This is a genomic window from Streptomyces aurantiogriseus, assembly GCF_014649375.1.
Classification (GTDB): Bacteria; Actinomycetota; Actinomycetes; order Streptomycetales; family Streptomycetaceae; genus Streptomyces; species Streptomyces aurantiogriseus.
Genome location: NZ_BMSX01000013.1, coordinates 115,344 through 170,845 on the forward strand (window position 1 = coordinate 115,344; position 55,502 = coordinate 170,845).

52 protein-coding genes and 1 pseudogene (2 of these 53 cut by a window edge) are annotated in these 55,502 nt (G+C 71.2%); 25 read left to right on the forward strand and 28 right to left on the reverse strand.

Features of this window, described 5'->3' with window-relative positions; genetic code table 11:
* The 4 genes from IE263_RS26265 to IE263_RS26280 form a co-directional block, all read left to right on the forward strand.
* A protein-coding gene (locus IE263_RS26265; RefSeq protein WP_189940254.1) for a bifunctional glycosyltransferase 87/phosphatase PAP2 family protein crosses the window boundary here: on the forward strand, nucleotides 1–1,972 show its 3' portion. 77 nt of this gene lie to the left of the window's left edge; the window shows 1,972 of its 2,049 coding nt (coding positions 78–2,049); its start codon lies beyond the left edge, outside the window; its stop codon occupies nucleotides 1,970–1,972.
* A gap of 34 nt (nucleotides 1,973–2,006) precedes the next feature.
* Nucleotides 2,007–2,714, forward strand: a complete 708-nt coding sequence (locus IE263_RS26270) for a hypothetical protein (RefSeq protein WP_189940426.1) — start codon at nucleotides 2,007–2,009, stop codon at nucleotides 2,712–2,714.
* A gap of 127 nt (nucleotides 2,715–2,841) precedes the next feature.
* On the forward strand, nucleotides 2,842–3,894 hold the full coding sequence (locus tag IE263_RS26275; protein ID WP_229911167.1) for a PP2C family protein-serine/threonine phosphatase: 1,053 nt from the start codon (nucleotides 2,842–2,844) through the stop codon (nucleotides 3,892–3,894).
* Between the two features lie 58 nt (nucleotides 3,895–3,952).
* The gene (locus IE263_RS26280; RefSeq protein WP_189940256.1) at nucleotides 3,953–6,754 is read left to right on the forward strand and encodes a SpoIIE family protein phosphatase; all 2,802 of its coding nucleotides are present in this window, start codon (nucleotides 3,953–3,955) and stop codon (nucleotides 6,752–6,754) included.
* Nucleotides 6,755–6,795: 41 nt separating this feature from the next.
* Here IE263_RS26280 and IE263_RS26285 read toward each other — a convergent pair whose 3' ends face one another.
* Nucleotides 6,796–8,940, reverse strand: a complete 2,145-nt coding sequence (locus IE263_RS26285; RefSeq protein WP_189940257.1) for a hypothetical protein — start codon at nucleotides 8,938–8,940, stop codon at nucleotides 6,796–6,798.
* A complete protein-coding gene (locus IE263_RS26290) occupies nucleotides 8,937–9,371 on the reverse strand; it encodes a hypothetical protein (protein WP_189940258.1) in 435 nt (144 codons plus the stop codon). Before IE263_RS26290 ends, IE263_RS26285 begins: the two co-directional genes overlap by 4 nt.
* Nucleotides 9,372–9,659: 288 nt before the next feature.
* Between IE263_RS26290 and IE263_RS26295 the strand changes: the two genes are divergently transcribed.
* A complete protein-coding gene (locus tag IE263_RS26295) occupies nucleotides 9,660–9,875 on the forward strand; it encodes a DUF2283 domain-containing protein (RefSeq protein WP_189940259.1) in 216 nt (71 codons plus the stop codon).
* Nucleotides 9,876–10,018: 143 nt separating this feature from the next.
* Nucleotides 10,019–10,432 (forward strand): DUF4279 domain-containing protein, encoded by a 414-nt coding sequence (locus IE263_RS26300; protein ID WP_229911168.1) that lies wholly within the window; start codon nucleotides 10,019–10,021, stop codon nucleotides 10,430–10,432.
* Nucleotides 10,433–10,647: 215 nt separating this feature from the next.
* Here the strand turns inward: IE263_RS26300 and IE263_RS26305 are convergent.
* Nucleotides 10,648–11,437, reverse strand: a pseudogene (locus IE263_RS26305) (aminoglycoside phosphotransferase family protein); the annotation flags it as partial.
* Between the two features lie 315 nt (nucleotides 11,438–11,752).
* Between IE263_RS26305 and IE263_RS26310 the strand changes: the two are divergent.
* Both IE263_RS26310 and IE263_RS26315 read left to right on the forward strand, forming a co-directional pair.
* Nucleotides 11,753–12,124: a DUF6188 family protein gene (locus IE263_RS26310; RefSeq protein WP_189940261.1), complete on the forward strand. Its 372-nt coding sequence runs from the start codon at nucleotides 11,753–11,755 to the stop codon at nucleotides 12,122–12,124.
* Between the two features lie 92 nt (nucleotides 12,125–12,216).
* Entirely contained in the window at nucleotides 12,217–12,843 is a 627-nt protein-coding gene (locus IE263_RS26315) for a hypothetical protein (RefSeq protein ID WP_189940262.1), read from the forward strand.
* On the opposite strand, the gene IE263_RS26320 is transcribed toward IE263_RS26315, so the two are convergent.
* Entirely contained in the window at nucleotides 12,838–13,284 is a 447-nt protein-coding gene (locus tag IE263_RS26320; RefSeq protein WP_189940263.1) for an ATP-binding protein, read from the reverse strand. The genes IE263_RS26315 and IE263_RS26320 overlap by 6 nt on opposite strands.
* A 91-nt stretch (nucleotides 13,285–13,375) precedes the next feature.
* On the opposite strand from IE263_RS26320, the gene IE263_RS26325 reads away from it, so the two are divergent.
* Both IE263_RS26325 and IE263_RS26330 read left to right on the forward strand, forming a co-directional pair.
* The gene (locus IE263_RS26325) at nucleotides 13,376–14,203 is read left to right on the forward strand and encodes a helix-turn-helix domain-containing protein (RefSeq protein WP_189940264.1); all 828 of its coding nucleotides are present in this window, start codon (nucleotides 13,376–13,378) and stop codon (nucleotides 14,201–14,203) included.
* Nucleotides 14,184–14,372: a DUF397 domain-containing protein gene (locus IE263_RS26330; protein ID WP_189940265.1), complete on the forward strand. Its 189-nt coding sequence runs from the start codon at nucleotides 14,184–14,186 to the stop codon at nucleotides 14,370–14,372. Before IE263_RS26325 ends, IE263_RS26330 begins: the two co-directional genes overlap by 20 nt.
* Here the strand turns inward: IE263_RS26330 and IE263_RS26335 are convergent.
* The gene (locus IE263_RS26335) at nucleotides 14,356–15,525 is read right to left on the reverse strand and encodes a steroid 3-ketoacyl-CoA thiolase (RefSeq protein ID WP_189940266.1); all 1,170 of its coding nucleotides are present in this window, start codon (nucleotides 15,523–15,525) and stop codon (nucleotides 14,356–14,358) included. The genes IE263_RS26330 and IE263_RS26335 overlap by 17 nt on opposite strands.
* Nucleotides 15,526–15,795: 270 nt before the next feature.
* Here IE263_RS26335 and IE263_RS26340 point away from each other — a divergent pair, with 270 nt between their 5' ends.
* Complete coding sequence (locus IE263_RS26340) at nucleotides 15,796–17,031, forward strand: cytochrome P450 (RefSeq protein ID WP_189940267.1); 1,236 nt, start codon at nucleotides 15,796–15,798, stop codon at nucleotides 17,029–17,031.
* A 24-nt stretch (nucleotides 17,032–17,055) separates the two neighbouring features.
* Here IE263_RS26340 and IE263_RS26345 read toward each other — a convergent pair whose 3' ends face one another.
* From IE263_RS26345 to IE263_RS26380, 8 genes are all read right to left on the reverse strand, one after another.
* Nucleotides 17,056–17,259: a hypothetical protein gene (locus tag IE263_RS26345; RefSeq protein WP_189940268.1), complete on the reverse strand. Its 204-nt coding sequence runs from the start codon at nucleotides 17,257–17,259 to the stop codon at nucleotides 17,056–17,058.
* Nucleotides 17,260–17,361: 102 nt separating this feature from the next.
* Nucleotides 17,362–18,156: a YoaK family protein gene (locus tag IE263_RS26350; RefSeq protein ID WP_189940269.1), complete on the reverse strand. Its 795-nt coding sequence runs from the start codon at nucleotides 18,154–18,156 to the stop codon at nucleotides 17,362–17,364.
* Nucleotides 18,157–18,265: 109 nt separating this feature from the next.
* The gene (locus tag IE263_RS26355) at nucleotides 18,266–18,688 is read right to left on the reverse strand and encodes an aggregation-promoting factor C-terminal-like domain-containing protein (RefSeq protein WP_189940270.1); all 423 of its coding nucleotides are present in this window, start codon (nucleotides 18,686–18,688) and stop codon (nucleotides 18,266–18,268) included.
* 334 nt (nucleotides 18,689–19,022) lie between these two features.
* Nucleotides 19,023–19,790: an ECF transporter S component gene (locus IE263_RS26360; RefSeq protein ID WP_189940411.1), complete on the reverse strand. Its 768-nt coding sequence runs from the start codon at nucleotides 19,788–19,790 to the stop codon at nucleotides 19,023–19,025.
* Between the two features lie 41 nt (nucleotides 19,791–19,831).
* A complete protein-coding gene (locus IE263_RS26365) occupies nucleotides 19,832–21,811 on the reverse strand; it encodes an ABC transporter ATP-binding protein (RefSeq protein WP_189940271.1) in 1,980 nt (659 codons plus the stop codon).
* The gene (locus tag IE263_RS26370) at nucleotides 21,808–22,992 is read right to left on the reverse strand and encodes an energy-coupling factor transporter transmembrane component T (protein WP_189940272.1); all 1,185 of its coding nucleotides are present in this window, start codon (nucleotides 22,990–22,992) and stop codon (nucleotides 21,808–21,810) included. The genes IE263_RS26365 and IE263_RS26370 overlap by 4 nt, the downstream gene beginning before the upstream one ends.
* On the reverse strand, nucleotides 22,985–23,629 hold the full coding sequence (locus IE263_RS26375; RefSeq protein ID WP_189940273.1) for an SCO2322 family protein: 645 nt from the start codon (nucleotides 23,627–23,629) through the stop codon (nucleotides 22,985–22,987). Before IE263_RS26375 ends, IE263_RS26370 begins: the two co-directional genes overlap by 8 nt.
* Nucleotides 23,626–24,867, reverse strand: a complete 1,242-nt coding sequence (locus IE263_RS26380) for an SCO2321 family membrane protein (RefSeq protein WP_189940274.1) — start codon at nucleotides 24,865–24,867, stop codon at nucleotides 23,626–23,628. Before IE263_RS26380 ends, IE263_RS26375 begins: the two co-directional genes overlap by 4 nt.
* A gap of 296 nt (nucleotides 24,868–25,163) precedes the next feature.
* Between IE263_RS26380 and IE263_RS26385 the strand changes: the two genes are divergently transcribed.
* Nucleotides 25,164–25,838, forward strand: a complete 675-nt coding sequence (locus tag IE263_RS26385; protein WP_189940275.1) for a phosphotransferase — start codon at nucleotides 25,164–25,166, stop codon at nucleotides 25,836–25,838.
* Nucleotides 25,839–25,862: 24 nt separating this feature from the next.
* On the opposite strand, the gene IE263_RS26390 is transcribed toward IE263_RS26385, so the two are convergent.
* The 4 genes from IE263_RS26390 to IE263_RS26405 all read right to left on the reverse strand — a co-directional run bounded on the left by IE263_RS26390 (nucleotide 25,863) and on the right by IE263_RS26405 (nucleotide 29,494).
* Nucleotides 25,863–26,306 carry a nuclear transport factor 2 family protein gene (locus tag IE263_RS26390; protein WP_189940276.1) on the reverse strand — a complete coding sequence of 148 codons (444 nt, stop codon included), beginning with the start codon at nucleotides 26,304–26,306 and terminating at the stop codon, nucleotides 25,863–25,865.
* A 253-nt stretch (nucleotides 26,307–26,559) separates the two neighbouring features.
* Nucleotides 26,560–27,615 carry a Strvi_7410 family MBL fold metallo-hydrolase gene (locus tag IE263_RS26395; RefSeq protein WP_189940277.1) on the reverse strand — a complete coding sequence of 352 codons (1,056 nt, stop codon included), beginning with the start codon at nucleotides 27,613–27,615 and terminating at the stop codon, nucleotides 26,560–26,562.
* 151 nt (nucleotides 27,616–27,766) lie between these two features.
* Nucleotides 27,767–28,315 (reverse strand): DUF1062 domain-containing protein, encoded by a 549-nt coding sequence (locus IE263_RS26400; RefSeq protein ID WP_189940278.1) that lies wholly within the window; start codon nucleotides 28,313–28,315, stop codon nucleotides 27,767–27,769.
* Nucleotides 28,316–28,570: 255 nt separating this feature from the next.
* Nucleotides 28,571–29,494 (reverse strand): GNAT family N-acetyltransferase, encoded by a 924-nt coding sequence (locus tag IE263_RS26405; protein WP_229911183.1) that lies wholly within the window; start codon nucleotides 29,492–29,494, stop codon nucleotides 28,571–28,573.
* Nucleotides 29,495–29,993: 499 nt separating this feature from the next.
* On the opposite strand from IE263_RS26405, the gene IE263_RS26410 reads away from it, so the two are divergent.
* Nucleotides 29,994–31,451 carry an aldehyde dehydrogenase gene (locus IE263_RS26410; RefSeq protein WP_189940279.1) on the forward strand — a complete coding sequence of 486 codons (1,458 nt, stop codon included), beginning with the start codon at nucleotides 29,994–29,996 and terminating at the stop codon, nucleotides 31,449–31,451.
* Nucleotides 31,452–31,578: 127 nt separating this feature from the next.
* Entirely contained in the window at nucleotides 31,579–31,836 is a 258-nt protein-coding gene (locus IE263_RS26415; protein WP_229911169.1) for a ferredoxin, read from the forward strand.
* A 251-nt stretch (nucleotides 31,837–32,087) separates the two neighbouring features.
* On the opposite strand, the gene IE263_RS26420 is transcribed toward IE263_RS26415, so the two are convergent.
* A complete protein-coding gene (locus IE263_RS26420) occupies nucleotides 32,088–32,750 on the reverse strand; it encodes a TetR family transcriptional regulator (protein WP_189940281.1) in 663 nt (220 codons plus the stop codon).
* 209 nt (nucleotides 32,751–32,959) lie between these two features.
* Here IE263_RS26420 and IE263_RS26425 point away from each other — a divergent pair, with 209 nt between their 5' ends.
* Genes IE263_RS26425 through IE263_RS26435 form a run of 3 tightly spaced genes read left to right on the forward strand, consistent with a single transcriptional unit; the run spans nucleotide 32,960 to nucleotide 36,251 of the window.
* On the forward strand, nucleotides 32,960–34,384 hold the full coding sequence (locus IE263_RS26425; RefSeq protein WP_189940282.1) for a glycosyltransferase family 4 protein: 1,425 nt from the start codon (nucleotides 32,960–32,962) through the stop codon (nucleotides 34,382–34,384).
* Nucleotides 34,378–35,184 (forward strand): class I SAM-dependent methyltransferase, encoded by an 807-nt coding sequence (locus tag IE263_RS26430; protein ID WP_189940283.1) that lies wholly within the window; start codon nucleotides 34,378–34,380, stop codon nucleotides 35,182–35,184. Before IE263_RS26425 ends, IE263_RS26430 begins: the two co-directional genes overlap by 7 nt.
* A complete protein-coding gene (locus IE263_RS26435; RefSeq protein WP_189940284.1) occupies nucleotides 35,181–36,251 on the forward strand; it encodes a prenyltransferase in 1,071 nt (356 codons plus the stop codon). The genes IE263_RS26430 and IE263_RS26435 overlap by 4 nt, the downstream gene beginning before the upstream one ends.
* Before the next feature lie 4 nt (nucleotides 36,252–36,255).
* Here IE263_RS26435 and IE263_RS26440 read toward each other — a convergent pair whose 3' ends face one another.
* Nucleotides 36,256–36,549, reverse strand: a complete 294-nt coding sequence (locus IE263_RS26440) for a hypothetical protein (RefSeq protein WP_189940285.1) — start codon at nucleotides 36,547–36,549, stop codon at nucleotides 36,256–36,258.
* Nucleotides 36,550–36,699: 150 nt separating this feature from the next.
* On the opposite strand from IE263_RS26440, the gene IE263_RS26445 reads away from it, so the two are divergent.
* The 3 genes from IE263_RS26445 to IE263_RS26455 are packed head-to-tail and all read left to right on the forward strand — an operon-like array spanning nucleotide 36,700 to nucleotide 40,347.
* Nucleotides 36,700–37,995, forward strand: a complete 1,296-nt coding sequence (locus IE263_RS26445) for a hypothetical protein (RefSeq protein ID WP_189940286.1) — start codon at nucleotides 36,700–36,702, stop codon at nucleotides 37,993–37,995.
* Entirely contained in the window at nucleotides 37,992–39,575 is a 1,584-nt protein-coding gene (locus IE263_RS26450; RefSeq protein ID WP_189940287.1) for a VWA domain-containing protein, read from the forward strand. Before IE263_RS26445 ends, IE263_RS26450 begins: the two co-directional genes overlap by 4 nt.
* Nucleotides 39,562–40,347: a hypothetical protein gene (locus tag IE263_RS26455; RefSeq protein ID WP_189940288.1), complete on the forward strand. Its 786-nt coding sequence runs from the start codon at nucleotides 39,562–39,564 to the stop codon at nucleotides 40,345–40,347. The genes IE263_RS26450 and IE263_RS26455 overlap by 14 nt, the downstream gene beginning before the upstream one ends.
* A 68-nt stretch (nucleotides 40,348–40,415) precedes the next feature.
* Here IE263_RS26455 and IE263_RS26460 read toward each other — a convergent pair whose 3' ends face one another.
* From IE263_RS26460 to IE263_RS26485, 6 genes are all read right to left on the reverse strand, one after another.
* A complete protein-coding gene (locus IE263_RS26460; RefSeq protein WP_189940289.1) occupies nucleotides 40,416–41,426 on the reverse strand; it encodes an LLM class F420-dependent oxidoreductase in 1,011 nt (336 codons plus the stop codon).
* Nucleotides 41,427–41,539: 113 nt separating this feature from the next.
* Nucleotides 41,540–42,355, reverse strand: a complete 816-nt coding sequence (locus IE263_RS26465) for a DUF5336 domain-containing protein (RefSeq protein WP_189940290.1) — start codon at nucleotides 42,353–42,355, stop codon at nucleotides 41,540–41,542.
* Nucleotides 42,356–42,525: 170 nt separating this feature from the next.
* Nucleotides 42,526–43,482, reverse strand: coding sequence for an N-acetylmuramoyl-L-alanine amidase (locus IE263_RS26470; RefSeq protein WP_189940291.1), 957 nt, complete (start codon nucleotides 43,480–43,482; stop codon nucleotides 42,526–42,528).
* A gap of 85 nt (nucleotides 43,483–43,567) precedes the next feature.
* Complete coding sequence (locus tag IE263_RS26475) at nucleotides 43,568–44,335, reverse strand: hypothetical protein (RefSeq protein ID WP_229911170.1); 768 nt, start codon at nucleotides 44,333–44,335, stop codon at nucleotides 43,568–43,570.
* Between the two features lie 29 nt (nucleotides 44,336–44,364).
* Nucleotides 44,365–44,904, reverse strand: coding sequence for a SigE family RNA polymerase sigma factor (locus tag IE263_RS26480; protein ID WP_189940293.1), 540 nt, complete (start codon nucleotides 44,902–44,904; stop codon nucleotides 44,365–44,367).
* Nucleotides 44,905–44,941: 37 nt separating this feature from the next.
* A complete protein-coding gene (locus IE263_RS26485; RefSeq protein ID WP_189940294.1) occupies nucleotides 44,942–46,420 on the reverse strand; it encodes a DHA2 family efflux MFS transporter permease subunit in 1,479 nt (492 codons plus the stop codon).
* Nucleotides 46,421–46,632: 212 nt separating this feature from the next.
* Here IE263_RS26485 and IE263_RS26490 point away from each other — a divergent pair, with 212 nt between their 5' ends.
* The 4 genes from IE263_RS26490 to IE263_RS26505 all read left to right on the forward strand — a co-directional run bounded on the left by IE263_RS26490 (nucleotide 46,633) and on the right by IE263_RS26505 (nucleotide 51,020).
* Nucleotides 46,633–48,411, forward strand: a complete 1,779-nt coding sequence (locus IE263_RS26490) for an MFS transporter (protein WP_189940295.1) — start codon at nucleotides 46,633–46,635, stop codon at nucleotides 48,409–48,411.
* A 208-nt stretch (nucleotides 48,412–48,619) separates the two neighbouring features.
* Entirely contained in the window at nucleotides 48,620–49,141 is a 522-nt protein-coding gene (locus IE263_RS26495; RefSeq protein ID WP_189940296.1) for an RICIN domain-containing protein, read from the forward strand.
* A complete protein-coding gene (locus IE263_RS26500) occupies nucleotides 49,129–50,277 on the forward strand; it encodes a sialidase family protein (protein ID WP_189940297.1) in 1,149 nt (382 codons plus the stop codon). Before IE263_RS26495 ends, IE263_RS26500 begins: the two co-directional genes overlap by 13 nt.
* 92 nt (nucleotides 50,278–50,369) lie before the next feature.
* Nucleotides 50,370–51,020, forward strand: coding sequence for a class I SAM-dependent methyltransferase (locus tag IE263_RS26505; RefSeq protein WP_189940298.1), 651 nt, complete (start codon nucleotides 50,370–50,372; stop codon nucleotides 51,018–51,020).
* Here IE263_RS26505 and IE263_RS26510 read toward each other — a convergent pair.
* Genes IE263_RS26510 through IE263_RS26520 form a run of 3 tightly spaced genes read right to left on the reverse strand, consistent with a single transcriptional unit; the run spans nucleotide 51,017 to nucleotide 54,681 of the window.
* Nucleotides 51,017–52,477 carry a hypothetical protein gene (locus IE263_RS26510; RefSeq protein ID WP_229911171.1) on the reverse strand — a complete coding sequence of 487 codons (1,461 nt, stop codon included), beginning with the start codon at nucleotides 52,475–52,477 and terminating at the stop codon, nucleotides 51,017–51,019. The two genes, IE263_RS26505 and IE263_RS26510, sit on opposite strands and share 4 nt — an antisense overlap.
* A 33-nt stretch (nucleotides 52,478–52,510) precedes the next feature.
* On the reverse strand, nucleotides 52,511–53,143 hold the full coding sequence (locus tag IE263_RS26515; protein ID WP_189940414.1) for a response regulator transcription factor: 633 nt from the start codon (nucleotides 53,141–53,143) through the stop codon (nucleotides 52,511–52,513).
* Between the two features lie 5 nt (nucleotides 53,144–53,148).
* Entirely contained in the window at nucleotides 53,149–54,681 is a 1,533-nt protein-coding gene (locus tag IE263_RS26520; protein ID WP_189940299.1) for a sensor histidine kinase, read from the reverse strand.
* Between the two features lie 322 nt (nucleotides 54,682–55,003).
* Between IE263_RS26520 and chsH3 the strand changes: the two genes are divergently transcribed.
* A protein-coding gene (gene chsH3, locus IE263_RS26525) for an enoyl-CoA hydratase ChsH3 (protein ID WP_189940300.1) crosses the window boundary here: on the forward strand, nucleotides 55,004–55,502 show its 5' portion. The gene runs 359 nt beyond the window's last position; only the first 499 of its 858 coding nucleotides appear in the window; it begins with the start codon at nucleotides 55,004–55,006; its stop codon lies off the right edge, out of view.

The following is a 55,502-nucleotide window of genomic DNA, read 5'->3' on the forward strand; positions in this document are numbered from 1 at the left end:
GCGCGCGGCCCGCCTCGGCCTCTGGCTGGTCGCGGCGGTCCTCGCCGTACGGCAGGTGGCCGTCGTCCTCGGCACCCCGCGCGGAGAGCGGCTGACGGACCTGGAGACCTGGGTCGGACCCGACGGCGTCCTGCACGTCAACGGTTCGCTCTACGACTCCACACGCTTCACGGGCACCCCCTTCGGCGGCCTCGTCCTCAAGCCCCTCACCCGAGCGGCCGAACAGGCCCTCGGCTGGGGCTGGACCTTCGGCACGCTGCTGCTGGTCGCGGCTCTGGGCCTGGTGGTGGCGCGAGCCCTGCCGCAACCGGTGAGCAGACGCACCTCGCTCCTGGCCGCCCCGGTCGCGATCAGCCTGCTCATGCTGTCCCTCCCGGTCCGCAACACCCTCTGGCTCGGCCAGACCAGCATCATCCCGGTCCTGCTCGTCCTGCTCGGCTGCTTCGTCGTGCGGGGGGAGCGAGCGGGCGGCGCGCTGATCGGCGTGGCGGCGGCGCTGCAGCCGACGGTGCTGCTGTTCGCCCCGCTGCTGTGGTTCACGGGCCGCAGGCACGCGGCGCTCTCCACCGGCGCGACGTTCGCCGGCACGACCCTGCTCGCCTGGGCGGCGATGCCGCACGACTCGTACACCTACTGGGTCCACCACATGGCGGGCGTGGGCCTCGGCGGCAAGGCGGACGCCCTCGCCAACCAGTCCCTCCACGGCGCCCTGCTGCGGCTGGACCTCTCGGGCCCGCTGGAGATCGCGCTGTTCCTGGCGCTGGGCGCGACGGTCGCCGTCCTCGGGGTGCGCAGGGCGGTGCGGTACGCGCGCGACGGTCAGCTGCTGCTGGCGGTGGCCGTCACGGGCTGCGCGGCGATCGCCGTGTCGCCGACGACCTGGCAGCACCAGCTGCTGTGGGTGCTGCTGGCGGTCGTCGGCCGCGTGGGCAAGCGGGCCTCCGACCGCTACGTCTGGCCGGTGGCGGTCATCCTGGTGATGACGCTCCCCGCGAAGATGATGCTGCCGAACATGGCGGCGCTGTATCCGCTGCGGGACAACGTTGTGCTGCTGGCGGCGGTGGCGGCGGCGACGGTGATTCCTTTCCTCTCGCGCACGTCGGAGTACTACCGCACGCCGATCCCGACGGAGTACGCGACGCCGGTGCCGGCGCGGTGGAAGCACGTACCGCTGCTGCCGTTCCTGCGCCGGGTGCTGACCCGCCCGAACCTGCTGCTGGAGCTGTTGCTGATCCGCGTGACGTACGCGGCGTACCAGCAGGTGCGGCTGGCGGCGACGGGCGGCACGATCTCCGGGGGCCGGGAGCGGGCGGAGGCCCACGGCCAGGAGATCCTCGACATCGAACGCTTCCTGCACATCGACATCGAGCACGCGGTCAACCACTGGGTGGTCGGGGTCGACTGGCTGCGGAACTTCTTCGACTTCTACTACGAGTCGTTCCACTTCGTGGTGCCGCTGTCGGTGCTGGCGGTCCTGTACTGGCGGCGGCCGGTGGACTACCGCTGGGCCCGGTCCTCGCTCGGCTTCGCGACCTTGCTCGCCCTGGTCGGCTTCTGGCTGTACCCGCTGGCCCCGCCGCGCCTGATGCCGGCGCTGGGCATCATCGACACGGTGCACGGCGTGCAGGACTTCTCCAAGCCGGACTACGGGACGCTGACGGCGTTGACGAACCAGTACGCGGCCATGCCCTCCCTGCACTTCGGGTGGTCGCTGTGGTGTGGAATGGTGATCGCGATCGTGGCGCCGAAGGGATGGATGAAGGCGTTGGGCCTGCTTCATCCGTTCTTCACGGCGTCCGCGATCGTGGCCACCGGCAATCACTGGGTGCTGGACGCGGTCGGAGGCGCGCTGGTGGTGTTCGCGGGCTTCGGGCTGGCTTATGCCTTCCAGGGGCCGCGGGCTCGGGCGGCGGTGGTGACGCAGGCCGCCGTCGAGCCGGCTGTGTTGGAGAAGGACCCGACGCCCAGCTGATCGGGCTCCTGTGAGGGACGCAGGAACAGGACGCATGCTCATAGAAAAGGCGCGGCGGCTGCTGGTCGGCACCGCCGCTGGTGTGGTGGTGCTGTCCGGGGCGGGCTGCTCCGGACAGGACGCCGGGCAGGACGCCGGGAAGGGATTTGGCGCGAGGGCGGGCGGTGCCCTGACGTACGAGGCACTGAGGAGCCTGGCCTTCAAGGACGGAGAGGTTCCGAACACGCACGACACGCCTGTCGAGGAACCCGCCCCCAAGAAGAGCGAGCGGACCTTCCCGCCGGTCTCCGACGCGTCCTGCCAGAGCGTTCTCGACGTCCTGGAGGCCAAGGGCGCATCCGCCGTCGTACGGCAGGTCTTCAACTGGAAGGACGACCTCTGGGGCGGCGGATCGACGCTGGCGTCCTACCGGGGCGAGGGCGCGGAGCAGGCCTTCGACCGGCTCGAGGAAGGCCTGCAGACCTGCCGGTCCTACTCCGGGGAGTCGTACGAGGGCGCGTACACGACCGAGGTCACCGGGGTGGGCGCCCCGCAGGTGGGGCAGGTCGGGGACGAGGCGCTGACCTTCCGCACCGTCACGCCCACGAAGGACGGCCTGGTGATGCACCAGGACCACGTCTTCGTGCGCACCGGCAAGGTCACCGCCACGTTCCGCAAGGCGGAGGCGGGCCATGAGGGGACGTTTCCCCGGGATCTGGTGCAGCGGCAGGTGGATCGGCTGGCGGAGGCGCAGGGCTCTTGACGCCCATGAGTGCCTGCCGCATCACAGCCGGTGCCCGTTTCATCCCGATAAGATGCATTTTGTGATCAGGTCGGGACGGCTCCGGCGTCGCCACCCTCCCCACGGTGGCCAGGGGAAAGCAGTACTGATGTCGCCGGTGATTGTCACCGTCGTCATCAGCAGCCTGGCATTCTCCACTCCGCGGGAGATCGCCTTCAGCCGTCTGCTGCCCGCGGCACCCGCCCTCGCAGCCGCGGTGTGGCCCGTACTCCCGACGGTCCTGCTGGGGGCGTTCTGCCTCCTGGTCATGACCGGGCTCAGCTTCGTCTACGCCGATCTGGGAACGCCGTACACGGCCGCTGCGATCGCTGCCGTCACCCTGGCGGCCGCGTACGCGAGCCATCTCCGACTCCAACGAGAGGAGACGCTCTTCCAGCTCAGGCTCGTCGCGGACGCGGCCCAGAAAGTGCTGCTGCGCCCGCTGCCGCGCCGGATCCATGACGTCGAGATCGAGTCCCTGTATCTGGCGGCCCAGGAGCAGGCCCGGATCGGAGGCGACTTCTACGAGGCGGCCGACACGCCGTACGGGGTTCGGCTGCTCATCGGCGACGTGCGCGGCAAGGGCCTGTCGGCGGTGGGGGCGGCCTCGGTGGTGATCAACTGCTTCAGGGAGAACGCGTACGACCAGCCCGACCTGAAGGGCATCATCCGTCGCCTGGAGACCAGCATCGCCCGCTACAGCATGGCGACCCCCGCCGCCGATCAGCCGGAGCACTTCGCCACCGCTCTGATCGCCGAGATCCCGTACGGCGGCGGGCGCATCAGAGTTCTCAACTGCGGGCACCCACCACCGCTGCTGGTGCAGCGCGGGGAGGTCCACGTCCTCGAGCCGACCACCCCCTCGGCGCCCCTCAATCTCGCGGCGCTGGTCGGAGACGACTACTGGGTCGACACCGTCACCTTCTTCCCGGGTGACCAGATGCTGCTCTACACCGACGGGGTTTCGGAGACCCGGGACCGCGCCGGCGAGTTCTTCCCGCTGTCGGACTGGATGCGGGAGCACAGCCCGGCGCCGCCCCGAGAGCTGCTGGACCGGCTTCACCTGGACCTGCTCCACTACAGCGGCGGAAGACTCGACGACGACATCGCCGCGCTCGCCGTGCGCTGCCGGCCCGCACGGGCCGCAAACGGTGCCGGGTGAGTCGGGCCGATGCCGGGTGAGTCGGGCCGGGCCCGCACAGCGGTGATATGAAAGGTATATGCGGGCATCGATCAGGCGATATCCGACTTCGCCGCGTCATCCGCCCACCGGACGTTCGCACGAAGGCCGCCCTTCCCTGCTGGACCCGCGCAGCGCAGCCGGGCAGGTGTTCCTTCTCCAGGTCGTGATCGTGGTGCTGCTGGTCGTGACTGCGGTGGCGGCCATGCTGCTCCAGGCGGCGAGCGACGCTCTGCAGCAGGCGCGCAGGGAGTCGGTCGTCGCGGCCCAGGCGTTCGCGAGTGCCCCCGGTGTTGTCCAGGCGTTCCGCAGCCCGGACCCGACCGCGGTGCTGCAGCCGCGAGCCGAAGCGGTACGGAAGCGAACGGGCGTGGATTTCATCGTCGCCATGAGCACAGAGGGAATTCGTTACACGTACCCCTACCCGGAGGAGATCGGGAAGAAGTTCGTCGGCACCATCGAACCGGCGCGGGAAGGACGTACCGTCATCGAACAGGCCGGCGGACCGCCTCTGCCCGCCGGCAAGGGCACGGCCGTGCAGGCCGTGGTGCCCGTGACCGACTCCCGGGGCACGGTCGTCGGCCTGGTCTCCGCAGGGATCACGGCCAAGAACGTGTCGAGACTGTGGATGCCACAGCTGCCGATCATCGTCGGTGCCGGCGTGGTGGCGCTCGCGCTCGCCACGACCGGTACGTCACTCGTGTCCCGGCGGCTGCGGCGGCAGACCCGCGGTCTGGCGCCGGCGGAGCTGGCGCGGATGTACGAACACCACGACGCCGTCCTGCACGCTGTGCGCGAAGGGGTGCTGATCACTGACGCCGACGGTCGACTCGTGCTGGCCAACGACGAGGCGCAGCGACTGCTGGGCCTTCCGGCGGCGGCGCAGGGACGCCCTGTGCGGGAGCTGGGGCTGCCGGAGCCGATCGGGCGCTTGATCATGTCGCCCGAGGCGGTGACCGATGAGGTGCATCTCGCGGAGGACCGCTTGCTGGCGGTGAACAAGCGGCCCACATTCCCGCACGCGGTCGAGGAAGGCAGCGTGGTGACGCTGCGGGACACGACCGAGCTGGCTGCGGTCTCGGGGCGGGCCGAGGTGGCGCGGGAGCGACTGAAGCTGCTGTACGGGGCCGGGGTGCGCATCGGGACGACGTTGGATGTACGGCGTACGGCCCAGGAACTGGCCGACGTGGCCGTGCCGCAGTTCGCGGACGTCGTCACGGTGGATCTGCTGGACTCGGTGCTGCAGGGATCGGAGCCGACGGCCGAGGGATGGCGGCGTCTTCGGCGTGTGGCGACCAGCGGGGCGCACTGGAGGATGCCTGTGTACCGTGTCGGCGAAGTGATCACGTACCTGCCGGGGACCCCGCAGATGCGGACGCTGCCGGAGGGACGGAGCGTGCTGGAGGCGGACCTGCGGCAGGCTCACGGTTGGCAGGAGCAGGATCCGGACCGCGCTCGAGAGGCTCTGGAGCGCGGGTTGCACGCGCTGGTCACCGTGCCGCTGCGGGCGCGGGGAGTGCCGCTGGGCGTGGCGAACTTCTACCGGGCGGGTGACTCCCCGCCGTTCGAGCCGGAGGACGTGTCCTTCGCGGAGGAGTTGGCCGCACGGGCCGCCGTGGCCCTCGACAACGCCCGGAGATTCACCCGGGAACACGCGATGGCGGTGACGCTGCAGCGCAGTCTGCTGCCGCGGGGGCAGCCGGACCAGGACGCGCTGGAGGTGGCCTGGCGATATCTGCCGGCGGAGGCGGGGGTGGGTGGGGACTGGTTCGACGTCATCCCGCTGCCGGGCGCCCGAGTGGCGCTGGCGATGGGCGACGTCGTCGGCCACGGGCTGCACGCCGCGGCGACGATGGGGCGGCTGCGCACCGCGGTGCACAACTTCTCGACGCTCGACCTCCCCGTGGAGGAGGTGCTCGGGCAGCTGGACGACCTGGTCGTCCGCATGGACAACGAGGAGAGCACCGGTAGTGCCACGGAAGGTCACGAGGGTGAGGGCGTGACGGGTGCGACGTGTCTCTACGCGATCTACGACCCGACAGCGGGGAAATGCACGATGGCCCGCGCAGGACACCCCGACCCGGTGGTGGTGGGTCCGGACGGGACCGTCACCTGTTCCGACGCGCCGGCATCGGTCCCGCTCGGACTGGGAGGCCACCCCTTCGAAACCGCCGAGCTGTACCTGCCCGAAGGTTCGCAACTGGTGCTGTACACCAACGGCCTGGTGGAGGACCGCACCCGCGACCTGGACGTCGGGCTGGATGCGCTGCGCCGGGCGTTGGACGGGGCCGGGGGGCGTACCGCGGAGGAGACGTGTCAGGCGGTGATCGATGCGTTGAAGCCGGCGCATGCCTCCGACGACATCGCGCTGCTCGTGGCACGTACCCGGCTGTTCCCGCCCTCGTGCCTGGCCGAGTGGGACGTGCCGTCGGACCCCGCGGTGGTGCCCTCGGTGCGGGCGCACTGCAGGGAGAGGTTGCGGGAGTGGGGTCTGGAGGACATCGGATTCACCACGGAGCTGATCGTCAGCGAGTTGGTCACCAACGCGATCCGGTACGGATCGCCGCCCGTCACGGTGCGGCTTCTGCACGGGCGCTGTCTGATCTGCGAAGTGTCGGACGGCAGCAGCACATCGCCACGCCTGCGGCAGGCGACGACCATGGACGAAGGTGGGCGTGGGCTGTTCCTCGTGGCGCAGTTCGCACAGCGCTGGGGAACGCGGTACACACCCCGGGGCAAGGTCATCTGGGCGGAACAGAGCGCTGACGACGGCGCAACCGCCGCCACGGGCCACACACCTGTCGACGTTCTGCTCGAGCAGTTCGGTGATCCCGCCCTGTGACTTGTCGGACAGCCTTCACACCGGACCGTCCCGCCGGCTGATCACTCCCGCGCGGCCAGCCGCTCCTGCAGCCGCGCGTGCCGGAACTGGTAGACGGGGCCCGTCGCCCGCAGCAGATTGCGGCGGCGCGCATCCTCGAGGAAGTGCATCAGGCGTACGGGGGTGCCCTCCTCGACATGGAGCTGTACGGCGGTGAGGGCGGTGCCGACGGCGAGGTTGCCGGCGAGGCCGGACAGGGCGCCGGTCCACAGCACGGCCGTCACGGCGAACAGCACGCCCTGCAGCGGGTTCTGCACCCAGGCCAGGATGGGGCCGACGTACAGCGCGAGGGCCCAGCCGGTCAGCAGCCCGAGCGAGAGCCGCAGCCCTATGTGATGCCGCCACACGTCACGCGGGCCCACTGACCGCGTGTCCACCACCGGGGGCCGGGCGTAGCCCTCCCGCACCTTGTCGTAGCGGCGCCCGGAGCCGAGCGAGAGGAAGGGCGCGCGGGAGAGGATCTCGTAGCCGCGGCCCGCCGCCAGTACCTCGCTGTAGCCGACGGGCAGGGTGACCAGGTACCAGAACCAGAACGGTGGTGCGATGTCACTCACCAGCGGTACCACCACGCAGAGCCCGGAGCCCACGAACAGCCACTGCGCGATGCCCGACAGGACCGTCCCCCGCGTGAAGATGTCGTGCCACCCCGCGCTCGACAGCGGCTGCGGTTCGCTGAGCTCCGCGACGCGCCGCGCGACCCCGTAGCCGCTCAGGACCGCGGCGAGGGGACCGACGACGGCTGTCAGAAGGGACGGACTGATGCGCCAGGCCAGCAGAAGGCCCGGAACTCCGCACACCACCGTGGAGACGATCCACACGGCGACCATCCGGGGCCGGTGGCGCGTCCAGCCGGGAATGTGCCACCAGCGCAGGTCGCGGGTGCCGTCGCGGGTGAGCCGGGCGGCGATGTGGCGGAGGGCGCGTTCGGCGGTCTCGGGGGAGTAACGAGGGCGGGGGTGGCCCGGGCGGGGGGTGTAGGCGGCGGTGACGGCGTGGTCGAGGAGATGGTTCTCGATGGCGGCGGGGGTGGGGAAGCGGACGGGGTCGAGGAGCTCGTCGACGGGTTTGTCGTCGGCGTAGACATCGCGGATCAGGGCGATGGCGAGGGGACTGGCCAGGGCGGCGGCGACGGCGGTGTGCGGCGCGTCCTCGTCGAGGAGGCGGTCGGTCACGGCCCGCCAGGCCGGCGGGGGCGTGGCGGGCAGCCGGTTGAGGAGGTACGCGGCCGCGTCGGCCGGCCGCACCGGCTGGATCTCCAGCGCGAGGGCACCACCCAGCCGCGCCTTTCTCGCGGTGAGGACGGCTTCCTTGGCGCGGGAGACGAGCACGAGCCGGAACGGAGCCCTCTCCAGCGCGCTCACCATCGCACCCCGCAGCCGGCCGGACACCTCGTCGAGACCGTCCAGGAAGAGGGCGATCCGGCCCGACTCGAGCAAGGCTCGGGCACGGTCCCGCCCGCCCCGTCCGTGGAACAGGGTGTACTCGCGGGTGAGCCGGCCGGCGGCCCAGTCGGTGGCACTGTCCTCGGCGGGCTCCCAGCCGTCGAGCGAGAGCAGGACGGGGACGGGAATACGGGCCCGGTCCGCGGGGGCCGCCTGGGCCCGATGGGCGAGTGCGTCGAGGAGCAGCAGTACGGCGGCGGCCGTCTTCCCCGCCGCCGGCGGACCGACGAGCAGCAGCCGGCCGGAGGCCAGCCCGCCGTAGACGGCGTGCAGCTCGGGCAGCCCACCGCCGCCGCGGAGCTGAGCCCGGGTCGTGAGACCGACCCCCGGCAACGGCGCGAACCGCGCCCGCCCCCCTTCGGCGGTCGCCCCGACGACCCGCCCGGCCACGTTCCGCTCGCTCACCCGCCACCGCACGGGCAGCGGCGCGGGCTCCAGCAGCCGCCGCAGCCCGGCTTCCTCGTGCCACTGCGCCCCGACGACACGGGCGAGTTCGTCGGCGGTGGTGTCGAGGGGAGAGGTGGGGGCGGGGGTGGTGTGGTGGTGGACGTTGAGGGTGTTGTGGTCACCGGCCTGGAAGGCGGTGGGGCCGTGGAAGGTGTTCCCGGAGACTTCGGCGGAAGCGGGGTCTCTGGGCTCGGGGTCTCTGGGCTCGGCGTCTCTGGGATCTCTGGGAGCGGGGTCTCTGGGAGCGGGGGCGGTCATCCGCCGGACCCGAAGTTGTTCTCCTGCCGGTTGTGATCGCCGGTCTGCACGGCGACGGGCCCGTGAAAGGTGTTGCCGGTCACCGCGCCACCGGCGGACCCGCTGCCGAAGTCCTTGGCGAGCGCGCCGAGTTGCCCGACGAGCAGCTCCCGCTCCTCTTCGCCGAGAGACTCCAGCAAGGAGGCGAACTCCCCCTGCCACAACACCGCGTGCACCGCCCGCACCCGTTCCCGCTCACCCTCCTCGGCGGCGGCCAGCACGGCGGCGGTCCGGTCGAGCCGGTCCAGGGCCTCGGCCTCCCGGGCGCCGTCACCCCGCCCCACGAGCCGCGCACAGCGCGTTCTGAACCAGGCCCAGGTGTCCGACCCGGCGGCCTGAACGACGGCCATCCCGCCCCCGGCCGCGACCGCGGTCAACGCTTCTGTCAGCATGCAGGTCCGATCCCCCCTGGTCGGACGCCCCTTGGAGCGGGGCGAGTAGGCGCATGCTAGCGATGGATGTCGTGGTGCAGGGGGAAAGTTGGGGGAAACGACCTCTGCACCCTCCGTGCCGAGCAGCCACCGGGGCAACTGTGCCGAAGAACGTGACACCGAGGCTGAGACGCCTCGTACGGCCATCGGCCGCCACAGTTGGACTCTGTCCAAACGATCGTCGACGTCAGTAGCCTGGCCGCAAGTTCAGGAGCCGGCACTGGAAGCCGGCGAACGATATGGGGGGCAATGCGAGTCACCTACGACGCCTCGGCGAACATGGCGTACATCTATCTCGTCGACAGGATCGCCCCGGGCGAAGCCGTCGAACAGGTGGTTGCCGGGGAGGACACCACCGCGGTGCTCGACCTCGACTCGCAGGGCCGGGTTCTGGGCATCGAACTGTTCGACGCCAGGCGCCGGTTGCATCCCGATCTGCTGGATGTCGCTGAGCGGATCGGTTGAGGGGCTGGTTGCCGAGACGCCGCTTTTCTGAGGTGAGGTGAGGCGTGAGGGCCTTGGCCGCTCAGGTGTCCCAAAGCGTGATCCCACCTACGGGGGTGTCAGCAGGCCATGGCGAACGGCTTGGGGAAATGAAGGCGTTCTGGATGTATCTCAGGGTGGTCAGTGAGTCCTTGCAGCCGGAGGAGATCTCCCGGCGGCTGGGAGTGGACCCTGATGAGTCGACAGCGATCGGGAGTCGCAGGCACGCCGGGTCGCCTCCCCGATCGCACGCGAGCTGGGTACGACGGGCGGACCGGCCCGGGCAGGCCGGCGCGCGACCGGAAGACCTGGAACCGGTGATCCTCGGGTGGGGGCTGGACTTCGCCCATGCCCTTGGACAGTTGGTCGCCTCCGGCGAGGCGGTCGTCTCCCTGGAGATCGTTCAGGAGATCCGGGACCTCGACGACTCGCAGCAGAAGGGCATCTTCCTGGGAGCCGAGCTGATGTCCTGGCTGGGCGCGGCCAAGGCGTCGCTCGACATCGACCAGTACGTATTCCATGAGTGCGATGAGGGATGAGCCGCGTTGCCGATTTGAACTGAGTGAAATTCGGCGGCAACGGGGAAAGTTGCCAACTCGGAATGAATGACGGCAGAGACGGTCTGCCGCCAGGCCTCCTTGACAGACCGGAGCAGTGGCGGACGGTGTGCCGGAGGTGCCCGGCGACCTGGGGTCGGATCGGACGTGAGCGCACATTCAACCGCCACGACCGTCGACCCGGCGAACTCAAGCGGTCACAGCACCAGCCGGGCCGTCAGCGCCTGCGCCAGCCGGTCCGCGTACTGGGTGAGGAGGTCGAGGGCGGGGCCGCCGCGAGCGACCCGGAAGCCGTGCCGGCGCCCGTGGAAGGCGGTTTGGACGAGGTGGAACTGAGCCCAGCGGTGGACGCGTTCGCGGTCGAGCCCGGCGGCTTCGGCGAAGGTGTCCAGGATGCGGCGCGCGACTGCGCCGGGATCGGCGTCGCGATTCTGCGCCAGGTGCCGCAGGGCGAGCGGCTTGAGCAACGTGCCGGCGTCGTACGCGGGGTCCCCGGCCCACCCCTTGGGGTCGACGGCCAGCCAGGGTTCGCGGTCGGCGCGGAGGACGTTACGGGCGTGGAGGTCGCCGTGGAACGAGGAGATCGGGCTGGTCGCGGCCGAACTCCTGGAGGGTCGCGAGGGCGGCGTCGAGGGTGCGGGCGGGGAGCGAATGCGGCAACTGCGCTGCGTCGGTACGGAGTTGCTGCGCCCAGTCGTCGGCCATGTCCCGTATGCGGGGCAGCCCCGGAGGGGCGGGGAGGGCGAGGCGTCGGCTGATTCGCCCGGCGATCGAGGCGACCTCGTCACTGTCCTCGACGTCGGCCAGGGACGAAGTCCGCACCCGCTCCAGCAACATCGCGAACCGCTCGTCGTCCCTCTCGTACAGCTTCACGGCCCCACGCCCGCGCCAGGCTGTGAAGGCATCGGGCTCGTGGACGTTGCCCGGGTGCGGAAAGGAGACCTTGAGGACGGCGGGAGTCACATCGCCCCGAAGGACGGGTGAGACTCCCGTACTTGTTCACAATTCGACACCGTGTCCCACCGTCATTGGTCCTCAGCGTCCCTCTGGCGTGGGTGCCGATTGGGTGGCGCGGACAGCTGATAATGGGAAGGGTATGGTGTGGCAGAAGCCCGGGTCGACGGGAAATGCAGACATGCTTCGCGTGATGAACCCTACCGGTCAGTACCAGTATGGATATGTCCGTTTCTACAACAAGCATGGTCAGCCGATCGCTCTCGACGGAAAGCCCGGTTCGAAAGCCACTACGCATATCCCGATGAAACCTGATGGCACCTATCCTCTTCCGGCGGGGTGGTAGGGATGGACCTGAACCTGCAAGGTCAGACAGTCACCCGTGTCTGCTTCGATGGGGCTTTCACAGTTCTGGCCAGCGGAGGCTCTGAACTGCGCATTGAGACTGAGGCGGTTCTGCAGGTCCCGGGCAGGCGTCAGGTGTCTTTCGATCCAGAATTCCCGGACGTTGTGACCGTTCATCTCGTCGCACTGCTTCGTGATGTGATCAACGTTGCCGAGGTGGGAGCAGTCGGGGATCTCGTGATCGAATTTGGGAGTGGTGTGAAACTGGCCGTCCGGCCTCACGAAGATTATGAGGCTTGGGGACTTGTCCGGGGTGACGGAGGGCGAGTGATCTGCATGCCTGGAGGGGAAATTGCGTTGTGGGGTCGGGAGTGATTTTTGGTCGTAGCTGGAAAGCCTTCCTGGCGGGATTCTTGATTATCCCCCTCGGAGGCTGCACCGGAAGCGAGAGAACGGAAGAGAGAGTCGTGGCCTCGGCGGAGAGTTCGTCTGCTCGGGCGGCTGGCAAGGTTCTTACCATCGAGGAATTGAAATCGCTCGCGCTTACTGGTGGCGACGTTCCGGGGCTTCGGGATGAGCCGAGCGTGGAGCCGATGTTCCAAGGCGGCACTACTGCTCCGCCAGTTTCCAACGCGGAATGCCAGCCGCTAGTTGACTCGATTCGGCCCGAAGGGTCGTCTGCTGCTGTGGAGCAGGTATTCAACTGGAAGGATGCGATTTGGAGCGGGGGCTCCATTCTCGCCTCCTATGAAGGTGATGGTGCCGAGCAGCTTTTCCGGAGGCTTCGAGGGGCATTGAGCAACTGCACGTCCTACTCAGGGGTGAGCTACGGCAAGAAATACCTCGCCGAAGTGAAGCAAGTGAAAGCTGCTTCCGGTCTCGGCGGTGAAACGCTCGCGTTTCGCATGTTCGTAGAGGTGCAGATGGAGGACGGAATCGAGAACCCGAAGTCGTACTCGGAATACGTGCTTGTGCGGACCGGGCGCGCCGTTGTCATATTCCATAATATGGCGGGGTGCGAGCGGGATGCCACGTTTCCGGTGCAGCCCATCAGAACGCTGGTGGAGCGTTTGACGCAGGCTCAGCTCTCATGAGGTGAGAGGAGCGTCCCAGTCCGAGGTGGCATTGCACTCAAACCACACCGTCTTCCCGCCCCCGGACGCCGGCGACACGCCCCACTTGTCCACTACCGCGTCCAGCAGGAAGAGCCCCCGCCCACTTTCCGACTCCAGCTGAGACTCGGCTGGAGCCGGAAGCAGTTGGCCATGGCCGTACTTCACCTCCACCCGGACCCCCGCCCTCTGCTTCAGCATCAGCACCGTGCACCGGCGGTCCGGGACGTGTCGTACGACGTTGGCGATCAGTTCCGTCACCGCCAGTTCCACGGCGTCCGTCAGGGTCTCCAAGTCCCAGTCCTCCAGGAGGGACCGGGCGATGCTGCGGATGTGGTGGGCCGAGTGGGTGCCGGCTGTGAGGGTCAGGCGGTACTGGGTGGGGGCGGGGGAGGCGAGGGTGGAGGGAAAGTATTCGTTCACGGGACGAGGATGACCTGGCGCAACTACTCTGGGCTACTGGCTGGATACAACCCGTCCAGGTGTGGGCAGTGCTGCACGAGAGGGGCTCTGCGTGACCCATATCAACGTCCTTGATCCCGGAGCTTCGCCGCTCGACTACTACGGGTTCGAGCTGCGGCGGCTGCGGGAAGCCGCCGGGCTCACGCAGCGGCAACTCGGGGACATCCTCAACTACACCGGGTCGTTGGTCGGTCAGATCGAGACTGCCAGGAAGGTTCCGACCGTTGAGTTCAGTGAGCGGGCGGATGCGGCCCTTGTGACGGGCGGCTTACTCTCGCGGCTCGTTGAGCTGGTGCTTCGTAGTCAACTGCCGTCATGGTTTCAGCAGGTGGCTGAGCTTCAGGCGCGGGCCACCGAGATCTACTCCTTCGAGATGGGCATGGTGCCCGGTCTGCTTCAGACCAAGGCGTACGCGCGGGCCGTGCTGGGGGTGATTGATCAGGCCGACCTCGACGACCGCACCGCCGTCCGGCTGGCCCGTCAGCGGATCTTCGAGAAGGACGAGCCGCCGCTGTTCTGGGTCGTCCTGAGCGAGGCTGCGCTGTATCAGGAGATCGGTGGCCCTGAGGTCATGCGCGAGCAACTCACCCACCTGTTGTCCTTCCAGGAGAATCCCCGGATCAACATCCAGGTGCTGCCGTTCTCGGCCGGAGGGCATGCGGGAATGACCGGCTCGTTCGACATCTACCGCTTCGAGAGCGACCCCGCCATCGTCTATACGGAGGGCTACGGCAGCGCGCATCCCACCGCCAACCCGGTCACCGTCAAGGACTGCTCGCTCCGTTACGATCATCTGCAAGCCGCCGCGCTCTCCCTCAGGGAATCGGCGGAGCTGATCCGGCGCGTGACGGAGGAACGCTATGGAGACCAACTGGCGTAAGTCCAGCTACAGCAGCGACCAGGGCGGCAACTGCGTCGAGGTCGCCGAACTCCCGGGCGCCACCGTAGCCGTACGCGACTCCAAGACCCCGGCGGGCCCGGTGCTCACGCTCCAGCCCGCCGAGTTCTTCCGCTTCGTTTCGTGGGTCGGTACTACAACCGCTGAATGATCGTCCCGGTGGCCAAGCCGCCCCCCGCGCACATCGTGATCAACGCGAACTCCTTGTCGGCGCGCTCCAGTTCATGAAGCGCCGTCGTGATGAGGCGGGCGCCCGTCGCTCCGACCGGGTGACCGAGGGCGATCGCGCCGCCGTTGATGTTGACCTTGGTCAGGTCCGCCTCGAAGACCTGCGCCCAGCTCAACACCACTGACGCGAAGGCCTCGTTGATCTCGACGAGGTCGATGTCCTTCAACGTCATCCCCGCCTTGCCCAGGACCGCCTTCGTCGCGTCGATCGGTCCGTCCAGGTGGAAGTGCGGGTCCGCCCCGACCAGCGCCTGCGCCACGATTCTCGCCCTCGGCTTCAGCTTCAGGGCGCGGGCCATCCGTTTCGACGCCCACATGATCGCCGCGGCGCCGTCGCTGATCTGGGACGAGTTGCCCGCCGTGTGTACGGCCGACGGCATGATCGGCTTCAGGCGGGCCAGGGCCTCCATCGAGGTGTCGCGCAGGCCCTCGTCGTGGTCGACCAGGCGCCACATGCCCTGGCCGGCCGCCTGCTCCTCCTCCGTCGTCGGGACCTGGACGGCGAAGGTCTCGCGCTTGAAGCGTTCCTCGGACCAGGCCACGGCCGCACGCTCCTGGGACAGCAGGCCCAGCTTGTCCACGTCCTCCCGGCTCAGGCCCCTGTGTCTGGCGATGCGTTCCGCCGCCTCGAACTGGTTCGGCAGGTCCACGTTCCATTCGTCCGGGAACGGCTTTCCCGGCCCGTGCTTCGAGCCCGAGCCCAGGGGGACGCGGGACATCGCCTCCACCCCGCAGCTGATCCCGACGTCTATCACGCCCGCCGCGATCATGTTCGCTGTCATGTGCGACGCCTGCTGCGACGAGCCGCACTGGCAGTCGACCGTCGTCGCCGCCGTCTCGTACGGCAGGCCCATCGTCAGCCAGGCCGTGCGGGCGGGGTTCATGGACTGTTCGCCGGCATGGGTCACCGTGCCGCCGACGATCTGCTCGACCGCGTCGGCGGGGATGCCGGTGCGGCCGAGGAGTTCGCGGTAGGTCTCACCGAGGAGGTAGGCGGGGTGAAGGTTGGCGAGCGCGCCGCCGCGCTTGCCGATGGGGGTGCGGACGGCTTCCACGATCACGGGTTCGGCGGCCATGGGTGCGGATCCTCTCGGGGGGCGGCTCTCCTCCGGAACGGAACGTGCGGAACCAGACCGCGTACCAGTACGACGTGGACCGCGCCGAGTCCACGGAACTAGAACACGTACTAGTTCTCTGTGCAGTCTGCTGACGTGATGTGCGTCACCGCAAGGGTCTTGCAGCCTTCAGGTGCCTGAACTACCTTCGCTCCACCTCTTTTCTGATGAGCCGTCAGAAAACGACGCCGTAAAGCTGCCCGCAAAGCTGCCCTCTGGCTGGAGCTGCCCATGCCCTGTCCAGCGCTTCCCGACGGGTTCGACTTCACCGACCCCGACCTGCTGCAACACCGTGTGCCCCTCCCGGAGTTCGCCGAGCTGCGCCGGGCCGAACCGGTCCGCTGGATCCCGCAGTCGGGGAACGTGGCCGGCTTCCAGGACGAGGGCTACTGGGCGGTGACCCGCCACGCCGACGTCAAGTACGTCTCCACCCACCCCGAGATCTTCTCCTCCACCCTCAACACCGCGATCATCCGCTTCAACGAGCACATCGAGCGCGACTCGATCGACGCCCAGCGGCTGATCATGCTGAACATGGATCCGCCGGAGCACACGCGCGTGCGGCAGATCGTGCAGCGGGGGTTCACGCCTCGGTCCATACGGGCGCTGGAGGAGCGGCTTCGGGCCCGCGCCGCCGCCATCGTGGCGGCAGCGCGCGAGTTCGACGGGCCCTTCGACTTCGTCACCTCCGTCGCCTGCGAGCTGCCCCTCCAGGCCATCGCCGAGCTCATCGGCATACCCCAGGACGACCGGGCCAAGATCTTCGACTGGTCCAACAAGATGATCGCGTACGACGACCCGGAGTACGCCATCACCGCGGAGGTCGGCGCCGAGTCGGCCGCCGAGCTCATCTCGTACGCCATGAACATGGCCGCCGAGCGGAAGCAGTGCCCGGCCAAGGACATCGTCAGCACGCTGGTGGCCGCCGGGGACGAGGGGAACCTCAGCTCCGACGAGTTCGGGTTCTTCGTGCTCATGCTCTCCGTGGCGGGCAACGAGACCACTCGTAACGCCATTACTCACGGCATGCACGCCTTCCTCACTCATCCTGAACAGTGGGAGCTCTACAAGGCTCACCGGCCTTCCACCGCCGCCGAGGAGATCGTGCGGTGGGCCACCCCCGTCGTCGCCTTCCAGCGGACCGCCACTCAGGACACCGAACTCGGCGGCAAGCTCATCAAGAAGGGGGATCGCGTCGGGATCTTCTACGCCTCCGCCAATCACGATCCCGAGGTGTTCGACCGGCCCGACGTCTTCGACATCACCCGGGATCCGAATCCCCACCTCGGGTTCGGTGGGGGCGGGCCTCACTTCTGCCTCGGGAAGTCTCTCGCCGTGCTGGAGATCGACCTCATCTTCAACGCCATCGCCGATGCCATGCCGGGGCTGCGGCTCGTCGAGGATCCTCGGCGGCTTCGGTCCGCCTGGATCAACGGGGTGAAGGAGTTGCAGGTCAGCGCGGACTGACGCGTCCGGGGCGGGAGCGGCGCCTCATTCCTGGGTGAGGAAGTCGCTCCTGCCCAGCGTGGTGGTGGAGCCGTCCTCGCGTTGCACCGTGTACTTCGGCGGGTGGTCGTCTGCGTCGACCTTCGTGATCGTGCCGACCGCGGGGGTGACGGGCGCCGTCAGGTTGAGCAGCTCGCTCCTCTCCGCGTCGTGGAACATGATCTGGTCACCGACCTTGTAGTCCGGCATGGCGGGTGGCTCCGTTCTTCTCGCGGTTCTGCCCGGTTCTTCTCGCGGCCGGTGAGGGTCCTCCGGCGCACCGCGTGTACCAGTACCGCGTCGCCTCGCACGTCACGCATGCCGTCGCCCGGTCGGATCATCCGCTCGGTCGGCCCGTCGGCCCGTCGGCCCGTCGGCCCGTCGGCCCGTCGGCCCGTCCCGGCCGGCCACCGTCACCGCCAGGACCCCTGACGCCAGTGCCGCGAGCAGGAGCGGGACGGCCAGGCCCTGGTGGAGTACCAGCCACGCCCCGAGCAGGGCACCCGCGCACATGGCCACGACCGAGGCCGCGCGGCGTGGGGAGCGGGTGCCCGGACCGCCGCCGGCAGGGGAATCGGCGGCGAGGCCGGCCAGGGTTCGGGTCATCACGGTGGTCGTGAGGTCCGGTACGCCCAGCTTCAGGACGGTCGCGTTGCGCAGGCCCATCGTGAAGGCCGTCACGGCGATGAGTGTGTACACCGTGCCGGGGGCCTTGTCCGGGGCGGCGAAGGCCACGGTCGCCGAGGCGGCGAGCAGCGCCGCCTCGACGGCGAGCGCCACCCGCGCCCAGGCGCGGCGGGAGCCTGCGGCGAGGCGTCGGGCCACCTGGCCTCCGGCCGCCGCGCCCGCCAGGAAGCCGACCAGCGAGGTCGCCGTGCGGTGGACCGAGAAGCCTGGGGCGCCCGCGGCGGCGAAGCCGAGGACGACCACGTTGCCGGTCATGTTCGCGGTGAAGACATGACCGAGGCCCAGGAAGCTCACCGCGTCGATCATGCCGCTGACCACGGTCAGCACGAGGAGGCCGGGGACCAGGCGGACACCGCGTGCTTCGGGGGCGCGGTCGGGGCCGTGGCCGGGATCCGGGTTCCGCGACGGCTCGGTGGTCATCCGCTCAGTGGATCACGCCCCGGTGCGGAAACGGCGAAAGCGGCGGCCCCGGGGATCAGGGGGCCGCCGCTTCCATGAGCCGGCGTCAGTGGGCCGTGGTGGGCGTGGCTCAGTACCAGCCGTTCGCCTGCCAGAAGGCCCAGGCGCCGGCCGGGCTGCCGTAGCGGGAGTTCATGTAGTCCAGGCCCCACTTGATCTGGGTCTCGGGGTTGGTCTTCCAGTCGGAGCCGGCGGAGGCCATCTTGGAGGCGGGGAGGGCCTGGACGAGGCCGTAGGCGCCGGAGGAGGCGTTGGTGGCGTCGACGTCCCAGCCGCTCTCGTGCTCGACGATCTTGCTGAACGCGTTGAACTGCGCGGCGTCCGGGATCATCTTGTGCGCGATCGCCTTGGCCTCGGAGGCGGAGGACACGGTCGGGGCCGCCGCCTGGGCGGGCGCCGCGGTCAGCGCCATGCCGGCGGTGGCGGCGGCCACGGCGACGGCGGTGAGGGTCTTCTTGGGGGAGGCGATGCGACGGATGAAGGAGACGGACACGGAGAACCTTTTTCCTCGGGGGCAGTGGTGTCGCGGCATGCCGGAGTCACGCGGTGCGTGGCCGCACCGCGTGGTGTGCGGTGGGTGGCTGCATGCGTCGGCGCCGAGGCCCGTGGGCTCGTCGGCGCCGTGCGACGTCATCCAGAGAAGCAGGCCCGGAAGGGGTCCGCAATGACCCCTTTTACTAGTTGTGGCCGCATGTGGGGGGAAGGTCTCTTGTGTGAGCCGGCTCTCAATGTGCAGGTCAGAGGCTGGGTCTGCGTGTACATGGCGTCCGAATTGCCCGACTAAAGAGGGTCGTAGGTGATCCGCGTCATGTGGGGTGGTTCACCGGTCAACGGCGGTCGAAAGTGACCGCGGTCTCGAACGCCGCCCGCCGGGTGGCTCTCCGTAGCGCCCTCAGTACCGCCGGACCGAGCGTGAGGGTCAGGACGACGGTGACGACGGCCCGGCCGAGATCCCAGCCGAGAGACGTCGCCAGGCAGTACGTGATGAAGCGGGCCAGGTTCTCGGGGACGGACGCCTCCGGGTCCAGGGCGATGGTCGTGGAGTCGGGGTCCAGGAAGGGCCAGCCCTGCATGTTCATCGCCGTGCCGTAGGCGAACGCAGCCAGGAAGCCGTACACGGCGAGGAGCGCGAGCTCCGTGCGGCCCCGCAGACGGTCCGGGCCGGGCAGCAGGCCCGCGCCCATCGTGAACCAGGCCATCGACAGCATCTGGAACGGCATCCACGGGCCCACCCCGCCCGTGAGCAGGGCGGACGCGAACATCGTGATCGAGCCGAGGACGAAGCCGAAGCCGGGGCCCAGCACCCGGCCGCTCAGCACCATCAGGAAGAACATCGGCTCGATACCGGCCGTGCCCGCCCCGATCGGGCGCAGGGCCGCGCCCGTCGCCGCCAGTACGCCCAGCATCGCGACCGCCTTCGCGCCCAGCCCCGACTCGGAGATCGTCGCCGCCACCACCGCGACCAACAGCACCAGCAGGCCCGCGAAGAGCCAGGGGGCGTCCTGGGCGTGGGCGTTGAGGGTGGAGGTGGGCGGGGCCAGGAAGGGCCAGGTGAAGGCGATCACGCCGACTGCGCTGACCAGGACCAACGCCATGAGGGAGCGGGGGCCCAGACGGACCGCCCGAGCTTGCCGGGTCACCGCAGCGCCTCCCTCACCTGCGCGACCGTGAGCCACGCCTGCGGCGCCAGGATCTTCGTCACCTGCGGGGCGAAGGACGGGGAGGAGACGACCACCTCCGCCGTCGGACCGTCCGCGATCACCTCGCCCTCGGCCAGCAGGACGACCCGATGGGCCAGCTCGGCGGCCAGTTCCACGTCGTGCGTGGCCAGCACGATCGCGTGACCGGCGGCGGCCAGCTCCCGCAGTACGGCGACCAGGCGGGCCTTCGCCGCGTAGTCCAGGCCACGGGTCGGCTCGTCGAGGAGGAGCAGGGGCGGGCGCGCGGTCAGGACGATCGCCAGTGCGAGCGTGAGGCGCTGGCCCTCGGAGAGGTCGCGGGGGTGGGTGTCGTCGGTGATGCCGGGGAGCAGGTCGGAGACCAGGGCACGGCAGGTGCCGGGGGCGGCCCGCGCGTCCCGGTCGGCGGCCGCGCACTCGGCGGCGACCGTGTCGGTGTAGAGGAGGTCGCGGGGTTCCTGCGGGACCAGTCCGACACGGCGGACGAGGTCGCGGGGCGGTGTGCGGTGGGGGACCGTCCCGCCTACGCGGACGGTCCCGGCGGACGGTTCGACCAGGCCTACGAGCGTGTTGAGGAGCGTGGACTTTCCGGCGCCGTTGCGGCCCATGAGGGCGAGGGTCTCGCCGGGGGCGACGGTGAGGTCGACGCGGCGCAGGGCCTGGACATGGGCGCGGCGGACGGCGAGGGCGTGGGTCTCGGCGGGGGGAGGGGCAGTAGCGGCCGCTTTCGGGGAGGCCTGTGCGCGGCCGCGCCTGCGGCCCAAGGAGAGCCATCGCGAGACGGCGGCGGGAGGACGGGGCGCGGGGACCGCAGGTGCGGGGAGCGGAGGTGCGGTGTCCGTCGGCACCGGGTCGGCTGCCGCGTCTGCTGGATCGGCTGCTTCTTCTGCTGAATCGACCCTGGGTCGCGCTGGATCGGCCGTGGGCCGGGCGGGGGTGTCCGTGGGGCGTGCGGAGGTGGCAGAGGGCTGCGTCGGGTCGGCCGGCGTGCGGGGCCGGCCAGAGGCTGTGTCCCGGCTCGGGTCCGTCGCGGCGCCCGCCGTCTCCCCGAGTGGCTCGTGCTGCTCCGTCCGGATCGAGCCGGTCCCCGCGCCCCCCGTTTTCGCGAGTCGCTCGTGCCGCTCCGCCAGCCGCTCGCGGAGACTCGCCGCCCGGCGGCGGGCGTCCCGGACCGTCAGCGGCAGGGGGGACCAGCCTGCCAGGCGGCCCAGGTCCACCACCGGCGGGTACACCGGGGACACGGCCATGATGTCGGCCGGGGCGCCGAGCACCGGAGCCGCGCCGGGGGCGGGCAGAAGGGCGACCTGGTCGGCGTACTGCAGGACGCGTTCCAGGCGGTGTTCCGCGAGCAGCACCGTCGTACCGAGGTCGTGGACGAGGCGGAGGAGGACGGCGAGGACCTCCTCGGCGGCGGCCGGGTCGAGGGCGGAGGTCGGTTCGTCGAGGACGAGGACGCTGGGGTGCGGGGTGAGGACCGAGCCGATCGCGACGCGCTGCTGCTGGCCGCCGGAGAGGGTGGCGAGGGGGCGGTCGCGCAGGGCGGCCAGGCCGAGGAGGTCGAGGGTCTCCTCCACGCGGCGGCGCATCACGTCCGGGGGCAGGCCCAACGACTCCATGCCGTAGGCGAGTTCCTCCTCGACCGTGTCCGTCACGAAGTGGGAGAGGGGATCCTGGCCCACCGTGCCCACGACGTCGGCGAGTTCGCGCGGTTTGTGGGTGCGCGTGTCGCGGCCGGCGACCGTGACGCGGCCGCGCAGGGTGCCGCCCGTGAAGTGTGGGACGAGACCGCCGACCGTGCCGAGAAGGGTCGACTTCCCCACGCCGGACGGGCCGGCGAGGAGGACGAGTTCACCTTCGGGGATGCTGAAGTCCACGCCTTGGACGGTGGGTTCGGAGGCGCCGTCGTAGGTCACTGAGACGTTCTCGAAGCGGATCACGACGGGTCCTTGGGAGGGTTCTCGGGGTGGGGCGCTGGTGCGAGGAAGGCGGGGAGGAGGCCGACGAGGATCGCCGCCGCCGGCCAGAGGGGGAGGGTGGGGGCCGTGAGGGGAACCACGGTGGGGTGGAGGGCCGTCGGGTCCGAGGAGGCCGCGAGTGTGAGGAGCGCGGCCACCGCGATGCCGGACGCGGCGACCAGGCGGGCGCGCGGGGTCCAGCGGTCGGCGCGGTAGCGGGTGCGGGGGGAGCGGCGGCCGCCGAGGTGGAGTCCGGCGAGCGCGGCTGCCAGGCCGGCGAGGAGGACCGGGAGGCCGTAGGTGCCGCCGGCCGCGGTGAGGAGTCCGTACGTTCCCGCGCAGACGCCGAGCAGGCCGCCGAGGGTGAGGGCGGCTGTCGTACGGCGGACGGGGGCGGGGACGTCGGCGGTACGGCCGTAGCCGCGGGCGTCCATCGCGGCGGCGAGGGCGATGGAGCGTTCCAGGGCGCCTTCGAGGACGGGGAGAGCGACCTGGAGCAGGCCGCGCAGGCCCTTGTCCGGGCGGCCCCGGAGGCGGCGGGCCGCGCGGAGGCGTTGGACGTCGGCGATGAGGTGCGGGGCGAAGGTGAGGGCCACGACGACGGCGACTCCGGCCTCGTACAGGGCGCCGGGGAGGGACTTCAGGAGACGGGAGGGGCTGGCGAGGGCGTTCGCCGCGCCCACGCAGACCAGGAGGGTGGCCAGGCGGAGGCCGTCGTACAGCGCGAAGAGGACGCCCTCGGCGGTGACCTTGCCGCCGAGGCGGATGCCCTGGGCCCAGGCGGGGAGCGGGACTTCGGGGAGGGTGAGGATCACGTGGGTGCCGGGGACGGGGGAGCCCAGGGCGATGACGAAGAGGAGGCGGATGAGGAGGACGGCGAGGGCCAGGTGGAGGAAGGCGGAGTAGGAGCGGGACCAGGGGGTGTTCGGGCGGCAGGCGATGACCACGTAGGCGGAGGTGGTGAGGAGGAGGGCCAGGAGGAGGGGGTTGGTGGTGCGGGTCGCTGCCGTGCCCAGGGCGAGGGACCAGAGCCACCAGGCTCCGGGGTGGAGCTGAGCGCGGGGCCGGCGCTGAGGGGTGGGGGCGCTGACCCGCGCTCGTGAGGTGCCGCTTTCTGTGGGACGGGCGCCGCCCCGGCGGCACGACTGCCCACAGCTACGCATTCCTGCGCCGCCGTGCCTGCCACACCGCCGCCGCTGCCAGGGCGGCGATCAGGGTTCCGCCCGCGTACACGCCCACCGAAGGGCCGCCGTCCTCTCCGTCCTCCCCGCTCTTCTCCGTCGTCGTCGGCTGCTTGCCCGTGGTCACCTGTTCGCCGCAACCCGACTTCGGGTAGCCCGCGATCGCGCACAGCAGGGCGTTCGTGTCGTAGCGGAGGGGCTTGGCCACGGAGGCCAGGGCCTCTGCCGAGGTCGCGTCCTCGGGGAGCCGGGCGCAGGTCGTGCGGGAGGCGGGTGGGGCTTCTCCTGTGGGGGCGTCCGCCTTCGTGCCGAAGTCGATGAGCAGGGCCACCCGCTTCCGGCCCTCCTTCGCGGGTGTCCTCGCGCAGATCGCCGCGAAGGACGTCGCGCCGCGTGGCTGGGCCGCGTCCTGGGAGTTCTCGCTGATCGCGAAGCGGAAGCCCTGGACGGTGCCGTCGGCGGGGCGGGCCGTGGAGGGGCCCTCGGTGGCGTAGATCCAGCGTTTGCCGTCGTGCTCCCAGAAGGACCAGTAGCGGTAGCCGGCGGCCTGGGCCTGGCCGGGGCCGGCCAGTGGCAGGAGCAGCGCGGCGAGGACGAGGGCGGCGCAGCGGCGTATCACGGCTGCTGCTTCCTGCGGCCGCTGATGAGGAAGCCGATGCCGATGCCGGCGACGAGGAAGACGCCGATGGTCCACCAGGTGCCGTAGCCGTCGTCGGAATCCTTGGAATCGTCGTCCGTGTCCTTCTCGCCCTGGTCGTCGTCCGCCTTGTCGGTGGCCGTCTTGTCCGTCGACTGCGGCGTCGGGCCCGTCGCGTTCAGGGCCGCGACCAGGTCCGTTCCGCCGAACGCGCGCGGGTCCGTCCCCGTCGCGTGGGCCGCGAAGATCAGCTGGGCGTAGGCGGCGGGGCCGCTCTGCTTCGCCCAGGCGCCGGCGTTCTGCTCGAGCCACTTCAACGGCTTCTGCGCCTGCTCCGCGCCGCCCTGCGCGGCGAGCGCGACCACGGCGTCGGCGGTGTTGCCGTAGTCGGGCTGGTCGGTGGCACCGGGGAGCGCCGACTTCAGGTAGCCGTCCTTCGCGACGGACCTGGCCAGGTAGGCGGCGCCGTTGCCGGCGGCCTGCTGCGGGGTCGGGTTGCCCGCGTCGGCGCAGGCGGCGGGGTCCGTCTTCTGGCCGGCCTCGGGCGCCAGGCCCTTGCCGAGCGCGCCGAGGACGCCCGCGGCCGTCGCGTCCGCGTTCGCCGACAGCTTGCCCTGCTTGTCGGGCTGGTAGGCGAAGGCGCCGCCGGCGTCGCAGGCGAGGGCGAGCTTCATCAGGGTGTCGTACGGGGACCGGTCGCCCTTGACGACCTTGGACGGGTCCTCCCCGGCCGCCGCCAGCGCGCCGACGACGACGGACGTCGAGTTCGTGTCGCTGGCGCCGCCGGGGGCGTAGCCCCAGCCACCGTCCGCGTTCTGGACGGACTTCAGCCAGGTGACGGCCTTCTTCGTCTCCGCCTCGTGGCCGCCGAGGGCCGCGAGGGCCTGGACGGCGGCGGCCGTGCTGTTGGTGTCGACCATGAGCATGGCGTCGCAAGCCTCGGCGGGGTCGGCGCGGAAGGCGGCGAAGGCGCCGTTCGCGCACTGCTGCCCGGTCAGCCAGTTCACGGCCTTCTCCGCCGGCTGCACCCCGGCCGTGTCCTGGGCGAGCAGCGCGAGCGACTGGCGCCAGACGCCGTCGTACGTGGGATCGGTGCTGCCGTACAGGCCGGAGGGAACCGCCACCGACGGAGACGGCGAAGGGGACGCGGCCACGGCGGGCGTGGCGGCGCCGATCACTGCGGTGGCGGCCAGGACCGCGGCGCTGCGGCGGACGTTCATGATCGGCGGGTGCCTCTCCCTGTCAGGGAGCCGGGCAGCACGGGACATCCCGGCGGCTCGGCTCCGTAAACCTCGACGGTGCCGTGCGACGGCGCGGGCTGCCGGCGCACGTGAGCCGGTCACGGTCCCGTCCGGGGCAGTCCGGCTCGCCGACCCCGAAGGGCGGTTCACGGTTGCGGGTCAGCGCCGGATTTGCACCGGCTTCCCCCCGTACGGGTGTGATGACGACCCGGCCACTCTACTCGCCCGTACGAAACGCCCTGAGGGGCGCCTGTGAGCGCGGGTAGGTTCGGGCCATGACGACCACGGGGAGGGCGCCGGGCCGACTGCTCGGCTCGGGCCGTACGGCCGACGTGTACGAGATCGACGAGGCATGGGTGCTGCGGCGCGACCATGCGGGGTGGGACGACGCGGCTGCCATGGGGGCGGTCATGGCGCACGTCCGGGCGCACGGCTACCCAGCGCCCGCTGTACGGCCCTCCGACTCGCGCACCGACCTGGTGATGGAACGGCTGGACGGGCCGACGATGGTCCAGGCGTTCGTGGCGGGCGCGCTGGACGCCGAGGAGGTGGGCGCCACGCTCGCCCGGCTGCTGCGCGCGCTGCACGCCGTCCCCGCCCGCACGTCCGGCGCCGGGGTCGGCGTGCTCCACCTCGACCTGCATCCCGAGAACGTGATCCTCACGGCCGACGGTCCCCGGGTCATCGACTGGGCCACCGCCGAGGAGGGCGACCCGGGGCTCGACTGGGGCATGTCCGCGGTGATCCTCGCCCAGGTCGCCGTCTCCGCCGAGCCGCTCGCCGCCCCGGCCCGCGCGATGCTGACCGCCTTGCTCGCCGACCCGTCCGACCTCACCGAGGAGGGCCTGACGGAGGCGCTGCGGCGACGGGCGGCGAATCCGACGATGAGCGCGGAGGAGGTCGGACTCCTGGGCGCGGCCGGGGAGTTGGTCCGCTCGCTGGTGGCCTAGAGGTTTCCGGCGGCCCGGAGGTTTCTAGAGGTGGGGCGTGGGGCCGCCGAAGGGCAGGAACACCGTCCGGGTCTCCAGCAGCCAGTGGCCCTCCGGGGAGCGGCGGAAGGCGTCCTCGTAGGTGCCGATCTGGATCGGGGGCCCGGCGGGGACCATGCCGCCGTCGTAGCCGTCGACGCGGTACGTCGTGAAGTACGAGGTCGCCGTGGCCGTCTCCGCGGAGGTCACCTCGACGAGGACGTTCGACATCAGGCGCCGGGAGAGCCGGTCGGCGGGACGCGAGCCGAAGTACACGCGCAGGGCGTCGCGGCCCCGGACCAGCCGGTCGCCGGCCGGCCACGCCCAGGTGCCGTCCTCGGTGAACAGCTCGGCCACGGACGCGGGTTCCTCGAAGTCGAGCCGCTTGACCAGGTCGAGGAGCAGCCGCTGGCAGGCGCGCTCGGCGAGGAGCTGCTCGATGGGGTCCATACGGACGTTGGTAGCAGGGGCGCCCGGTCGGGGGCGGGTGAGTCGGACGGACCTCTGGTGAATGGTGCCGGTACGGATGGTGAAGCGGGCGCAGGCGCTGCACGGTGAAGCGGCCACGGGTGCCACGGTGCAGTGGCCGCGGATGCCGCACGGTGCAGTGGCCGCGGATGCCGCACGGTGCAGTGGCCGCGGATGCCGCACGGTGAAGCGGTCACGGGTGCCGCACGGTGAAGCGGCCGCAGGCACTGCTGCCTCACACCGCCACGTACGCCACCGGCTCACTCCCCGCCACCGCCTCCGCGCGCCCCAGCTTCACCAGCCGGCGCAGATGCGCCTCTGCCTCCGAGACCGCGATGTTCCTCGACCCGTACGGGATCTGCTCCCAGGGCCGGTTCCACTCCATGCGCTCGGCGAGCTGCCAGGGGGTGAGGGGCTCTGCCAGCAGCCCCTGGAGGTCGGTGAGGCGGTCCTCGTGGTGGGCGAGCAGCTCCCGTACCCGGGAGGGGGCGTCGGTGAAGGCGTGCTGGTGGGCGGGGAGGATCTCGGCGGGGGCGAGGCGGCCGACGCGTTCGAGGGAGTCGAGGTAGTCGCCGAGGGGGTCGGTGACGGTGTCGTCGTCGGGGTCCTCGTACAGGCCGATGTGCGGGGTGATCTCGGGGAGCAGATGGTCGCCGGAGAACAGCCGGCCCCGGCCGGGGAGCCGGGCCGGGTGATTCTCTTCCAGGTGCAGGCAGACGTGGCCCGGTGTGTGGCCCGGGGTCCAGATCGCGCGCAGGCGGCGGCCGGGGAGGTCGAGGAGCTCGCCGGGGACGATCTCCCGGTCGGGGAGGGCGGGGGAGAGGCCGGGCAGATGCCGGCGGCGGGCCGTGCGCAGGGGCGCCACGTGCTCCTCGGGGGCGCCGGCGGCCACCAGCTTGTCCGTCATGTACGTGTACCAGCGCTCGGGGCGGGTCGCACGGGTCCGCCGGACGATCGCGCCGTCCGCCGCGTGCAGCGCGATCCAGGCCCCGGACGCCTCCCGCACCCTGCCCGACAGGCCGTGGTGGTCGGGGTGGTGGTGGGTGATGACGACGCCGTACAGCTCGGTGACGGAGGTGCCGCAGGAGGTCAGTCCGGCGGTGAGGGCGTCCCAGGCGGTGGGGTCGTCCCAGCCGGTGTCGACGAGGACCGGGCCGCGGTCGGTGTCGACGACGTACACGAGCGTGTGTCCGAGGGGGTTGTCCGGAATGGGCACGCGGATCGACCGCACGCCTCCGCCGTGGTCGTACGTCGTCGGGGCCACGGGGTCCCCGTCCAGGATGCTTGTCATCTGCCCTCCGTCCCACGGCCATTGCCCACTATAACCAGAACTGACGGCCTGTCAGATCACCTGGGACGGCCCGGCCGCAGCCCCGGTCTGACGCCGGCGCCAGGGCCTGCCCGGCGGATCTCGCCGGACAGGCCCTGGTCCCGAGGAGGGCTCAGCGCTTGAGCGTGAAGGTGAAGTCACCGGAGAGCTTGCCGCTCAGCCGGACTGCCGAAACGAGCTTCCCCTCCGTGATCAGCCGCTCGACCTCGGCCCGCGAAAGACCGCAACCCTCAGCGATCAGTCGCACCGGCCGGACAGGGATCCGCGCCGCAAAGCGGACCGAGACGTCGATCACCTCGCGGTCCAGATGATCCGATCCGCCGGTGTCGAGTCGCCAGGCGCCGTCCCAGTCGAGGGCGATGCGGTTACGGCGCCGCACGACCGGATCCTGGAGCAGCTCAGCTGCCAGGCCAGGGTCGTTGTCATGCATCCGGTCCAGCAGCTCAGGCCGTACGGAGCGCACGTTCATCCGCTCCAGGACCGTGAGCTTCGCCGTGTCCCCGCAAGCGGTACAGAGCACGAGGAGCCAGGCGTCGAGGAGCTTGTGGTTCGCGTTGACGCGAAATTTGCCGTTCGCCCGGAAGCGCTCGGACGCGCACGCGTGGCAACGGCGGAGAACGGTCGGCAGGCAGGTGGGCATGACCACCCAGCTATTGAGCACAGAAGTACACCGGTTTCAGTGAGAAGTCCGCAGCAAAAAGGAGCGCGGCGCACATGCGCGACGCGCGACACATCAGCTCTCGGGAGGTCTCACAGGGTGTACAACGGCACGTCCTTGCGTAGACGACTTGGCTCGGCAGCACGGTAATGGCGCACAGCGGCGCTGCTCCACAGGTTTTCCGCCTGAAGAGCGTTCTCCGGATGTGGCCGAGCTGAGCGGGGAAGCCGTTCGCGGCCTCCCCGCCCGATGTCCGGATCAGTTCCAGGTCATGTTGATCGCGCGTTCGAAGTTGACGTATCCGGCGCGCTGGAAGGCGTTCGCCATGGGAGTGTTGCTGAGATCCGTGGCCGCCCGGATGCGCGGGACCCCTTGCTCGGCGAGGACGCGGGTGCCTTCGGCGAGGATGTCGTCGATGTAGCCGTTGCCGCGGTGCGCGGGCAGGACGGCCAGGTAGGCGATGATCGAGTTGTAGTCATTGCGGGCCGGGATGACGAACCCCACCGGGTCACCGCCGGGGAGCATCGCGATCCGCCACCACTCCCGCGGGCTCGTGTAGCGCGCGAACTCCTCCTCGTAGTGGCGGAGCGCCGCTTCGCGGGCGGGCATCCGGGCCAGGTCGCGCCGGCTGTGATCGTCCAGCGTCCCGTCCATGGCCAGGGTCATCAGGTCAATGAGTTCCTCGGAGTCACCAACCGACCGGAACGCCAGGCGTCCGCTGGGCTGGGGAACAGGTGTCCCGGGACGCCACTCCAGACGCAACCGTTCCACGCTCAGCTGGGCGCCGGTCCGTTCCAGTACCGTCATCCGGTCCTTCACGACGCGCTCGGCCGCCGCACTCTCGCGCCAGTTCGACGGGACGAGGCGGCTGTACTCGGGCGGGTCGGTCCCCGGGGGAAGGGTCTTGGCCATGGCGGTCTGCAACAGCTGTTCGCCGATGTCCACGCGGTCGGGAGCCGCGGCACTGTCGTCGAGATCGAGAATGTCCAGGACAAGCGGTGTGTCGTCGCCGGCCCGGCCCCACCAGGCAGCCCTGGCCAGCAGGTGATCGCCGCGCAGGGCGACCCACATCCATTCCGGCCGACGCCGGCCGGCTGCGAGATCGTCCGCTAATTCCTCGTTGAAGGCGTAGGGAAGCCGGCAGAAGAGGTCGAGTTCGTCGCGCCCGGTGATCGGGCGCATCGTCAGGTCGTTCTGTTCCACGGTCAGTGCACGCTCCGGTGTAGGCGCCCGTCCGTACCGGGTCAGGCGCGGTCCGCGCCCCGGGAGGACACAGGCGCGGTGATCTCGGGGATCATGGGCTTGCCCCTCCTCTCGCGGTCGTGGCCCCTCGGTCCTGTCGACAGGGAGCCGGCCGCAAGGGTGATCGAACTGCCGCCCCCGCGCAAACTCTTTTCCGCGATCACCGGCCCGAGCCGGCCGGAGGTGTGGAGCGAGGTGCGGCGTCGGGCGGCACGGGCCGCGTGTCCTGCCGACCTGGCCATCGATGCGTCGGCGCGTACGTGACCCGGAACCAGGCCATCGCGGCCTCGGTGCCCAACGCGAGGCGGAAAACCCGCTGGTGGGGCCCATTCGGCCCGGACCCTGGCTTAGTTTCACCAGAACTGGTATCAGTTCCTGAAACACCGTCAGAAACGGGATCCGGTACGGATCCAGCAGGCCCTCTCGGGAGGCGGTCGCCATGACCGAGCTCGTGGAACACGGACAGCTGTTCATCGGCGGGGAGTTGACCGACCCCCTGGGCAAGGACGTCATCGAGGTCGTCTCGCCGCACACCGAGGAGGTCATCGGGCGCGTCCCGCACGCCTCGCCGGCGGACGTGGACCGGGCGGTCGCGGCGGCACGGCAGGCCTTCGACGAGGGACCCTGGCCCCGGCTGACCCTCGACGAGCGGATCGCCGTCGTCACCCGCATCAAGGACGGCATCGCCGCCCGCCACGAGGAGATCGCCCGCGTGATCTCCTCCGAGAACGGCTCCCCGTACTCCTGGAGCGTCCTCGCCCAGGCCCTCGGCGCGATGATGGTCTGGGACGCGGCGATCACGGTCGCCCGCGACTTCCCGTACGAGGAGCGGCGCGACGGCGTGCTCGGCAGGATCCTTGTACGGCGCGAACCGGTCGGTGTGGTCGCGGCCGTCGTCCCCTGGAACGTCCCGCAGTTCGTGGCCGCCGCCAAGCTCGCGCCCGCGCTGCTCACCGGCTGCACGGTGGTGCTCAAGCCGTCGCCCGAGTCGCCGCTGGACGCCTACCTGCTGGCGGAGATCGCGCGGGAGGCCGGGCTGCCGGAGGGTGTGCTGTCGATCCTCCCGGCGGACCGCGAGGTGAGCGAGTACCTGGTCGGACACCCCGGGGTCGACAAGGTCTCCTTCACCGGATCGGTGGCGGCCGGCAAACGCGTGATGGAGGTCGCCGCCCGCAACCTCACCCGCGTCACCCTGGAGCTGGGCGGCAAATCGGCGGCGGTCGTCCTGCCCGACGCGGACGTGGAGACGGCGGTGGCCGGGATCGTCCCCGCCGCCTGGATGAACAACGGCCAGGCCTGCGTCGCCCAGACCCGCATCCTGCTCCCGCGCTCCCGCTACGACGAGTTCGCGGACGCCTTCGCGGCGGCGGCGAGCGCCCTGGTCGTCGGCGACCCGCTCGACCCGGCGACCCAGGTCGGCCCGCTGGTGGCCAGGCGCCAGCAGCAGCGCAACCTCGACTACATCCGCATCGGCCAGGAGGAGGGCGCGAAGATCCTCACCGGCGGCGGACGCCCGCCGGGCCTGGACCGGGGCTGGTACGTGGAGCCGACCCTCTTCGGTGACGTCGACAACTCCATGCGCGTCGCCCGCGAGGAGATCTTCGGCCCGGTGATCTGCCTCCTCCCCTACGGTGACGAGTCCGAGGCGCTGAAGATCGCGAACGACTCCGACTACGGGCTGAGCGGCAGCGTGTGGACGGCGGACGTCGAGCACGGCATCGAGGTCGCCCGCCAGGTCCGTACCGGCACCTACTCGGTCAACACCTTCAGTCTCGACATGCTCGGCCCGTTCGGCGGCTACAAGAACTCCGGGCTGGGGCGGGAGTTCGGTCCCGAGGGGTACGGCGAGTATCTGGAGCACAAGATGATCCATCTGCCGGCGGGCTGGGAGGGCTGAGCCGATGGGGACACGTCCCGGGCATGGGGGTCTCCCCGCGCATGGGGGTCTCCCCGCGCATGGGGGTCCCCCCGCTCGAGCGAAGCCGAGAGTGGGGGAGAAGCCGAGAGTGGGGGAGGAGTCGAGAGTGGGGGAGGAGCCGGGCGTGTGGGCGGGGGACCGCTGGCACGTCGAGGTCGACCGCTCCCTGTGCATCGGCTCCGCCCAGTGCCTCCACCACGCGCCGGACGGCTTCCGCCTGGACGCGGCCCGCCAGTCCCGTCCGGTGGACCCGGACACGGACGCGAACGAGCGGGTGCTGGAGGCGGCGGAGAGCTGTCCGGTGGAGGCGATCATGATCACGCTGGTGGAGAGCGGGGAAGCCGTGTTCCCGCCGGAAGAGTAAAAAATCCCCTTTGGGGTGTTCTCTCTGGCAAGACACGTTTTATTATGTTATTGGCCTACGGGACGAGTGAGGGAGTTCGACCGGAGTAGCCGACTCTGGCGAGACGCTTCGGCATCCGCTGGGGCCGACGTCGACGGTCGGGCTGAGAGGCCGGAAGGCAGTAGTCGGGCCGGAAGGCGACCCCTAATACCTGATCCGGGTAATACCGGCGAAGGGAACCCGTCTCGTAGGTTCTTTCTGTGCGCCTGCGCCTACGGGTGCCGACGTCTGCCGGGATCCGTCACGTCGATCAAGCGGCACACCGTCTCGATGTCGATCCGCACCTGGGCGATGGAGGCGCGGCCCGAGAGCCAGGTGATCAGCGCCGAGTGCCAGGTGTGCTCGATGACGCGGACCGCGGAGAGCTGTTCGCGGGTGGGGTCGGCGATGCCCATCGCGTCGAGGATGATCGCCGTCGTCTGGCGGGAGACCTGGTCGACCTCGGGGGAGACACTGCGGTCGGCGAAGGTGAGGGCGCGGACCATCGCGTCGGCGAGGTGCGGCTCGCGCTGGAGGGCACGGAAGGCGCGCATCAGGGTTTCGGCGACCCGCTCGGCCGGGGTCTCGCCCGCCGGGGGCTTCTTCCGCAGCGTGCCGTGCATGTGCTCCAACTGGTCCTGCATCGTGGCGACCAGCAGGTGGACCTTGGAGGGGAAGTAGCGGTAGAGGGTGCCCAGGGCGACCTGCGAGGACTCGGCGACCTCCCGCATCTGCACCGCGTCGAAACCACCCCGGCTGGCCAACTGCGCGCTCGCGTGCAGAATGCGGCGGCGGCGGGCCTCCTGCCGCTCCGTGAGGGGCGAGGACGGGGGTCCCCCCGCTCGAGCGGAGCCGGAAGTGGGAGAGGGGTGCTGGGTACTGGCTTCCGCAGGCATGGGTCCCGTTCCGTGACAGTCGGTGAGGGCTTGCGATCACACAGCAGAACAGGGCGCCCGGTCGTGGCGTGAATCACCTGATCCACTGCTCACAGGGTCCGTACCTGCCGGTAGATTCAGAGCCTCCCGAACGATCAAGTCTGAAACTTGTTCTAGATTAGCGTCCCGTCGTAGTCTCGCGGGACAGTGCAGGCAGAAGGGGGCCCGGAGTGACCGCTGAGGCCAGTCAGGCGGGGCCTGGGCAGGCCCTCGCCGCGGACGGCGGGCGACCGCTCGACATCGCGCTCCTCACCTATAAAGGAAACCCGTTCTGCGGCGGTCAGGGCGTCTACGTCCGCCATCTCTCGCGCGAACTCGTCCGCCTCGGTCACCGGGTCGAGGTCATCGGCTCCCAGCCGTACCCCGTGCTCGACGTCCTCGGTGACGGCCACAGCGACCGCCTCTCCCTCACCGAGCTGCCCAGCCTCGACCTCTACCGCCAGCCGGACCCCTTTCGCACCCCCCGGCGCGAGGAGTACCGCGACTGGATCGACGCGCTCGAGGTGGCGACCATGTGGACCGGCGGCTTCCCCGAGCCGCTGACCTTCTCGCTGCGCGCCCGCCGTCATCTGCGCGCCCGGCGCGGCGAGTTCGACGTCGTCCACGACAACCAGACGCTCGGCTACGGCCTGTTGGGGGACGTCGGCGCGCCGCTCGTCACCACCATCCATCACCCCATCACCGTCGACCGGCAGTTGGAGCTCGACGCCGCCGAGGGCTGGCGGCGCCGCTACTCCGTGCGCCGCTGGTACGCGTTCACCCGCATGCAGAAGCGCGTCGCGCGCCGGCTGCCGTCCGTGCTCACCGTCTCGGGCACCTCCCGCCAGGAGATCGTCGACCACCTCGGCGTCCGCGAGGACCGCGTCCACGTCGTCCACATCGGCGCCGACACCGACCTGTTCGCCCCCGACCCGTCGGTGCCCGTCATACCCGGCCGGATCGTGACGACGTCCAGCGCGGACGTGCCGCTCAAGGGCCTGGTCTTCCTCGTCGAGGCGCTGGCCAAGGTCCGCACCGAGCACCCCGACGCCCACCTCGTCGTCGTCGGCAAGCGGCCCCAGGAGGGGCCCGTCGCCCAGGCGGTCGAGCGTTACGGCCTCGAAGGCGCCGTCGAGTTCGTCAAGGGCATCTCCGACGCCGAACTGGTCGACCTCGTGCGCTCGGCGGAGGTCGCCTGCGTGCCGTCCCTGTACGAGGGCTTCTCCCTGCCGGCCGCCGAGGCCATGGCGACCGGGACGCCGCTCCTCGCCACCACCGGTGGAGCGATCCCCGAGGTCGCCGGGCGCGACGGGGAGACCTGCCTGGCGGTCCCGCCGGGGGACGCGGGGGCGCTGGCCGCCGGGCTGAGCCGGCTGCTCGGCGACCCGGACCTGCGGGCCCGCCTCGGCGCGGCCGGACGCGAGCGGGTGCTGGAGCGGTTCACCTGGGCGCGGGCCGCTGAGGGGACCGTGGCCCGCTACCGCGAGGCCATCGAGCGCGCCGGGGGCGCCCAGGGCGGAGGGCCACGCCCCGCCGGGGTTCCGACCGCCCCTCGTACGACCGCCTCTCCCGTTGTTGACGTTGAATCCGATCGCGAAAGCAGGGCCACGTGCTGACCGTCGACTTCTCCCGGTTCCCGCTCGCCCCGGGCGACCGTGTCCTGGACCTCGGCTGCGGGGCCGGCCGGCACGCCTTCGAGTGCTACCGGCGTGGTGCGCAGGTCGTGGCGCTGGACCAGAACGGCGAGGAGATCCGCGAGGTCGCCAAGTGGTTCGCGGCGATGAAGGAGGCGGGCGAGGCCCCCGAGGGCGCCACCGCGACCGCCATGGAGGGCGACGCCCTCGCGCTGCCCTTCCCCGACGAGTCCTTCGACGTCGTCATCATCTCCGAGGTGATGGAGCACATCCCCGACGACAAGGGCGTCCTCGCCGAGATGGTGCGCGTGCTGAAGCCCGGCGGGCGCATCGCGATCACCGTTCCGCGCTACGGCCCCGAGAAGGTCTGCTGGACCCTGTCCGACGCCTACCACGAGGTCGAGGGCGGCCACATCCGCATCTACAAGGCGGACGAGCTGCTCGCCAAGATCCGCGAGGCGGGCCTGAAGCCGTACGGCACCCATCACGCGCACGCGCTGCACTCGCCGTACTGGTGGCTGAAGTGCGCGTTCGGCGTCGACAACGACAAGGCGCTGCCGGTGCGGGCGTACCACAAGCTGCTGGTCTGGGACATCATGAAGAAGCCGCTGGCCACCCGGGTCGCCGAGCAGGCGCTGAACCCGCTGATCGGCAAGAGCTTCGTGGCGTACGCGACCAAGCCGCACCTGCCGCGTCTCTCCGAGACCGAGGCCGGGACCGGGACCGGGCACAGGACCAAGGCCGAAGCCGAGGCCGAGAAGACCGGGGCGGACGCCAAGTGACCACCCCCCGGACAGAACACCTCGTCCTGCCCGGGGTCCTCACCGCCGAGCAGGCCGCCGCGACCGTCCGCGGCATCCTCGCCGTGCAGCGGGAGGACGGTGCGATCCCGTGGTTCCGGGGGCACCATCTCGACCCCTGGGACCACACCGAGGCCGCGATGGCCCTCGACGCGGCGGGCGAGCACGAGGCCGCCGAGCGGGCGTACGTGTGGCTCGCGCGGCACCAGAACGAGGACGGCTCCTGGTACGCGGCGTACCAGGACGGGGACTTCGCCGACATCACCGACCGGGGCCGCGAGACGAACTTCGTCGCCTACGTCGCCGTGGGGGTGTGGCACCACTACCTGTCCACCGGCGACGACACGTTCCTGGACCGCATGTGGCCGACCGTGTACGCGGCGATCGAGTACGTGCTGCGGCTCCAGCAGCCGGGCGGGCAGATCGGCTGGCGCCGCGACGACGACGGCACCGCCACGGCCGACGCGCTGCTGACCGGCTCCTCGTCGATCCACCACGCGCTGCGGTGCGCGCTGGCGATCGCCGAGCAGCGGGAGGAGGCGCAGCCGGACTGGGAGCTGGCGGCGGGTGCCCTGCGGCATGCGATACGCCGGCATCCGGAGCGGTTCCTGGACAAGGGGCGTTACTCGATGGACTGGTACTACCCGGTCCTGGGCGGCGCGTTGACCGGGGCGGAGGCCAAGTCCCGGATCGAGGCGGACTGGGACCGGTTCGTCGTGCCGGGGCTCGGGGTGCGGTGTGTCGTGCCCAACCCGTGGGTGACGGGCGGGGAATCGGCCGAACTCGCCCTGGCCCTCTGGGCGATGGGCGAGTCCGACCGGGCCCTGGAGATCCTGCAGTCCATCCAGCATCTGCGGGATGCGGAGTCGGGCCTGTACTGGACCGGGTTCGTCTTCGAGGACGAGGCGATCTGGCCGCAGGAACTGACCACGTGGACCGCGGGGTCGTTGCTGCTGGCGGTCGCCGCGCTCGGGGGCCATGAGGCCACGTGTGCGGTGTTCGGTGGGGATCGCCTGCCGGCGGGGCTGGATCCCGACTGCTGTTCCTGAAGGGTCAGTGGCGGTGGACCCTGTTCGCTATCGCGTGGCCCACGAACAGGTACACCACCGCTGCCAGGCCGTAGCCCGCCACCACCCTCGCCCACGCCTCGTCGAAGGTGAACAGGTCGTGCGACCAGCCCGCCAGCCAGCGGGCCACTTCGTGCACGAACTGCACGAAGTCGTTGCCGCGGTTGGCGTCCAGCAGGTACATGAGGATCCACAGACCCAGGATGAGGGCCATCACGTCGGCCACGACGGCGATGACCGTACCGGCCTGATTCGCACCGTTCCGATATCGAGCTGACATACCTTCCGGCTTGCCGTTCGACACGGGATGAAACCCGACCGGTTTCCGATGCTTCCATTTCCCCTCAGTTGGCGTGGAATTGACCCTTCCGGGGGACAACGTTCGAAGGGGTCCTCGATGATCCTGCCCCCGTGAGTGGCAGGAGGGCCGTTGTCCGTCGCCGGAAGACCCACGATCGAGGAGCCGAGACTCACGACCCGCCAGGTCAGGCGCCGCCGTGTCCCCCGGCACGTCGTCGTCGCACTGCCGCTCGCGCTGGCCGGGCTGATCTCCCTGATGGTCTCGGGCAACGCGTTCCGTCCCTTCGAGCGGATCACCACGCTGGAGGCGAGGATGGCCTCCAAGTCCGACTTCTTCAGAGACCCGGAAGTGCAGCGGCTGTTACTCGAACACGGCCTGCGCGTCGACATCCACCGCCTCGGCTCGCGCGGCATAGCCACCCAGTCCCTGAAGGGCATGGACGTCGTCTTCCCCTCCGGGCAGCCCGCGGCGAAACTCGTCCTCGACCGGCAGGAGCGGTCCGTCCGCTCGGTCCGCCCCTTCGTCACCCCGCTGGTCCTCGGCACCTTCCGCGACTACGCCGACACCCTGGTCAAGGCCGGCGTCGCCACCCCGCAGCAGGCCCCCGACGGCGGCCCCACGCTCTACTACAACCTCGACATGCGCGCCTTCATGGGGCTGCTCGACGGCAGGGCCGGCGAGAAGACCACCGCCGACCAGGACGGCGACGGCACGCTGGAGGGCGCCGACACCTGGAACGGCATCGGCTTCGACCAGGCCGGCGGCCGCAGCAACAGCGGCCGGGTCCTGGTGCGCACCTCCAGCGTCTGCGAGTCCAACTCCGCCGGCACCTACCTCAGCCTCCTCGCCTTCGTCGCCAACCGGAACAGCACCCCGGGCACGCAGAACGTCAACGACCCCCAGCTCGCGCGGGACGCGGTCACCGACCTCGCCGCGAAGATCAGACCTCTGATCAACCTTCAGGGCATGTGGGCCGACGAGCAGGCCGACAGCTACCTCTCCGACCTGGGCGAGAGCATCGCCCCCATCTCCCTCATCTACGAGCACCAGTACCTGGCCCACCAGATCGCCTACCAGGACACGCACGGCCGGCAGGACATCGAGCGCGTCCTGCTCTACCCCACGCCCTACGCCCTCACCGAACCCCAGCTGATCTCCCTCACCGACGAAGGGGACCGGCTGGTCCGGCTGGTCGAGCAGGACGAGGAGTTGCGCGACCGGGCCATAGAACTCGGCTTCCGCGTCCGCTTCAACGGCGAGGACGGCACCAGCGAACGCCTCAACACCTATCTGCGGGACCACGGCATCCAGGTCCCCGTCCCCAACCGCGACGAGACCAAGTCCTACGAACCCGACCTGAACGTCCTGGAGCGGATCATCAACTACGTCGGGAGCTGCCCGCCGCCCGCCCAGGACACCCCGTGAAGCGGCCTCCGGCCGTCCTCGCGGCCGCCCTCGTCCTCACCCTGCTCGGCACCCTTGTCTCCGCCTGCACCCGGGACGCCGAGCACATCACCCTCCGCGTCCTCGCCAGCCCCGAACTCGCCGACGTGGAGCCGCTGTTGGACGAGCTGGAGGAGGACACCGGGGTCAAGCTGGAGATGGCGTACGAGGCGACCGCCGACCTCGCCGGACAGCCCGCGGCGTCCGGGCGCTCCGCCTACGACCTGGCCTGGGTCGCCTCCGACCGCTCCTTCCTGCTGCGCGTCCAGGACTCCGGCGGCAGGCTCACCCGCCCCGAGTCCACCGCCGTCATGCGCTCACCGGTCGTCGTCGGCATCGAGCGGGATCTGGCGGACCTTCTGCGCGCCGGCGCCTCCGGCGGCCGTATCTCCTGGGCCGACGTCGCCGACGCCGCCGCCGAGGGCCGACTGCGCTTCGGCATGGCCGACCCGCGGCGCAGCGACACCGGGCGCGCCGCCCTCGTCGGCGTCGCCACCGCGGCCGCCGGGACCGGCAGCGCTCTGCGCGAACAGGACGTCTCCTGCGACCGGTTGCGCGGCTTCCGCTCCGGCCAGACCCTCACCGGGGCCAGCTCGCGCGAGCTGATCAGCACCTACGTAGAACACCAGGGCGACGCCGAGGCCCTCATCGCCCACGAGGCCGAACTGCTCGCCCTCAACGCCTCCGGCAAGCTCCGCGAACCCCTCGAGATCGTCCACCCCGACGACGGCATGGTGCTGTCCGACTTCCCCCTGCTGCTCCTCGACCCCGGCCGGCGGGAGGCGTACGGCAAGGTCGTCGACTGGCTGCTCGGCGCCGACGTACAGAAGAAACTGATGGAGCGCACCTTCCGGCGGCCCGTCAACCAGGACGTCGAACTCTCCGCGCCGCTGCGGGCGTCCGTCGGCAACGCCCTGTCCTTCCCCGACCGCCTGTCCATCGTCGAGCAGCTCGTCGACGACTACGGCGACCCGGTGCACGCCATCGGCGACCAGGTGGTGTTCGTGCTGGACTTCTCCACCTCGATGCGCGGCGAGCGCATCGCCGACCTGCGGGCGGCCTTCGCGGGCCTGAGCGGCGCCGACCAGTCCGCCACCGGCAAGTTCGCCCGCTTCTACCGGGGCGAGCGCCTCACCGTCGTCCGCTTCGGCGGCCGCGTCCTCGAGGAGCGCACGGTCACCGTCCGCTCCGACGCCGACCTGAGAACCCTCGACCGGATCGTCACGGGCGGTGGCTTCGACGACGCCACCGCCGTGTGGTCCGCCCTCGACCGCGGCTACCGCATCGCCACCGACGCCGTACGTGCCGCGCCCGAACGGCCCGTCGCGATCGTGCTGATGACGGACGGCGAGAACAACACCGGTCTGTCCTACGAGGAGTTCCTGCGCCGGCACGAGCGGCTCGGCTCCGCCGCCGACGCGGTGCCCACCTTCCCCGTCCAGTTCGGAGAGGCCGACGCCGCCGCCCTGAAGCGGGCCGCCGCGGCGACCGGCGGCCGTATGGTCGACGCCGGCCTCTCCTCGCTCTCCGACGCGTTCAAGGAGATCCGTGGGTGTCATTGACAGTCAGTGGTGGAGCCTGTGGTGGCCGTGGCTGGTCGTCTGGGCGGTGACGGCGGCCGCCCTGGCCGTCCTGGCCCGTCACGCGCTCCTGCGCCTCGGCCTGCTGCGCCGCCGTCGGCGCGGCGGCGGACGCACGGTCCACGGCATGTGCTTCTTCCTGCACGAGAAACGAGTCATGGACCTCTACCAGTACGGCGGTTTCTCCGCCGCGCTGGAGGCGGAGGTCGCCGACCGGACCAACGTCAACGCGGGAGCCGGACTGTTCGCGCGGCTGGGCTTCGGCGGCCTCGGCGGGGCACACCGGGAGGTCACCAAGGAACGCGTCACCGCCTACATTCAGCAGAGCACGCCCATCACGGTGATCCGGCTGCTGATGGACACCATGCGCAAGGAGGACGCCGTCGTGGACGCCGACCTCACCACCGGCGTCGTGACCCCCAACCGGGCGCTCGCCGACACCCTGGACGACCAGGACGGCGACGGCCGGGTGCCGCTGACCGCCGTCGGTGTCGCCTCGGCGTTCGTCTCCATCACCGGCCGGTTCACCGCCCGCCGCGCCGAGAACGGCGACATCGTGCTGCGCGCCCAGTACGGCACCGGGCAGCCGGCCGCCCAGGTGCGGATCACCTGCGAGGCGGCCGGGGTGCGCGAGGGCTTCCACAACGCCGACTACTTCACCGGGGAGTTCCAGGCCCGCTGCCTCGGCAAGGTGCCGACGTGGAACCGCGAGCGGGGGGAGCTGACGCTGAACCCGATCGCGATCTTCCTCTGAGTTGGTCTGCGCCTGAGTTCGTCTGCGCCTGAGTTGTTCCGCTCCTGAGTTCTTCCGCGCCTGATTTCCTATGCGTTGAGCTCGGCCAGTACGCGGAGTGTCCGCGGGTCCGGTGCCACCACCAGCAGGTCCGTCACCGGGCCCTTGCGCCACAGCTCCAGCCGCTCGGCGATCCGCTCGCGCGGGCCGACCAGGGAGATCTCGTCGGCGAAGGTGTCCGGGACGGCCAGTACGGCCTCCTCCCGGCGCCCGGCCAGGAACAGCTCCTGGATCCGCCGGGCCTCCTCCTCGTACCCCATGCGCGCCATCAGGTCGGCGTGGAAGTTGCGCCGGGCGTGGCCCATACCGCCGATGTAGAAACCGAGCATGGCCTTCACGGGCAGCAGCCCCTCGGAGACGTCGTCGCAGACCGTGACCCGGGCCATCGGCGCGACCCGGAAGCCCTCCGGCAGCTCCGTCACCGCCGGCCCGTACGCCTCCGGCCGGCTCGGCGACCAGTACAGCGGGAGCCAGCCGTCGGCGATCCGCACCGTCTGCGCCACGTTCTTCGGCCCCTCCGCACCCAGCAGCACCGGCAGATCGGCGCGCAGGGGATGCGTGATCGGCTTCAGCGGTTTCCCGAGCCCCGTCGCGTCCGCACCCCGGTAGGGGTGGGCATGGAACCGCCCGTCCACCTCCACCGGCCCCTTCCGCCGCAGCACCTGCCGTACGACGTCGACGTACTCCCGGGTCGCGGTCAGCGGTGAGCTCGGGAACGGGCGCCCGTACCAGCCCTCGACGACCTGCGGCCCCGACAGGCCGAGGCCCAGCATCATCCGCCCGCCGGAGAGATGGTCCAGGGTGAGCGCGTGCATCGCGGTGGTGGTCGGCGAGCGCGCCGCCATCTGCGCAACGGCCGTACCCAGCTTGATCCTTGAGGTCCGCGCGGCGATCCAGGTCAGCGGGGTGAAGACGTCCGACCCCCACGACTCGGCCGTCCACACGGAGTCGTAGCCGAGCCGCTCCGCCTCCCGTGCCAGCTCCACATGGCCGGGGGAGGGGCCGCGCCCCCAGTAGCCGAGCGCCAGTCCGAGCCGCATACCAGCCTCCTGACGGTACGTCAGATCCGGAGGTGACTGTACGACAGCGGCCCCCCGCCCGGAAGGGCGAGGGGCCGTGAAGCGCTGAGGAGCGGCGCCGGCGGAGGCTGGGGTCAGCCGCGCTGGATGCCGGAGGTGTCCCGCAGGACGCCGCGGCGGCCGTCCTGGGTCTGCGCGACGAGGCCCTGGGCGCCCTGCTCGACGGCCAGGTACCAGGTGCCCGGCGCCAGTTCGGCGATCGGCGTCGGCGCACCGTCCTCCGCGTACAGCGGGCGCGGCACCGGCACCGCGAACCAGAACGGCGAGAAGTCCGCGGCCGGCGGCTGCGCCGGACCCGGCTGCGGCCCGCCGAACGGCTGCTGACCCGGCTGACCCGGCTGGCCCGGCTGCGGACCGCCGAACGGCGACGGCTGCTGCTGCGCGCCCGGGTAGCCGTAACCGGCGGGCGGCTGGGCGCCGTAGGGCTGGGGCTGCGGGGGCTTGGGGGCGGGGATCAGGCCGGCCTGCAGCGCCGGGACCAGCGGGGTGGCGACGGCACCCGCGGCCAGCAGCAGAGCGCCGATGAGGCCGAGGATGAGACCGGTGCCGGCCCCGATGTCCGCCCCGTCGAAGGCGTCGGTGAACGCGCCCAGCGGGTCGATGATCGTCCAGAGCGCGGTCCACGCGGCGACGATCGTCAGCGCGACCCCGAGCTGACCGAGGTCCAGGCCGATGACCTTGCGCGGCTGCGGGAGCGCCCGGGCGACGACGATCAGAGCCGCCCCGATGATTCCGCCGACATACATGCTCATCAGCAGGCCGAGGTTGTCCCAGGCGTTGGGGACGTCGTCGCCGGAGCCGTCGAACGTGTCCAGGAACGACGCGATGAACAGCAACACCGCTGCTCCGATCACCACGCCGTCGCCTCGAGTGAGGGAGCGGATATTCACTTCAGGTCCTTCGTCAGTCGTCTCGTCATCGATACACGCATCGGTAGAGGCGTCGCTGTCACCATGTCGCCGTCAGGCCCGGGTGTGAAGCGCGGGGGTGACCCCTCATCGTACGGACGACACTATCGTCCGCACGATCAGGCTGTCCGCCGGGATCAGCGCGCTGATCACTACCCGCGCAGGAAACTCACGATTCCCTCAGAGATCCCTTGCGCCGCTTTCTGCCGCCAGGCACCGCTGGTCAGCAGCGCCGCGTCCTTGCTATCGCGCATGTTGCCGCACTCGATGAACACCTTGGGAACCGTTGACAGATTGAGACCGCCCAGGTCCTTACGCGTGACGAGACCGCTGCCGTCGCCGATGTAGTTGGAGGGCGCGCTGCCCGTGACGCGACCGAAGTCGTCCGCGATCAGCTTCCCGAGGTCCCGCGAAGGGCCCACGATGGCACCGGTGTCGGCGGCGCCCGCCCGCACCGCGCCCGGCAGGATCACGTGGTAGCCGCGGTTGCCGGTCCCGGAGCCGTCGGCGTGGATCGAGACGACCGCGTCGGCGTGCGCGGCGTTCCCGATGCGGGCCCGCTCGTCCACACAGGGGCCGTAGGGCCGGTCCCCGTCCTGCGTCAGCTTCACCGTGGCGCCCTGCCGCTCCAAGAGGGTGCGCAGCCGGTGCGCCACGTCCAGGGTGAACGCGGCTTCGCTGTAACCGGAGTTGGTGGACGTCCCCGTGGTGTCGCACTCCTTGCGGTTGGTGCCGATGTCCACCTTGCGGTTGATCTCGGCGGTGTGCTCGGCGTTGGCCGGGTTGTGGCCCGGGTCGATGACGACGACCCTGCCCTTGAGCGAGCCGGCACCGGCCGGGGCGGAGGCCGTGCCGGACGGCGAGGCGGAGGCGCCGGGCCTCTCGTCGCCGCCGGTGCCGCCCGGGCCGCCCGAGGGCGAGGCCTGGCTGCTCGACGCGGCCCCCGTGCCCCGGTCCGGCCCGCCGTCCCCCGACCCGCCCAGCGCCTCGTAGGCCACCCACCCGAGCAGCGCGCCGGGCACCAGCGCGGCGAGCGCCACCACGAGGGTGCGGCGCAGCGGGGAGCGGCGGGGGTGCGGGGGATCGAATTCCGGGCCTGCGTACGACACGCGTGCCACCCTAACCGGCCGCCCGAGGGGCCCACCCGGGGGTGGCGGCCGGACGGACGTCGCAGCCGGGGCCGGCCCGCACCTCCTACTTCGTCACCTCCGCCGACTTCAGCCGCACCTCCTCCGGTCCCACACACACGAAGAACGCGTACGGCAGTCCCGCCGGGTGCCGGAGCACCGACTCGTCGCCGCCGGTGCTCTGCTTCGACGGTGTGCGGGCCTCCGTCGTCGAGCCGTCCTGCCACGTGCAGGTCACCTGCTCGGCCGTGCGGGCGGCACGGCCGATCACCAGTGGCCGGTCGAGTTCGTCCGTCGAGGGATTCAGGGAACTCTCGCCCCAGTCACGGTCGGTGCCCGTGAAGACGTCCCTCGCCGTCTCCACCGTCATCTGCGAGATCCCCGTCTGCAGTTCCCCGTAGGTGTGCTTCACGAAGAACGAGAGCTTGCCGACGAGGCTGGAGGCCTCCCGCACGTCGAGGGGCTTCTCGTCGAGTTCGGCCATCGCTGCCAGCTGTTCGCGTGCCTCCTCGTCGTCACGCGGCGGAGCCCACACGTCGATCGTGAGCCGCCACTCCTGACCGTGGTCGACGCCCTCGGCCAGGAGCGTTCGCTGGGGCGCCAGCACGCCCGGCCTCGCGCTCACCGACGTACCCCGGTCTTCGCCGCCCGGCAGCCCGCCCACCGCCAGCGCCCCCGTCGACCCCGCGACCACCAGCGCCGCGGCCGCCGCCACCGCCCAGCGACGCGCCCTGCGGCGGCGGCCGCCACGGATCAGGGCCTGGGTGGGGGCGGTGCCGATCTCGACCTCGTCCGCGGCCTCGGCCAGCAGGAAGGTGATGTCGTGGTGCGTCATGTCGTGCCTCGTCTCCCGGTCCGCGCTCATCACTTCCGCCCTCCGTGCGTCACCGTCTCCGCCAGCCCCGGTACGGCGCGGAGCTTCGCGATGCCCTTGGCCGCGTTGCTCTTCACCGCGCCGACGGAACAGCCCATCGCCTCGGCCGCCTGCGTCTCGGTCAGGTCCTCCCAGTACCGCAGGACCACTGCCTCCCGCTGCCGCGGCGGCAGCTTCGCCAGCGCCTTGAGCAGGGTGTGCCGGTCGTCGGCGCGGGAGATGTGGTCGCCGGTGTCGGCGATCTCGTGCGTCAGCCCCGAGTCGTCCTTGGGGGCGAGGAACTCCCGCAGCTTCCTGCGGTACCTGCGGCTGTGCGCGTTGATCATCACGCGCCGTACGTACGCCTCCGGATCATCGGCCGAGGCGACCTTCCGCCAGGCCACGTAGGCCTGCTCGAGCGTCGACTGGACCAGGTCCTCCGCGGCGTGCTGCTCCCCCGTGAGGAGAAACGCCGTGCGCATCAGCCGCGGCCAGCGGCCGATGACGAAGGCCTGGAACTCCGTGTCCCCGGCCTGCTTCCGATCCCCCATGGGCACCTCCTAGATGGTCAAAGGAGGCCATGAGCGGTCAGGATCGTTGCCTCACCTCCTGAAAATTCCTGGCGGACCCGGGATCCGCCGTCGCCGGGGCCGTCCTCCGCGGCAGCCACACCAGCATCAGCACCGCTCCCACGAGCAGCACCCCCGCCCCGACACGGAAGACCAGCGCGTAGCCCTCCGTCAGCGCCTCGGGCGTTCCGCGCCCGGCCGTGCGGGCCGCGGCGAGCGTGGACAGCACCGCGAGCCCCAGCGAACCACCCATCGTGCGGGAGGTGTTGACCAGGCCGGACACCAGACCGGCCTCGCCCGGTGCGGCCCCCGAGGTGGCGAGCGCGGCGAGTGGCGTCGACGACAGGCCGGCGCCCAGCATCATCAGCACGCCCGGCAGCATGATCGCGGTGACGTAGGCGCCGTCGGCGCTCATCGTCGACTGCCAGCCGAACCCGGCCGCTGCCACCAGCGCCCCCAGCACGGCCGCGGTGCGGGCCCCGACCGCGCGCATGAGGCGGGGCGCGAGCTTCGAGCCGAGGACGATGGCCAGGGAGCTGGGCATCAGCGCCAGGCCGGCCTCCAGCGGGGGGTAGCCGAGCACGTTCTGCGCGTACAGCGTCATGAAGTACCACATGGAGAACATCGCCGAGCCGCACAGCAGCATCGCCACGTTCGCCGAGGACACCGACCGCAGCCGCAGCAGCCCGAGCGGCATCAGCGGGGCCGACGTCCGCGCCTCCACGACGCCGAACAGCCCGATCAGCACGAGTCCGGCGGCCAGCGGCACCAGCGTCGCCGGCACGGCCCACCCCGCGGCCTCCGTCTGCGAGATGCCGTACGCCAGCGTGGCGAGACCGGCCGTGACCAGCAGGGCGCCCGGCACATCGAGGCGCCGGCCGTCCCCGGCCCGGCTCTCGGGCAGGCGGGCGAGGGCGCCGGCCAGGACGACCGCGCCGACCGGCACGTTGATCAGCAGCACCCAGCGCCACGACAGCAGGTCGACCAGCACCCCGCCGACGAGCCCGCCGGCGGCACCGCCGCCCGCGCCGACCGCCGTCCAGGTCGCGATCGCCCGCGCCCGCGCGGCGCCCTGCGGGACGGCGGAGGTGACGATGGTCAGCGTCGACGGCGCCAGCACCGCCGCGCCCAGGCCCTGCACGGCCCGCGCGAGCAGCAGCTGACCGTCGTCCCGGGCCAGCCCGCCGGCCAGCGAGGCCAGCGTGAACAGGGTGAGCCCGACGAGGAACATCCGCTTGCGCCCGTACAGGTCACCGGCCCGTCCGCCGAGCAGCATGAACCCGGCGAAGGCGATGGCGTACGCGTTCACCACCCACTGCAGACCGGACGCGCTCATCCCCAGCTCGGCCCGCATCGACGGCAGCGCCACGTTGACCACGGACACGTCGAGGACGACCAGGAACTGGCCGGCGCAGGCGAGCGCGACGACGAGCCAGGCAGGGGAGGCAGGGGACGATGAGCGGCGGGAGGTACGGGTCGCTTCGCGCATGGACGTCATGATCTCAACCGGGTTGCGCCCCTTCCATCGGAATTTCGGCCTACGCCTTTGGTGCCGGACCCCCCTTCCTCAAGAGAAGGTCAAGATTTCGTTAGGATGCCAAAGCAACGGAATAGTTGCTCATGCATACGGGGTTCAGCCTGCACGTATCCCGCACAGCCCCGACAGTCCCGCCCGGACACACCCTCACCCAGGCCTGGAGGCCCCGCTCCATGACGCACACGCCGACCCACCAGCCCCGACGCGGAGCGCGCGGCGCCGTCGTACCGGTGCTCGCCTTCGCGGGCATCGTGGTCGCGGTGATGCAGACCCTGCTCGTCCCGGTCATCAAGGACCTGCCGCAACTGCTGGACACCGCCCCCAGCAACGCCACCTGGGTCCTGACCTCGACCCTCCTGTCCGGTGCCGTCGCCACGCCGATCATGGGCCGCCTCGGCGACCTGTACGGCAAGCGGCGCATGCTCGTCGCCAGCCTCGCCGTGATGGTCGTCGGCGCGCTGCTCAGCGCGGTCACCAGCGATCTGCTCACGATGATCGCCGGCCGCACCCTCCAGGGCTTCGCGATGGGCGCGATCCCGCTCGGCATCGGCCTGATGCGCGACATGCTGCCCCGCGAGCGGCTCGGCTCGGCGATGGCCCTGATGAGCTCCTCGATCGGCGTCGGCGGCGGCCTCGCCCTGCCCGCCGCGGCCCTGGTCGCCCAGCACACCGACTGGCACGCCCTCTTCTACGGCGCCGCCGGCCTCGGCGCCCTCGCCATCGCCCTCACCCTGCTCGTCGTCCCCGAGTCCCCGACCCGTGCCGCGGGCTCCTTCGACCTGCCCGGCGCGCTCGGCCTGTCCGCCGGTCTCGTCCTCTTCCTGCTGCCGATCACCAAGGGCAGCGACTGGGGCTGGACCTCCGGCACCACGCTCGGCCTGTTCGGCGCCTCCGTCGTCGTCCTCGTCCTGTGGGGCGTGATGGAGCTGCGGGTGAAGGCCCCCCTGGTGGACCTGCGCACCACGGCCCGCCCCGCCGTGCTCTTCACCAACCTCGCCTCGATCATGGTCGGCGTCAGCTTCTACGTCGTCTCCCTGGTCCTGCCGCAGCTGCTCCAGCTGCCGAAGAGCACCGGCTACGGCCTCGGCCAGTCGATGGTCGTCGCGGGCCTGCTCGTGGCGCCGCTCGGCCTGACGATGATGTTCACCGCACCCGTCTACGCCCGCCTCTCCGCCAAGCACGGCCCCAAGAGCACGCTGATCCTGGGCCTGCTGATCATCGCGATCGGCTACGGCGCCGGCCTCGGCCTGATGAACGCCGCCTGGCAGAGCCTCGTCATCGCGGTCGTCCTCGGCGCCGGCATCGGCCTCGCCTACTCCTCCCTGCCCGCACTGATCGTCGGCGCGGTCCCCGCCTCGGAGACCGGCGCGGCCAACGGCCTCAACACCCTGATGCGTTCCATCGGTACGTCCGTCTCCAGCGCCGTCATCGGCATGGTGCTGGCCAACACCGCGGACACCGTGGGCGGTGTCGAGATCCCGACCATGCACGGCTTCCGGGTCTCCTTCCTGATCGCGACGGGCGCGGTGGCGATCGGCCTGCTGATGGCCCTGTTCCTGCCGAAGCCGCGCCCGGCCGCCGCGCCGCAGCTGCGTGCGAGCAGTGAGGAGGACGCCAACCCGGAGCGCGCGGAGGAGGCGCGACGGGGGTCCCCGCGCTCGAGCGAAGCCGAGAGTGGGGGAGGCTTCCGCGGCCGGGTCCTGGATGCCGGCGGCGCCCCGGTCGCCCGTGCCCGGGTCACCCTCATCGACCGCCGCGGCCGCCAGGCCGGCGCCACCCTGTCCGCGGAGGACGGCAGCTACACCCTCGCCGTCCCCGCCCGGGGTGCCTACGTCCTCGCCGCCAGGGCCACCGGCCACGGACCTCTCGCCTCCGCCGCGACCCACGGGGGCGACGACCGTGCGGTGGACGTGGACCTGGCGCTGCCGGGCGAGACGGTCCCGACATCCTGAGCGATCCGAGGGGACCTCTTCCCTCGCCGTGAACGCCGGGTGGAACACCGGCCCCTCGAGAACGTCGCCACCGACGAGTGTCCGGCCGTGCCCACCTCCGGCACGGCCACCGGCGCTAGATCACCCAGTGGACCTGCACCGAGAACTTCGGCCAACGGTGGTCCTGGTGACACCTGGCCGTTGAAGAGATGAAGGAATCTCGCCTGTCATGAACCTGCGCAGAAAGGCGGCCGTCGTTCTGGCGGCCGCCGCCCTCATCGGCGCGCCCGTGCTGACGGGCTCGTCCCTGACCGGCTCGGCGCCGACAGCCACGGCCGCCGAGGCAGTCGTCAACGCCCGCCTCTACAACCAGGGCACCGGCTTCTGTCTGGCCAACCCTGGCTCCAGCGCGACCAACGGCACCGTGATGATCCAGTGGTCGTGCAGCTACAGCGACAGCAACTACTGGTCGCTGCAGCCGGTGACCGGCGGCTACCACGTCGTCAACAAGGCGAGCGGCAAGTGCCTGGCCATCCCCAGCGGGAGTACGACGCCCGGCGTCAAGGCCATCCAGTGGACGTGCGGCACCGAGGCCGGCGACGAACAGGTCTGGGTCCACGACGACACCGAGCGGCTGAAGAACGCGAAGACCGGCCTGTGCCTCGCCATTCCCCACACCAGCACGACCGCCGGCACCGAGGCCATCCAGTGGGGCTGCAACGACAACAAGGACCAGCAATGGCTGTGGTGACCCGCAAGCGGGCCCTGCCCGTACTCCTGACCGCACTCGTCCTCGCCGTCCTGACCGGCCTTCTCCTGCCGGGCCCCGCCTCCGCCGAAGGCACGTCGGGCGAGTCGAGCGCCTACATCAACACGGCCACCGAGGGCGATGGCCCTCGCACCCCCGACATCATCGCCACCAGCGCGAACAACGCGGTCGTGGCCTGGCGGGAGGGCATCGTCCCGGGCCAGGTCGACCACGGCTACATCCGGTACGCGTACACCACCAACGGCGGCGCCAACTGGAGCCACCCCCAGGTCCTCGCCCAGGACACCAGCGAGTACGCCTGGCACTTCGTCGTCCTCTACCGGACGGGCAACGAACTCTTCGCCTACCTCGGCCGGACCAAGTCGTCGAGCACCAACAACTCCGGCCTTCCCATCGACGCCATCGTGGTCAAGCGCAGCACCGACGAGGGCCACACCTGGCAGGACCACCCCGTCACCATGCCGCTCGACCTCCCGGAGACGACCGCCGACGAGGGGCTCGCGAACCTCATCTTCGCCGGACGCCCGCTCCGACTGGCCAACGGCAAGCACGTCATCCCGTTCTGGGCCTCGGGCCGCGAGAACGGCGTGCTGATCTCCTCGGACCTGAAGACCTGGACGGCCGGCGGCATCGTGCCGGACCCGAACGACCTCGACGCCGCCGAACCCCAGATCGCCGTCTCGCAGGACGACCCGAACAAGCTGGTCATGGTCGCCCGCAGCCGCGACACCCAGACCCGCGCGGCGACGGCCACGAGTTCCGACGGCGGTCTGACCTGGACGCCCTTCACGCTCGACACCAACCTGCCGAGCTACAACTCCAAGGTCCAGTTCATCAAGGACAGCAACGGCCAGTACCTGTCCCTCTACAACACCGCCACGAACCGCGCCGTCCTCAACTACAAGACCAAGCGCCCCGGCGCGGCCTGGAGCGCCGGCAAGTTCTTCGCCAACGGCGCGGCGGGCGACCAGGACCCCGATCAGCAGGGCACCACAGGCGCCGGCTGGGACACGTACCCGATGGCCGACGAGTACGCCCCGGGCAAGTTCTATGTCGTCTGGGAGTTCGACACCTCCCGGATCAAGGTGAACAAGCTCGACATCTCCGACGCGCCCTGAACCCTCACCGCCGTACCCCCTGTCGCCCGCCGGCCAGGGGGTACGGCAGCATGGGGCGCCGAGACGCACGTACGACCGGAAGGCCCCTGCCCATGACCGCGGCACCCAAGCCCGAGATCCTCGCCGCGTTCGAAGCGGCGAAGGGGTTCATGCCCTTGGACGAGGGGCTGGCGCTGTACGCGGCGGCCGTGGAGGCGGGACGGCTGGGGCTGCCGTTGCTGGAGGTCGGCACCTACTGCGGGCGCTCCACGATCCTGCTCGCCGACGCGGCCCGCCAGGCCGGGGTCACCGCCCTCACCGTCGACCACCACCGCGGCAGCGAGGAGCAGCAGCCCGGCTGGGAGTACCACGACCCGGAGACGGTCGACCCCGAGATCGGGCTGATGGACACCCTGCCCACCTTCCGCCGCACCCTCCACCGGGCGGGCCTGGAGGAGCACGTCGTCGCCCTGGTCGGCCGCTCGCCCCAGGTGGCGAAGGTCTGGGGCTCCCCGCTGGGCCTGGTCTTCGTCGACGGCGGCCACACCGACGAGCACGCGGGCGCCGACTACGAGGGCTGGGCCCCGCACGTCGCCGAGGGCGGGCTCCTCGCCATCCACGACGTCTTCCCGGACCCCGTCGACGAGTTCACCGGTCAGGCCCCCTACCGCCTCTACCTGCGCGCCCTGGCCTCCGGCGCCTTCACGGAGGTCTCGGACACCGGCTCGCTGCGGGTGCTGCGGCGCACGGGCACCGGCATCTAGGACGACGCTGGGCCCCTGCGGCGACGGCGGTACAGGAGGACACCGGCCACCGCCGCCACCGCGACCAGCACCGCCGGGACCAGCACGGCCGGCCGCAGGGCCGAGCGGTACGGCGGGGCCGGCGAGGCCTCCAGCGGGATGACGGCGATGTCGTTGCCGGGGGTGCGGTCGTACGGGCCGTACGTGCGGATGGTGCCCCGCGCGCCGGGGACCTGCCGGTCGACGCGGAAGCGGAAGTCGACGGTGGTCGTCCCGTCGTCACCCGGCCAGAACCTGCCGCTGTCGAGGTCGCAGACGAACGCCCCGCCGGTCTTCTTCGGCCGGTCGCACGCCCACTTCCCGTCCGTGTCCTCGAAGGTGAACGGGATGGACGTGACCGTGGTGCCCTCCGGCGGGACCACCTCGAAACGGCCCACGTCGTCGCTCAGTCGGCCGGGGCCGAGATCGCGTACCCCGAGCCTCACGCTCACCGTGTCGCCGACCCGGCCCCGGACGGTCCCGGCCACCGGCGTGTAGTCGGCCTGCACGGTGGTCTCCACGGCGACGTTGGTGCTGCCGCTCGTCAGACCGCGCCCGGCCGTCCTGGTGAGCGTGAGCGGGGCACCCGTGCCGCGCACGGGGTGCTCGGCAGGCCGCTGCGGGTCGGACGACCAGCTGTAGCTCAGCAGGCCGGTCAGCTCGTCGGGGGCGGCCGTGTAGGTGAGCGGGGAGCTGACGCGGTAGGCGGTGCCCGCCGCCGCCTTGGCGGGGAACCCGCACCACGCCGAGGTGGACGTCGAGTTGAAGTAGCAGTTGCCGGGCCGTGACGTCACCAGCAGACCGCCCTGTGCGGTGATCCGCAGGGCGACACCCTGCTCGGCGGTGAACCGGCTGTGGTTGGCGAACCTCGGGGTCAGCCGCGCGGGTTTCCCCGGCTCCACCCCGGTCACCCTCTCCTCCTCTTCGGGCGAGTGCAGCGTGGGACCACCGACGGTCATACGGGTGATGCCGGTGACGGGGGCCGCGTTGTCCGCGCTCGCGGTGTAGGTCACCGTCCCGCTGTCGCCCGGCCGCACACCGTCCACTCCGTGGAGGGTGAAGGGCGGCGTGCTCTCGCCGTCGTTCTGCAGGGTGCCGTACTCGCACGTCCACACCCAGCCGCTCCCGGTGCAGTTGCCGCCGTTGCCCTTCCCCACCCGGGCGACGCCCTCCAGCCCCGAGGCGTCCACGACGACCTTGATGTTGCGGGCCGGTTCGGTGTTGCCGGGTACGACGGCGACGGGCACCTGGAAGTCCCCGTTCGCGGCCTTGGCGCCCTCGTCGGCGTTGTACATGACGAAGGTGGCCGGGGCCTCGAGGCGCAACGCGACCCCGTCGGAGCCGTCCGCGGCGGCGGGTGCCGCGGCCGTGGCGAGGACGGCGGCGAAACTCACCGTCACGGCGGCCGTGCGTCGGGTGATCCGTATCGGTAAGGGCATGCGGGGCACTATGCCAGCGAGGCTCGACGGCCGTTACAGCCAGCCCTGTTGCCGCGCCTCCCGCATCGCCTCCATGCGGTTGCGGGTGCCCGTCTTGCCGATGGCGGAGGAGAGGTAGTTGCGGACCGTCGACTCGGAGAGGTGGAGTCCGGCGGCGATGTCGGCGACGGTCGCGCCGCCGGCGGAGGCCTTGAGGACGTCGCACTCGCGGGCGGTCAGCGGGTTCGGGCCGGCGCTGAGCGCGGCCGCGGCCAGGGCCGGGTCGACGACCGTCTCGCCGCTGAGCACCCGGCGGATCGCGGCCGCCAGGTCCTCCACGGGACCGTCCTTGACGAGGAAACCGGCGGCCCCGGCCTCCATGGCCCGACGCAGGTAGCCCGGCCGGCCGAAGGTGGTCAGGATGAGCACCCGGCAGTCGGGCACCTGGGTGCGCAGCTCGGCGGCGGCGTCCAGACCGCTCATGCCGGGCAGTTCGATGTCGAGGAGCGCCACGTCGGGGCGGTGGGTGAGGGCCGCGTCCACGATCGCGTCCCCGGCGCCCACCTGCGCCACGACCTCGATGTCCGCCTCCATCCCCAGCAGTAAAGCCAGCGCCCCGCGCAGCATGCCCTGGTCCTCCGCGAGCAGCACCCTGATGGACTTGGCGCGACGGTGGTCGCGGGGCATTTCGTTCACGGGCCAAGGGTAGGTCCGGCGGCGACGGAGGGCGCCTGCACGGACACCGCTTCCACCAGGCCGTACGACGACTGCGCCACGTCCGCCGGAAGCTCCGCCGTGACCGTGAAGCCCCCACGCGGCCCCGGCCCCGCCGTCAGCCGACCGCCGGCCGCCGCAAGCCGCTCCCGCAAACCGGTGAGACCGGTGCCGCCGACAGGGGTGATGGGGTCGGCCGGGCCGGTGGGGCGGTCGGCCGGGCGGGTGGGGCAGTCAGTGCCGGTCACGGCGCCCGCGCTCCAGGGAACGCTGGTGCTGGTGCTGGTGCTGCCGGTCTCGGTTTCGGTGCCCCTGCTGCATGGGGCGCCCGCGCCGCAGGTGTCGCCCACGCCGCGTCGGGCGTCCACGCTCCGGGGAGCGCCGGTGTGGTCGGCCGCCGCGCCGGTGCCGTTGTCCGTGACCGTCAGTCGTACGCGCTCCGCCGCCCCCGACACGGTGATCTCGCAGCGGGTGGCGTCGCTGTGGCGGACCACGTTGGTGACCGCCTCGCGCACCACCCAGCCCAGCAGGGCCGCGGTCTGCGGGGCGAGTGGTGGGCCCGACTGGTCGAAGGCCGGCTCGACGCCCACCGCCGTCAGCGCCGAGCGGGCCCGGTCCAGCTCGGTGGTGAGGCTGCCCTCGCGATAGCCGGTGACCGCCTCGCGGATCTCGGTCAGCGCCTGGCGGCCCACCGCCTCGATGTCCGTGATCTGGGCGAGGGCCGCGTCGACGTCGCGCGGGGCCAGCCGCCGGGCCGCCTCCGACTTCACCACGATCACCGACAGCGTGTGCCCGAGCAGGTCGTGCAGATCGCGGGAGAAGCGCAGCCGCTCCCGCTCCACCGCCTGCCGGGCCAGCTCCTCGCGGGCGGCCCGCAGATCCCGTACGGCCTCGGAGAGGGACAGGATCGCGGCCGTCACCATCGTCGAGATCCAGGTCGCGTAGGCGGTGTCGAGGCCGCTCCAGCCGTCGTGGACGAAGGAGACCACGCCCGCCAGGAGGGCCACGCCGGTGCCGACGACACGCAGCTGCCGGCCGCGCAGGGCGGCGCCCGTCGCGAGGCCCAGCAGAGGGAAGAACAGCACCCAGTTGCCGCCGTAGGCCCCGGCGAGTCCGCAGGTCACCCCGGCCATCAGAGCCAGGGCCACCCGGGTGGGCGCGGCCTCGCGGTGCCGCTTGGAGAAGGAGTGGAAGGCCACGTAGATGTACAGGGTGTTGAAGGTCAGCAGGCCCAGGGCGCCGATCCACCAGTGCGGCGTCTCGCCCTGGAAGAGGTTCGAGAACGCGCCCATCCCCAGCAGCAGCCACGGCAGCAGGGAGAAGCCGCTGGGCGGCGGGCCCGGGTCCTCGGGGAGCTGCCCCGCCCCGTGCCCGGCCCGGTAGTCGGCCTTGAAGCGCTCCTTGTTCGCCTGGTAGGCGCGCTGGTACTCCCGCGCCTCCCGCACCCCCGCGCGCCATTCCGCCCAGTGGCACGCCGGCGCACACCGCAAGCCCCCGCCTGACCGCGTCATGTCCCTGCCCCCGTTCCCGTACGGCTTTCCTTCTCCGATGCCCGTCGGCTTCGACGCTACGGCCGCGGGACGCGGTCCGGCAGGGGCGCCCGTACGGATCCGGGCGGGACAAATGTCATGGCCGACCGCGCCGGGAGCTGGTATCTGACATGCCGTCAGGAGTCTTCACAAGTATGGGGGCCTGGGCTATACAGGGGGTCGCCGCACTGGAACGCGTTCTAGAACAGGCGGGTTCCGCGGCCCCGTGACGACCTCGGTACGGCCGACGGTGCGGACGACCGTGCCGGGGTCTTACGCCCGTACCGCCACCGTCAGGAGCCCCATGCCCATCGACGCAGCCAAGGCGCTCGCCGCCGAACCCCGGACCGGCGAGATCACCTGGGACCGCAAGGACGTCCAGCTCTACCACCTCGGCATCGGTGCGGGCGTCCCCGCCACCGACCCCGACGAACTGCGCTACACCCTGGAGTCCCGGCTGCACGTCCTGCCGAGCTTCGCCACCGTCGCGGGCTCCGGCTCTCCCGGCGTGATCAGCGGACTGTCGATGCCCGGCGTCGATGTCGACCTCGCCCGTGTCCTGCACGGCGGCCAGTCGCTCACCCTGCACCGCCCGATCCCCGTCGAGGGCACCGCGACCGCCACCGGCCGGATCGCCGCGATCTACGACAAGGGCAAGGCCGCCGTCCTCGTCATGCGCACCGAAGTCGCCGACAGCGACGGCCCGTTGTGGACGAACGACGCCCAGATCTTCGTCCGCGGGGAGGGCGGCTGGGGCGGCGACCGGGGCCCGTCCACCCGGCTCGACCCACCCACCGGCGACC

What these genes read in the sequence shown, in the direction of transcription:
- IE263_RS26310 (WP_189940261.1), top strand. Translation starts at nt 11,753, where the DNA reads ATGGACCTGAACCTGCAAGGTCAGACAGTCACCCGTGTCTGCTTCGAT.
- IE263_RS26360 (WP_189940411.1), bottom strand. Translation starts at nt 19,790, where the DNA reads ATGGCGTTGGTCCTGGTCAGCGCAGTCGGCGTGATCGCCTTCACCTGG.
- IE263_RS26340 (WP_189940267.1), top strand. Translation starts at nt 15,796, where the DNA reads ATGCCCTGTCCAGCGCTTCCCGACGGGTTCGACTTCACCGACCCCGAC.
- IE263_RS26490 (WP_189940295.1), top strand. Translation starts at nt 46,633, where the DNA reads ATGACGCACACGCCGACCCACCAGCCCCGACGCGGAGCGCGCGGCGCC.
- IE263_RS26500 (WP_189940297.1), top strand. Translation starts at nt 49,129, where the DNA reads ATGGCTGTGGTGACCCGCAAGCGGGCCCTGCCCGTACTCCTGACCGCA.
- IE263_RS26405 (WP_229911183.1), bottom strand. Translation starts at nt 29,494, where the DNA reads ATGCGCCCGATCACCGGGCGCGACGAACTCGACCTCTTCTGCCGGCTT.
- IE263_RS26295 (WP_189940259.1), top strand. Translation starts at nt 9,660, where the DNA reads ATGCGAGTCACCTACGACGCCTCGGCGAACATGGCGTACATCTATCTC.
- IE263_RS26275 (WP_229911167.1), top strand. Translation starts at nt 2,842, where the DNA reads ATGTCGCCGGTGATTGTCACCGTCGTCATCAGCAGCCTGGCATTCTCC.
- IE263_RS26280 (WP_189940256.1), top strand. Translation starts at nt 3,953, where the DNA reads ATGCGGGCATCGATCAGGCGATATCCGACTTCGCCGCGTCATCCGCCC.
- IE263_RS26370 (WP_189940272.1), bottom strand. Translation starts at nt 22,992, where the DNA reads ATGCGTAGCTGTGGGCAGTCGTGCCGCCGGGGCGGCGCCCGTCCCACA.
- IE263_RS26505 (WP_189940298.1), top strand. Translation starts at nt 50,370, where the DNA reads ATGACCGCGGCACCCAAGCCCGAGATCCTCGCCGCGTTCGAAGCGGCG.
- IE263_RS26285 (WP_189940257.1), bottom strand. Translation starts at nt 8,940, where the DNA reads ATGACCGCCCCCGCTCCCAGAGACCCCGCTCCCAGAGATCCCAGAGAC.
- IE263_RS26485 (WP_189940294.1), bottom strand. Translation starts at nt 46,420, where the DNA reads ATGACGTCCATGCGCGAAGCGACCCGTACCTCCCGCCGCTCATCGTCC.
- IE263_RS26270 (WP_189940426.1), top strand. Translation starts at nt 2,007, where the DNA reads ATGCTCATAGAAAAGGCGCGGCGGCTGCTGGTCGGCACCGCCGCTGGT.
- IE263_RS26460 (WP_189940289.1), bottom strand. Translation starts at nt 41,426, where the DNA reads ATGCGGCTCGGACTGGCGCTCGGCTACTGGGGGCGCGGCCCCTCCCCC.
- IE263_RS26520 (WP_189940299.1), bottom strand. Translation starts at nt 54,681, where the DNA reads ATGACGCGGTCAGGCGGGGGCTTGCGGTGTGCGCCGGCGTGCCACTGG.
- IE263_RS26350 (WP_189940269.1), bottom strand. Translation starts at nt 18,156, where the DNA reads ATGACCACCGAGCCGTCGCGGAACCCGGATCCCGGCCACGGCCCCGAC.
- IE263_RS26290 (WP_189940258.1), bottom strand. Translation starts at nt 9,371, where the DNA reads ATGCTGACAGAAGCGTTGACCGCGGTCGCGGCCGGGGGCGGGATGGCC.
- IE263_RS26410 (WP_189940279.1), top strand. Translation starts at nt 29,994, where the DNA reads ATGACCGAGCTCGTGGAACACGGACAGCTGTTCATCGGCGGGGAGTTG.
- IE263_RS26335 (WP_189940266.1), bottom strand. Translation starts at nt 15,525, where the DNA reads ATGGCCGCCGAACCCGTGATCGTGGAAGCCGTCCGCACCCCCATCGGC.
- IE263_RS26300 (WP_229911168.1), top strand. Translation starts at nt 10,019, where the DNA reads ATGTATCTCAGGGTGGTCAGTGAGTCCTTGCAGCCGGAGGAGATCTCC.
- IE263_RS26385 (WP_189940275.1), top strand. Translation starts at nt 25,164, where the DNA reads ATGACGACCACGGGGAGGGCGCCGGGCCGACTGCTCGGCTCGGGCCGT.
- IE263_RS26495 (WP_189940296.1), top strand. Translation starts at nt 48,620, where the DNA reads ATGAACCTGCGCAGAAAGGCGGCCGTCGTTCTGGCGGCCGCCGCCCTC.
- IE263_RS26440 (WP_189940285.1), bottom strand. Translation starts at nt 36,549, where the DNA reads ATGTCAGCTCGATATCGGAACGGTGCGAATCAGGCCGGTACGGTCATC.
- IE263_RS26510 (WP_229911171.1), bottom strand. Translation starts at nt 52,477, where the DNA reads ATGCCCTTACCGATACGGATCACCCGACGCACGGCCGCCGTGACGGTG.
- IE263_RS26345 (WP_189940268.1), bottom strand. Translation starts at nt 17,259, where the DNA reads ATGCCGGACTACAAGGTCGGTGACCAGATCATGTTCCACGACGCGGAG.
- IE263_RS26480 (WP_189940293.1), bottom strand. Translation starts at nt 44,904, where the DNA reads ATGGGGGATCGGAAGCAGGCCGGGGACACGGAGTTCCAGGCCTTCGTC.
- IE263_RS26380 (WP_189940274.1), bottom strand. Translation starts at nt 24,867, where the DNA reads ATGAACGTCCGCCGCAGCGCCGCGGTCCTGGCCGCCACCGCAGTGATC.
- IE263_RS26475 (WP_229911170.1), bottom strand. Translation starts at nt 44,335, where the DNA reads ATGACGCACCACGACATCACCTTCCTGCTGGCCGAGGCCGCGGACGAG.
- IE263_RS26395 (WP_189940277.1), bottom strand. Translation starts at nt 27,615, where the DNA reads ATGACAAGCATCCTGGACGGGGACCCCGTGGCCCCGACGACGTACGAC.
- IE263_RS26515 (WP_189940414.1), bottom strand. Translation starts at nt 53,143, where the DNA reads ATGCCCCGCGACCACCGTCGCGCCAAGTCCATCAGGGTGCTGCTCGCG.
- IE263_RS26420 (WP_189940281.1), bottom strand. Translation starts at nt 32,750, where the DNA reads ATGCCTGCGGAAGCCAGTACCCAGCACCCCTCTCCCACTTCCGGCTCC.
- IE263_RS26390 (WP_189940276.1), bottom strand. Translation starts at nt 26,306, where the DNA reads ATGGACCCCATCGAGCAGCTCCTCGCCGAGCGCGCCTGCCAGCGGCTG.
- IE263_RS26330 (WP_189940265.1), top strand. Translation starts at nt 14,184, where the DNA reads ATGGAGACCAACTGGCGTAAGTCCAGCTACAGCAGCGACCAGGGCGGC.